General features: G+C 38.9%; 35 protein-coding genes and 3 pseudogenes. 35 read left to right on the top strand and 3 right to left on the bottom strand.

The window, feature by feature from the left end:
* Positions 1–101: 101 nt before the first annotated feature.
* Positions 102–653, bottom strand: a complete 552-nt coding sequence (locus N8M09_RS08900; RefSeq protein ID WP_261064932.1) for a GNAT family N-acetyltransferase — start codon at positions 651–653, stop codon at positions 102–104.
* 282 nt (positions 654–935) lie between these two features.
* Here N8M09_RS08900 and N8M09_RS08905 point away from each other — a divergent pair, with 282 nt between their 5' ends.
* From N8M09_RS08905 to N8M09_RS08915, 3 genes and pseudogenes are all read left to right on the top strand, one after another.
* Positions 936–1,916, top strand: coding sequence for an acetylxylan esterase (locus tag N8M09_RS08905; RefSeq protein WP_261064933.1), 981 nt, complete (start codon positions 936–938; stop codon positions 1,914–1,916).
* Between the two features lie 564 nt (positions 1,917–2,480).
* Positions 2,481–6,143 carry an SIALI-17 repeat-containing surface protein gene (locus N8M09_RS08910; RefSeq protein ID WP_261064934.1) on the top strand — a complete coding sequence of 1,221 codons (3,663 nt, stop codon included), beginning with the start codon at positions 2,481–2,483 and terminating at the stop codon, positions 6,141–6,143.
* A gap of 531 nt (positions 6,144–6,674) precedes the next feature.
* Positions 6,675–8,303, top strand: a pseudogene (locus tag N8M09_RS08915) (exo-alpha-sialidase); the annotation flags it as partial.
* Positions 8,304–8,353: 50 nt separating this feature from the next.
* Here the strand turns inward: N8M09_RS08915 and N8M09_RS08920 are convergent.
* Positions 8,354–8,537 (bottom strand): annotated as a pseudogene (locus N8M09_RS08920) (IS30 family transposase); the annotation flags it as partial.
* A gap of 121 nt (positions 8,538–8,658) precedes the next feature.
* Between N8M09_RS08920 and N8M09_RS08925 the strand changes: the two are divergent.
* From N8M09_RS08925 to N8M09_RS09010, 18 genes and pseudogenes are all read left to right on the top strand, one after another.
* Positions 8,659–9,506 (top strand): IS630 family transposase gene (locus N8M09_RS08925; protein WP_261064935.1). Its coding sequence is split into 2 segments (ribosomal slippage): positions 8,659–8,977 and positions 8,977–9,506, totalling 849 coding nucleotides; the frame shifts between segments, so codons are not numbered across the junction.
* 159 nt (positions 9,507–9,665) lie between these two features.
* Positions 9,666–10,369 (top strand): annotated as a pseudogene (locus N8M09_RS08930) (N-acetylmannosamine-6-phosphate 2-epimerase).
* A gap of 24 nt (positions 10,370–10,393) precedes the next feature.
* On the top strand, positions 10,394–10,846 hold the full coding sequence (locus N8M09_RS08935) for a YhcH/YjgK/YiaL family protein (protein WP_000587483.1): 453 nt from the start codon (positions 10,394–10,396) through the stop codon (positions 10,844–10,846).
* 18 nt (positions 10,847–10,864) lie between these two features.
* Entirely contained in the window at positions 10,865–12,202 is a 1,338-nt protein-coding gene (locus N8M09_RS08940; RefSeq protein WP_000738776.1) for an ABC transporter substrate-binding protein, read from the top strand.
* Positions 12,203–12,280: 78 nt separating this feature from the next.
* Complete coding sequence (locus N8M09_RS08945; RefSeq protein ID WP_000237985.1) at positions 12,281–13,165, top strand: carbohydrate ABC transporter permease; 885 nt, start codon at positions 12,281–12,283, stop codon at positions 13,163–13,165.
* Entirely contained in the window at positions 13,165–13,998 is an 834-nt protein-coding gene (locus tag N8M09_RS08950) for a carbohydrate ABC transporter permease (RefSeq protein ID WP_000730332.1), read from the top strand. The genes N8M09_RS08945 and N8M09_RS08950 overlap by 1 nt, the downstream gene beginning before the upstream one ends.
* A 17-nt stretch (positions 13,999–14,015) precedes the next feature.
* Entirely contained in the window at positions 14,016–16,109 is a 2,094-nt protein-coding gene (gene nanB, locus N8M09_RS08955) for a neuraminidase NanB (protein WP_001042183.1), read from the top strand.
* A gap of 12 nt (positions 16,110–16,121) precedes the next feature.
* Positions 16,122–17,225 (top strand): Gfo/Idh/MocA family protein, encoded by a 1,104-nt coding sequence (locus tag N8M09_RS08960; protein ID WP_000241736.1) that lies wholly within the window; start codon positions 16,122–16,124, stop codon positions 17,223–17,225.
* Positions 17,226–17,397: 172 nt separating this feature from the next.
* Positions 17,398–18,096, top strand: coding sequence for an N-acetylmannosamine-6-phosphate 2-epimerase (locus tag N8M09_RS08965; protein ID WP_001135679.1), 699 nt, complete (start codon positions 17,398–17,400; stop codon positions 18,094–18,096).
* Between the two features lie 112 nt (positions 18,097–18,208).
* Positions 18,209–19,537: an ABC transporter substrate-binding protein gene (locus tag N8M09_RS08970; protein WP_261064936.1), complete on the top strand. Its 1,329-nt coding sequence runs from the start codon at positions 18,209–18,211 to the stop codon at positions 19,535–19,537.
* Between the two features lie 221 nt (positions 19,538–19,758).
* Positions 19,759–20,625 (top strand): carbohydrate ABC transporter permease, encoded by an 867-nt coding sequence (locus N8M09_RS08975; protein WP_162489574.1) that lies wholly within the window; start codon positions 19,759–19,761, stop codon positions 20,623–20,625.
* A gap of 15 nt (positions 20,626–20,640) precedes the next feature.
* On the top strand, positions 20,641–21,480 hold the full coding sequence (locus tag N8M09_RS08980) for a carbohydrate ABC transporter permease (protein ID WP_001192010.1): 840 nt from the start codon (positions 20,641–20,643) through the stop codon (positions 21,478–21,480).
* Positions 21,481–21,751: 271 nt separating this feature from the next.
* Positions 21,752–22,204, top strand: coding sequence for a NanQ anomerase/TabA/YiaL family protein (locus N8M09_RS08985; protein WP_261064937.1), 453 nt, complete (start codon positions 21,752–21,754; stop codon positions 22,202–22,204).
* Positions 22,205–22,223: 19 nt separating this feature from the next.
* Complete coding sequence (locus N8M09_RS08990; protein WP_261064938.1) at positions 22,224–22,868, top strand: DUF624 domain-containing protein; 645 nt, start codon at positions 22,224–22,226, stop codon at positions 22,866–22,868.
* A gap of 172 nt (positions 22,869–23,040) precedes the next feature.
* On the top strand, positions 23,041–23,958 hold the full coding sequence (locus N8M09_RS08995; protein ID WP_001281495.1) for a dihydrodipicolinate synthase family protein: 918 nt from the start codon (positions 23,041–23,043) through the stop codon (positions 23,956–23,958).
* A gap of 17 nt (positions 23,959–23,975) precedes the next feature.
* On the top strand, positions 23,976–24,872 hold the full coding sequence (locus N8M09_RS09000) for an ROK family protein (protein WP_261064939.1): 897 nt from the start codon (positions 23,976–23,978) through the stop codon (positions 24,870–24,872).
* 189 nt (positions 24,873–25,061) lie between these two features.
* Positions 25,062–25,349 (top strand): type II toxin-antitoxin system RelB/ParD family antitoxin, encoded by a 288-nt coding sequence (gene relB / locus N8M09_RS09005; RefSeq protein ID WP_000233903.1) that lies wholly within the window; start codon positions 25,062–25,064, stop codon positions 25,347–25,349.
* On the top strand, positions 25,339–25,689 hold the full coding sequence (locus N8M09_RS09010; RefSeq protein ID WP_261064940.1) for a type II toxin-antitoxin system RelE/ParE family toxin: 351 nt from the start codon (positions 25,339–25,341) through the stop codon (positions 25,687–25,689). Before relB ends, N8M09_RS09010 begins: the two co-directional genes overlap by 11 nt.
* Positions 25,690–25,750: 61 nt before the next feature.
* On the opposite strand, the gene N8M09_RS09015 is transcribed toward N8M09_RS09010, so the two are convergent.
* Complete coding sequence (locus tag N8M09_RS09015; RefSeq protein ID WP_261064941.1) at positions 25,751–26,602, bottom strand: MurR/RpiR family transcriptional regulator; 852 nt, start codon at positions 26,600–26,602, stop codon at positions 25,751–25,753.
* Between the two features lie 191 nt (positions 26,603–26,793).
* Here N8M09_RS09015 and pbp2b point away from each other — a divergent pair, with 191 nt between their 5' ends.
* The 14 genes from pbp2b to ileS all read left to right on the top strand — a co-directional run bounded on the left by pbp2b (position 26,794) and on the right by ileS (position 42,602).
* On the top strand, positions 26,794–28,851 hold the full coding sequence (pbp2b, locus tag N8M09_RS09020) for a penicillin-binding protein 2B (RefSeq protein WP_261064942.1): 2,058 nt from the start codon (positions 26,794–26,796) through the stop codon (positions 28,849–28,851).
* Positions 28,852–28,861: 10 nt separating this feature from the next.
* On the top strand, positions 28,862–29,458 hold the full coding sequence (gene recR, locus N8M09_RS09025; RefSeq protein WP_000966754.1) for a recombination mediator RecR: 597 nt from the start codon (positions 28,862–28,864) through the stop codon (positions 29,456–29,458).
* A gap of 175 nt (positions 29,459–29,633) precedes the next feature.
* Positions 29,634–30,677, top strand: a complete 1,044-nt coding sequence (locus N8M09_RS09030) for a D-alanine--D-alanine ligase (RefSeq protein ID WP_261029665.1) — start codon at positions 29,634–29,636, stop codon at positions 30,675–30,677.
* A gap of 83 nt (positions 30,678–30,760) precedes the next feature.
* A complete protein-coding gene (locus N8M09_RS09035; protein ID WP_261064943.1) occupies positions 30,761–32,134 on the top strand; it encodes a UDP-N-acetylmuramoyl-tripeptide--D-alanyl-D-alanine ligase in 1,374 nt (457 codons plus the stop codon).
* Positions 32,121–32,732 carry an NUDIX hydrolase N-terminal domain-containing protein gene (locus N8M09_RS09040; protein WP_261064944.1) on the top strand — a complete coding sequence of 204 codons (612 nt, stop codon included), beginning with the start codon at positions 32,121–32,123 and terminating at the stop codon, positions 32,730–32,732. The genes N8M09_RS09035 and N8M09_RS09040 overlap by 14 nt, the downstream gene beginning before the upstream one ends.
* Positions 32,733–32,823: 91 nt before the next feature.
* Positions 32,824–33,528 (top strand): YwaF family protein, encoded by a 705-nt coding sequence (locus N8M09_RS09045; RefSeq protein ID WP_049502428.1) that lies wholly within the window; start codon positions 32,824–32,826, stop codon positions 33,526–33,528.
* Between the two features lie 219 nt (positions 33,529–33,747).
* Positions 33,748–35,121 (top strand): cell division protein FtsA, encoded by a 1,374-nt coding sequence (gene ftsA, locus N8M09_RS09050; protein ID WP_023943742.1) that lies wholly within the window; start codon positions 33,748–33,750, stop codon positions 35,119–35,121.
* A 16-nt stretch (positions 35,122–35,137) separates the two neighbouring features.
* Positions 35,138–36,397 (top strand): cell division protein FtsZ, encoded by a 1,260-nt coding sequence (ftsZ, locus tag N8M09_RS09055; RefSeq protein ID WP_023943741.1) that lies wholly within the window; start codon positions 35,138–35,140, stop codon positions 36,395–36,397.
* 4 nt (positions 36,398–36,401) lie between these two features.
* Positions 36,402–37,073 (top strand): YggS family pyridoxal phosphate-dependent enzyme, encoded by a 672-nt coding sequence (locus N8M09_RS09060; RefSeq protein ID WP_261064945.1) that lies wholly within the window; start codon positions 36,402–36,404, stop codon positions 37,071–37,073.
* 9 nt (positions 37,074–37,082) lie between these two features.
* On the top strand, positions 37,083–37,622 hold the full coding sequence (locus N8M09_RS09065; RefSeq protein ID WP_261064946.1) for a cell division protein SepF: 540 nt from the start codon (positions 37,083–37,085) through the stop codon (positions 37,620–37,622).
* Positions 37,622–37,885: a YggT family protein gene (locus N8M09_RS09070; protein WP_000576512.1), complete on the top strand. Its 264-nt coding sequence runs from the start codon at positions 37,622–37,624 to the stop codon at positions 37,883–37,885. The genes N8M09_RS09065 and N8M09_RS09070 overlap by 1 nt, the downstream gene beginning before the upstream one ends.
* Positions 37,882–38,667, top strand: a complete 786-nt coding sequence (locus tag N8M09_RS09075; RefSeq protein ID WP_261064947.1) for a YlmH family RNA-binding protein — start codon at positions 37,882–37,884, stop codon at positions 38,665–38,667. Before N8M09_RS09070 ends, N8M09_RS09075 begins: the two co-directional genes overlap by 4 nt.
* Before the next feature lie 8 nt (positions 38,668–38,675).
* On the top strand, positions 38,676–39,557 hold the full coding sequence (locus N8M09_RS09080; protein WP_314726065.1) for a DivIVA domain-containing protein: 882 nt from the start codon (positions 38,676–38,678) through the stop codon (positions 39,555–39,557).
* Between the two features lie 252 nt (positions 39,558–39,809).
* Complete coding sequence (gene ileS / locus N8M09_RS09085; RefSeq protein ID WP_261064948.1) at positions 39,810–42,602, top strand: isoleucine--tRNA ligase; 2,793 nt, start codon at positions 39,810–39,812, stop codon at positions 42,600–42,602.
* Positions 42,603–42,997 lie beyond the last annotated feature (395 nt).

A 42,997-nucleotide genomic window follows, 5' to 3' on the forward strand; every position in this document is an offset into this window, starting at 1 on the left:
TTACTAGATTCACTGACTCTATCTATTTATTCGGAAAAGAAAGGATAAATGAAATAGTAAATAAAAAAATAAGAACAACGGATAAGCAATAAATGTTAAGCTTATCTATCCTTCTTACTTATCTGATAATAAATAAGGTCCGCAAGATAGCCTTTTCTCTCTACACCATTGGTAATAGTCTTGAGATAGGACATTCCAGCCTTCTCCATGACACGACCTGAAGCTGGATTGAGACTGGCATATCGTGCTCTGACATTTTGAAAATCTGATTGAGTAAAACAGAAGTTCAAGACAGCTTTCAAGGCCTCCGTCATCATACCATGACCCCAGTATACCTTTCCTAGCACATAGCCAATTTCACAAGAAGAATCGTTCTCATCTATTGCAACGATGCTGATATCTCCTATAACTTTCTCCGGATTTTCTTTGAGACAAATAGCCCATTTGTAATAGTTGGGATTTGTATAGAAGACAATCCAATTTCGGATCGAGTTTCGAGTGACCTCAACATCAGGATGGGGATTCCAAGTAACATAGGCCAGATTCTCAGCAGACGAAGCCCAATTTTGAAACATGGCTTCCGCATCACTCTCCACAAATCTTCTCAAGATTAAACGGTTTGTCTGTAATATTTGCGTACCGATTGCTTTCATGATGTTACCTCGCTTTCTGGTGTGTGATTCTCTATTCAATATCCATTGAAACTATAGTATATCGAGATAAACTGTAGACAAATCAACTGGGGCATTCACATTAATTTCTAAAAATACTTTAGAAGTTAATTGGTACTATTCTAGATTCAATTTATTAGACTTTCAGTCAGTAGGTTTGAAGAAAAAAATCTAAATTCACTTTCTATTTACCCTTCTTTCTTGCATTGCTTTCTTAGATATGCTACAGTTGTGGTAGCGATTACAAAAATGAAGGAGCATGTTATGAAAAATCCAGCTTTGTTAGAAGAAATCAAGACATATAGAGGATGTGATGAGGTTCCAGAAGACTTTGATGCTTTCTGGGATGAGGAGGTGAAAAAAGTTTCAACTCTTCCAGCCTACCACTTGGAGGAAAGAAATTTCCACATTCCTCAAGTCAAGTGCTATGAATTAACCTTTGAAGGAACCAATGAAGGTAAGGTCTATGCGCGCGTCGTTCTTCCAAAAAGTGAGGAGAAGGTTCCACTAATCTTCCATTTCCATGGTTATATGGGACGTGGCTGGGACTGGGCTGACATGCTGGCCTTCACCGTTGCTGGTTATGGTGTTGTTTCCATGGATGTGCGGGGGCAGTCGGGTTACTCACAAGACGGCTTGCGTTCTCCTCTAGGAAATACAGTTAAGGGGCATATCATCCGTGGTGCTGTGGAAGGTCGGGATCATCTCTTTTATAAGGATGTTTATCTGGATATTTACCAGTTGGTTGAGATTATTGCCAGTCTGCCACAGGTAGATGAGAAGCGTCTTTCTAGCTATGGTGCCTCACAAGGAGGGGCTTTAGCTTTGGTTGCAGCAGCGCTCAATCCTCGAATTCAGAAAACAGTTACCATCTATCCCTTCTTGTCAGACTTCAGACGAGTGCTTGAGATTGGGAATACTAGCGAGGCTTACGACGAACTTTTCCGTTATTTCAAGTTTCACGACCCCTTCCATGAAACTGAGGAGGAAATCATGGCGACCCTTGCCTATATCGATGTGAAAAATCTCGCTCATCGTATCAAGGGTGAAGTTAAGATGATTACAGGCTTGGACGACGATGTTTGCTATCCTATAACCCAGTTTGCGATTTACAACCGTCTCACCTGCGATAAGGCCTATAGCGTCATGCCAGAGTATGCTCATGAAGCCATGAATGTTTTTGTCAACGACCAAGTCTACAACTGGCTCTGTGGTAGTGAGATTCCTTTTAAGTATGTGAAGTGATGAATGAGAGAGTCTAGTAGCTCTCTTTTTGTATAGAGTCTAGTCAGCAAATATTCTAGTTCATATATACTTTAAAATTCATACTCTTCGAAAATCTCTTCAAACCACGTCAGCTTCCATCTACAACCTCAAAACAGTGTTTTGAGCAACCTGCGGCTAGTTTCCTAGTTTGCTCTTTGATTTTCATTGAGTATGAGTTTTTCCTTGACCTTGGTGTAAAACAATTCATTTGCTATCTAGTTTGGTATAAGTTCTTTCAAGATATTGGAAAGCGTCTGTGAAATGTGTTATAATTTATAAGAAAATATACAGTTTCGCTACAAATGAACATTTATATATAATTTTATGTATAACTTAGTTTTTCTGATTAGGATAATATCTTACAAAAACTATATTCTTGGAGATACAGTACTTAAATATTATTTGTAAAGGAGCAAAATAGTCTATGGCTATTTTTATTGTAAGAATCAAAGTAGAGAGTGTTATGCTAATGGAAACTGTAATATTTTATTTTTAAGAATATACTTGGATAAATTAACTTTGAAAGTTAAAGTGAGGTAATGTATGTTTGTATGTTTAAAAGGTTTGGGAAAATTTCGTAAATCCAAAGCTTATGGTTTAATTGGTTGCTTGACACTATCCGCAGTGATCGGCTTAGCTGCACCAGAGTTACCAGTTATTGGTGGCGGGGTCGTTTATGCTGATGTTATTAAAGGTGGAGATGATATTAAAGATGTAGACGTTCATAGTAAACCTGCAGAAGGTGTTGCTATGACTTATACCACTTATGATAGCGGAACAAGTGGAAAACAAACCGCATCAGGTAGCGGTGTCTTTGTAGCGCCGAATGTGATGGTAACAGTAGCTCATAACTACTATGATAAAAACCAAGAAGACAAGTCCGCGGTATTGCGTGGTGGGGAGTCTGCTCGTAGTTATGTGGTGATGAACTCAGAGACGGAGAAGAGCAATAAAGTACCTACTTCTGGTGTATCGGAAGCTCTTGAAAAGGGTTCTATTCATTTGTATGATGAGAAGAATTTTGGTAAAGAATATGGTAATGACTTAGCGGTAGTAGTTACTAAAAAGCCTGTAGAAGCTATGACAGGTGGAGAAGATTCACCAAGAGAATTGAGCGATAAAGAGGTTTCTACGGGTGATAGCATCTCTATGGTCGGCTACCCTAATGATTTTTCGACTCCAAATTTAAGTGAAGAGAATAAAGCTCGCTTGAAAGACGGTAAGGCTTATTCAGTCTCAACAACTGTGAGCAGTATCAATAAAGAGAGTGGTGCAGTCACTTATCATTCCTCAGCTTTAGGAGGTTTTTCAGGCGCTCCTTTGTTTAATGATAAGGGAGAGGTAGTTGGTATCCACCAGCACGGAACCAATACTTCAAGCGCCCCTGAGAGTGAGCGTATTGGAGGTGGTACGATTTTTACGGACAAGCACAAGGCTTGGATTCGTTCTATGATTGATAAATATGGTATAAAAGGTTGGTATATAGATGGTGCAAACCGTTACTACTATGATGAAAATCATATAGCTTTAAAAGATGTAGAGTCTGAGATTGACGGTGCTTTGTATAGTTTTGATGAAAAAGGTCGTGCTACCTTAGTAAAAGGTGAAGAAAAAGGTCGTGTTCTACTTCGAGTGGAAGACACTAAAGGAACTCGTTTGATTTCAGATAAGGTTGTTCAGGAGGGTCCTGTTGGAAGTGGTTTGAATTTTCATTTAAGACAAAATCCAGATTTCAAACAGTTAATAGCAACTTCCCCAACAGCTAAAGTGGTATCTTATAACGGAGTGCCAATTAACAAATTAGCAAGTGATACAAGTTGGCCTGATGAATATGTCAGTAAGTTAGCTTTGGGTGATACAATTATAAGAGCGGTAGTAGATTCGGTAACTCCTCCATCTACCTCTTCTTCGGATTTTGCAAGAACGGAAGTTGGCAAAGTCGATTTGAGTGGTAAATCGAACTTACCTGTACCTAGTAAAGAGGTGTTACAGGCTCCGAATGGCTCAGAAAATTTTTATGCTACAACGCACATTCAAACGCCAGATGGGTCGGGGTCAGGTACTTTAATTGCACCAAATCTGGTGTTAACAGTCGCTCATAATTTCTTAACAGTTAAAGGTTCTGAGGTAGTTACTAAGTCTGGTCGCACCAATACAGTATATAAAGCAACTTTACCGAATGGGTTGTCTGTGAATTTTTCAGATGATGATATTGTTTATTGGAATAAGAAAGATTCAGTATTTGGATTTAAAAATGACTTAGCTTTGGTTCGGTTAAAAGAAGCAGTAAAAGGAGTAACTCCTGTAGAGGTTGTAAAACAATCTTCGAAAGTTGCAGAGGGGGATTCAGTTTCGGTCTATGGTTTTCCAGATAACAAGCTAAGTCCAGTTTTAGATAGCAAAGTAGTAGGAACTACAGACTTCGGTTCTGGAATAGAGGGAATTAGCTATGGAGGTACGAAACCTGGAGCGTCTGGTGGTGGTCTTTATAATGATAAAGGTGCTTTAATTGGCGTTCACCAAAATGGTGTTGTAGGAAGCCGCAGTGGTGGTTTGGTTTTATCAAAAGAGCAGCTGGATTGGGTTCGTTCTTATATTGAGGGTCAACCAAAAGATCCTGTCTATGTGGAAGATAAAGAAGTGGAACCTTCTAAGAAGGATTCGGATAAGGATTTAGCAGGGAAATTAGATCCAAAAAAAGATAGTGGAAAAGAAGATTCTGGTATTTTAGGTACATCTGGTGACTTTGCAGCTCCTACAGTAGATAAGCCAGAGTTTAAAGGAGGAGTTAACGGAGGCGACTCACTTGTTACAGAAGTTCCAGAGTATAGCGGTGTTCTATCCACATTAGGAGACACTCCAGCCCCTATAGTAGCTAAGCCAGAGTTTAAAGGTGGCGTGAATGGGGGCGACTCACTTGTTACAGAAGTTCCAGAGTATAGCGGTGTTCTCTCCACATTAGGAGACACTCCAGCTCCTACCGTAGCTAAGCCAGAGTATATGGGTGATACGTTATCAAGCTCAGGAGAAGAACCGGTTCCAACAGTTGAACATCATGACTTTACAGGCGGAGTTAACGGAGGCGACTCACTTGTTACAGAAGTTCCAGAGTATAGCGGTGTTCTCTCCACATTAGGAGACACTCCAGCCCCTATAGTAGATAAGCCAGATTTTACAGGTGGAGTTCCTTTCACTAAATCTCCGATACTAGAAATCCCAGAGTATACGGGTGCATTATCAAGCTCAGGAGAAGAACCGGTCCCAACAGTTGAACAGCATGACTTCACAGGTGGAGTCAATGGAAGTGAATCCCTCGTTACAGAAGTTCCAGAGTATAGTGGCTTCCTATCCACATTAGGTAATTCTCCAGCTCCTACAGTAGCTAAGCCAGAGTTTAAAGGTGGCGTGAATGGTGCGGATGCTGAGATTCATCACCTTCCAGACTTCACAGGCGGAGTGAATGCAGTAACTAGTGTTGTGTATGATGTAGAAAATTATACAGAAGTATTATCTACAGCAGGAGAAGGAAGTTCAGTAGTGAAATCTACTGATAAACAAGTAAATAATAAAGACAGTAAGGATGAAGCAGAAACTAAGCACGTTATCACAGGAATTGCTAGTTCACAACGTATTTTAAAAAATGAAACAGGAAGTATTCAAATTCAAGCTTCAGAAGAAGTATTGAAAAATGTGATAGGTATTCAAATTCAAGAAGTTCAAGTTAGTGATCTAAGTTCATTAAACTACAAAGCATTTGATATTCAATTAAAGGATACAGCTGCTAGAACTGTTCAGCCTAACGGAAAAGTCCTAGTTACTTTTGCTATGGATCAGTCTGTTGAGAATGTTTATGCTGTAGATCCAGAAGGAAAACTACACACTATTGAATTCGAACAAAAAGATGGAAAGATTATTTTTGAGATTAGCAATTCTAGTATTTATGCGATGACTTTCCGATTCTCTATCGACAATCCACCATTTAAAAATCCTACAGAAGATAACAAGGCTGAGGAAGTTTCACTGTCATCTAAATTGTTATCTACAAATGGAAACTCTGAATCTAATCGATTAGAGAATAAAGTAAGTAATAACGAACAGGCTAAGTTACCAGATACAGGTGAGTCTGTTTCATTACTAACAATCTTGTTTGGTTTTGTAGGAGTGTTTCTTGGAGCAATGATTTCTTATAAGCGAAAAGATAGATAATTTTTCTTCAGTAGTTCTTTGAACTTTTATGTTAATCTAAAATAAACCATTCGCTATGTGGGTGCGCGTCGAAGGTTATACTCAAAAAATTCTAAACGCGATACAGTAAAGGTGTTCAAGCTAATTGTAAAGCGAAAAGAGAAAAATATGGAACAAAAGGCTCAGGAGTTATCGTTTACACTCTTTATTGAAGGAGAAAGTCTAGTCCTAACTTAATGACATTGGAGAATATATTATTTCTCTTTTTGTTATAGAAGTCGAAAGTACGTTTAAAGAAGATAGAAGTATAAAAATATTTCTGAAAATAGAATCTATTGTAGATTAATGTAGAAAAATATATTGTTTTATTGTATAATAAAGGGAAATCTAGATTTTTAGGAAATAAAATAATTACTTTTAGAGAGTCATAGATTAATCAAGAATAAGCAATCGTATTAGTTGAATTGCTTTCCAGTGCTAACTTTTTAACTAATTCAAAAATTTTAAAAAAGCGCTTAGCAAAAGCGTCGGAGGAGTTATATGAATCAGAGTTTTATTAATCGTAAAAACCGATATGGTATTAGAAAATTTACTATCGGAGTTGCTTCTATAGTTATCGGCTCGGTCTTGTCTGGTATTTCACCAGTATTAGCACAAGAAACCACTACTAATATTGATGCAAATAAGGTTGAAACTACTTTAGAAAGTAGAACATCTGTATCAGGACCTATAGCGGATTTAGAAGTGAAATCATCGGAAAGTGCAAAAATTACAGAGAAGAAGGAAGTTTTTGTAAGTGGTGTAAATGGTGGATTGAATAAGGATGGAATTAATACTTACCGAATTCCAGCACTGCTAAAAACAGATAAAGGCACATTAATTGCCGGAGCGGATGAAAGACGTTTACAATTCGCAGATTGGGGAGATATTGGTATGGTAGTTCGTCGAAGTCAGGACGGAGGAGAGACGTGGGGAGATAGAATAACAATTTCTAATCTTCGTGATAATCCAGATGCCAAAGACAAAACTGCTCCATCGCCATTAAATATTGATATGGTATTAGTTCAAGATCCGGAAACTAAGAGAATCTTTTCGGTTTATGATATGTTCCCAGAAGGAAAAGCAGTATTCGGTATGCCTGCTAAACCTGAAAAAGCATACGAGCGTATAGGGGATAAAACTTATCAAATTTTATATAAAACAGGCGAAAAAGGATATTATACAATTCGTGAAAATGGTGAAGTTTATAATTCTAAAAATCAAAAAACAGAGTATCATGTTGTAGTAAATCCCAAAAAACTAGGATATAGCGACAAAGGTGATTTGTATAAAGGAAAGGATTTAATTGGTAATGTTTACTTTGCACAAAGTACGAAAAATCCTTTTAGAGTTGCAAATACTAGCTATTTATGGATGTCTTATAGTGATGATGATGGTAAAACATGGTCTGCACCGAAAGATATCACACCAGGGATTCGACAAGATTGGATGAAATTCCTTGGAACAGGTCCTGGAACAGGTATTGTATTACGTACAGGTGCGCATAAGGGGCGGATATTGGTACCAGCTTATACAACAAACAGTATCTCGCATTTAGGTGGTTCGCAGTCTTCGCGTCTAATTTATTCAGATGATCATGGGGCAACTTGGCATGCTGGAGAAGCCCCAAATGATAATCGACCTGTTGGAAATAGTGTCATCCACTCGTCTAATATGAATAATAGTGGTGCTCAAAATACAGAATCAACTGTTCTTCAATTAAATAATGGTGATGTCAAACTCTTCATGCGTGGCTTGACGGGAGATCTTCAGGTTGCTACTAGTAAAGATGGTGGAGTTACTTGGGAGAAAACAATCAAACGTTATCCAGAAGTGAAAGATGCCTACGTGCAAATGTCAGCTATTCATACTATGCATGATGGGAAAGAGTATATTATTCTTAGCAATGCTGCTGGACCAGGACGTGAACGAAAAGATGGTTTGGTTCATTTGGCACGTGTTGAAAAGAATGGCGAGTTAACTTGGTTGAAACATAATCTGATTCAAGGTGGGGAATTTGCATATAATTCATTACAAGACTTAGGTGACGGAGAATACGGAATTTTATATGAACATAGCGAGAATAGTCAAAATCGCTATACAATTTTTTATAAGAAATTTAATTGGAACTTCTTGAGTAAATAAAAGCTAATTATAGACATAAGAAAACATCTCTGTGTTAGACTTGTCGTTCAAATACAAACGCTAAATTTCAAGTTAGTTAGCAACAAAAAATTCTCTGGGCGACTTGTAGTTCAAGCATTTTTTATGATAGTTGTTAATCCAATTTTCGATGAATGCGACTTCTTTAGAAGTCGTTTTCTTAGTTTCTTTAGGTAACCATTTATGAATGAGCTTATTGTGATTCTTATTAGTTCATTTGGTTGTATAGTAGATTGAAACAAGATGTGAACAAATCGGTTAGGAAAGTCAAATTAATTTCTAGAAATATAGTAAAATGAACCAAAAATAGTACACAATGTGGTATAATCTTCTTATGGCATATTCAATAGATTTTCGTAAAAAAGTTCTCTCTTATTGTGAGCGAACAAGTAGTATAACAGAAGCATCACACGTTTTCCAAATCTCACGTAATACCATTTATGGCTGGTTAAAGCTAAAAGAGAAGACAGGAGAGCTAAACCATCAAGTAAAAGGAACAAAACCAAGAAAGGTTGATAGAGATAGACTGAAAAACTATCTTACTGACAATCCAGACGCTTATTTGACTGAAATAGCTGCTGAATTTGATTGTCATCCAACTACTATCCACTATGCTCTTAAAGCTATGGGCTACACTCGAAAAAAAAGAACCACACCTACTATGAACAAGACCCAGAAAAAGTAGCTTTATTTCTTAAGAATTTTAATAGTTTAAAGCACCTAGCACCTGTTTATATTGATGAAACAGGATTCGATACTTATTTTTATCGAGAATATGGTCGCTCTTTAAAAGGTCAGATAATAAGAGGTAAAGTATCTGGAAGAAGATATCAGAGGATTTCTTTGGTTGCAGGGTTAACAAATGGTGAGTTAATCGCTCCAATGACTTACCAAGAAACAATGACAAGCGACTTTTTTGAAGCTTGGTTTCAGAAGTTTCTCTTACCAACATTAAACACACCATCAGTTATTATTATGGATAATGCAAGATTCCATAGAATGGGTAAGCTAGAACTCTTGTGTGAAGAGTTTGGGCATAAACTTTTACCTCTTCCTCCCTACTCACCTGAGTACAATCCTATTGAGAAAACATGGGCTCATATCAAAAAGCACCTCAAAAAGGTATTACCGAGTTGTAATACTTTTTTCGAGGTTCTTTTGTCTTATTCTTGTTTCAATTGACTATATATACGGATATTTATGTTATCTGAAACTACTTTCAGAAACAGCTGTTCTATAAAATACTTTTGAAACTGAAATCTATTCTATCACAAAGTATTGAAAGCGCTTCATAAATGATATATAATGACCTCATAAGAACAAGGAAAAGGAGGGGAGAGGATGCCACAGATTACTAAAGAAGCCTTGATTGAACAAATCAAAGATGGGATTATCGTTTCTTGTCAGGCCCTTCCTCACGAACCGCTTTATACAGAAGCGGGAGGAGTCATTCCCTTGCTGGTCAAAGCGGCTGAGCAAGGTGGAGCAGTCGGTATCCGAGCCAATAGTGTTCGCGATATCAAGGAAATCAAGGAGGTCACAAACCTTCCAATCATTGGGATAATTAAACGAGATTATCCACCGCAAGAACCCTTCATCACTGCTACTATGAAAGAAGTTGATGAATTGGCAGAACTTGATATAGAGGTCATTGCTCTGGATTGTACCAAGCGTGAACGCTATGATGGTTTAGAGATTCAAGAGTTCATTCGTCAGGTTAAGGAAAAATATCCTAACCAGCTCTTGATGGCTGATACAAGTCAAGTGCTTTCGAGGAGGGATTGGCAGCCGTTGAAGCAGGAATTGACTTTGTCGGAACAACCTTATCAGGATACACATCTTACAGTCCAAAGGTGGATGATCCCGATTTTGAATTAATCAAAAAACTCTGTGATGCTGACGTGGATGTCATTGCAGAAGGAAAAATTCATACACCTGAACAAGCCAAACAAATCCTGGGATATGGAGTGCGAGGCATCGTTGTTGGTGGCGCTATTACTAGACCAAAAGAGATTACAGAACGCTTCGTTGCTGGTCTTAAATAAAAAATAAAGAAAGGGGGATTGAGTATGATTATTACTAAAATCAGTCGTTTAGGAACTTATGTGAAAGTAAATCCACATTTTGAAACATTAATAGATTTTCTAGAAAAAACAGGACTAGAAAATTTAACAGAAGGTCCGATTGATATCGATGGTGATCGATTATTTGGGAATTGCTTTACTTATCTAGCAGACGGTCAAGCAGGAGCCTTCTTTGAAACTCACCAAAAATATTTGGATATTCATTTAGTTTTGGAAAACGAAGAAGCCATGGCTGTTACGTCGCCAGAAAATGTAAGCGTTACTCAAGAATATGATGATGAGAAAGATATTGAATTATACACAGGGAAAGTGGAACAGTTAGTTCATTTGAGAGCTGGCGAATGCCTTATCACTTTTCCAGAAGATTTACATCAACCCAAGGTTCGTATAAATGATGAACCTGTGAAAAAAGTTGTCTTTAAAGTTGCGATTTCTTAATGTAGAAAGGGAAGAACAATGAAAAAAATGAGAAAGTTTTTATGTTTAGCTGGAGTTGCGCTAGCAGCCGTTGCCTTGGTAGCTTGTTCAGGAAAAAAAGAAGCTACAACTAGTACTGAACCACCGACAGAATTATCTGGTGAGATTACAATGTGGCACTCCTTTACTCAAGGACCACGTTTAGAAAGTATTCAAAAATCAGCAGATGCTTTCATGCAAAAGCATCCAAAAACGAAAATCAAGATTGAAACATTCTCTTGGAATGACTTCTATACTAAATGGACTACAGGTTTAGCAAATGGGAATGTGCCAGATATCAGTACAGCTCTCCCTAACCAAGTAATGGAAATGGTCAACTCAGATGCTTTGGTTCCGCTAAATGATTCTATCAAGCGTATTGGACAGGATAAATTTAACGAAACTGCCTTAAGTGAAGCAAAAATCGGAGATGATTACTACTCTGTTCCTCTTTATTCACATGCACAAGTTATGTGGGTTAGAACTGATTTGTTAAAAGAACATAATATTGAGGTTCCTAAAACTTGGGATCAACTCTATGAAGCTTCTAAAAAATTGAAAGAAGCTGGAGTTTATGGCTTGTCTGTTCCGTTCGGAACAAATGACTTAATGGCAACACGTTTCTTGAACTTCTACGTACGTAGTGGTGGAGGAAGCCTCTTAACAAAAGATCTTAAAGCAGATTTGACAAGCCAACTTGCTCAAGATGGTATTAAATACTGGGTTAAAATGTATAAAGAAATCTCACCTCAAGATTCTTTGAACTTTAATGTCCTTCAACAAGCTACCTTGTTCTATCAAGGAAAAACAGCATTTGACTTTAACTCTGGCTTCCATATTGGAGGAATTAATGCCAACAGTCCTCAATTGATTGATTCGATTGATGCTTATCCTATTCCAAAAATCAAAGAATCTGATAAAGACCAAGGAATTGAAACCTCAAACATTCCAATGGTTGTTTGGAAAAATTCAAAACATCCAGAAGTTGCTAAAGCATTCTTAGAATCACTTTATAATGAAGAAGACTACGTTAAATTCCTTGATTCAACTCCAGTAGGTATGTTGCCAACTATTAAGGGGATTAGCGATTCTGCAGCCTATAAAGAAAATGAAACTCGTAAGAAATTTAAACATGCTGAAGAAGTAATTACTGAAGCTGTTAAAAAAGGTACTGCTATTGGTTATGAAAATGGACCAAGTGTACAAGCTGGTATGTTGACTAACCAACACATTATTGAACAAATGTTCCAAGATATCATTTCAAATGGAACAGATCCTATGAAAGCAGCAAAAGAAGCAGAAAAACAATTAAACGATTTATTTGAGGCTGCTCAGTAGATGTAAAAGACTAGAAAATAGGTGGGCTAGTGAGCTGAAAAGCCCTAGCCCAATCTTGTAAAAGAAGGGAGAAGGAGAATGGTTAAAGAACGTAATTTAACTCGCTGGATATTTGTTTTGCCAGCTATGATTATCGTAGGATTACTCTTTGTTTATCCGTTTTTCTCGAGTATTTTTTATAGCTTTACCAATAAGCATTTGATTATGCCCAATTATAAATTTGTTGGTTTAGCTAACTATAAAGCTGTGCTATCAGATCCCAACTTCTTTAATGCGTTCTTTAATTCAATTAAGTGGACCATTTTCTCATTAGTTGGTCAAGTTTTAGTAGGGTTTGTATTGGCTTTAGCTCTTCACAGAGTACGCCACTTCAAGAAATTATATAGGACCTTATTGATTGTTCCTTGGGCATTTCCTACAATCGTTATTGCCTTCTCTTGGCAATGGATTCTAAACGGGGTTTATGGCTATTTACCTAATCTAATCGTAAAATTAGGTTTAATGGAACATACGCCTGCATTTTTGACAGATAGTACATGGGCATTCCTATGTTTGGTGTTTATCAACATTTGGTTTGGAGCGCCGATGATTATGGTTAATGTACTTTCAGCTTTGCAAACAGTACCCGAAGAACAATTTGAGGCTGCTAAGATAGATGGTGCTTCAAGTTGGCAAGTTTTCAAATTTATCGTCTTTCCACATATTAAAGTGGTTGTAGGGCTTCTAGTTGTTTTGAGAACTGTATGGATCTTTAATAACTTTGATATCATCTATCTTATTACTGGTGGTGGACCGGCTAATGCCACAACGACGCTTCCAATTTTTGCTTACAACCTAGGGTGGGGAACTAAATTGTTGGGTCGTGCTTCAGCAGTCACAGTATTGCTCTTTATCTTCTTGGTGGCGATTTGCTTTATCTACTTTGCTATCATCAGTAAGTGGGAAAAGGAGGGTAGAAAATAATGAAGAAGAAATCCGGTATTTATTTAGATATTCTCTCACATGTACTCTTGATTGGTGCGACCATTGTTGCAATTTTCCCATTGGTATGGATTATCATATCTTCTGTCAAGGGTAAAGGGGAATTAACTCAGTATCCAACACGATTTTGGCCTGAACAATTTACATTAGATTATTTCACTCATGTTATCAACGATTTGCACTTTATTGATAACATTCGAAACAGTTTAATCATTGCATTAGCTACAACCGTTATTGCGATTATTATTTCTGCTATGGCAGCCTATGGTATTGTTCGATTCTTCCCTAAATTGGGAGCAATCATGTCAAGATTACTCGTCATTACCTACATTTTCCCACCAATTCTGTTAGCAATTCCCTATTCAATTGCCATTGCTAAAGTTGGGTTAACAAATAGTTTATTTGGCTTGATGATGGTTTATCTATCTTTTAGTGTTCCATATGCAGTTTGGCTCTTAGTTGGATTTTTCCAAACAGTTCCAATTGGAATTGAAGAAGCAGCTCGAATTGATGGTGCAAATAAATTTGTTACTTTTTATAAAGTTGTGCTACCGATTGTAGCACCAGGTATTGTAGCAACAGCTATTTATACATTTATCAATGCTTGGAATGAATTCCTGTATGCTTTGATTTTGATTAACAATACAGGAAAGATGACAGTAGCAGTAGCCCTTCGATCACTTAACGGTTCAGAAATTTTAGACTGGGGAGATATGATGGCTGCATCTGTTATTGTAGTTCTTCCATCAATCATTTTCTTCTCAATTATCCAAAATAAGATTGCAAGTGGATTGTCAGAAGGATCTGTGAAGTAGACGAAAGAAGGAAAAAAATGAATAAGAGAGGTCTTTATTCAAAACTAGGAATTTCTGTTGTAGGCATTAGTCTTTTAATGGGAGTTCCCACTTTGATTCATGCGAATGAATTAAACTATAGTCAACTGTCCATATCTCCTATTTTTCAAGGAAGTTCATATCAACTGAACAATAAGAGTATAGATATCAGCCCTTTGTTATTAGATAAATTGTCTGGAGAGAGTCAGACAGTAGTAATGAAATTTAAAGCAGATAAACCAAACTCGCTTCAAGCTTTGTTTGGCCTATCTAATAGTAAAGCAGGCTTTAAAAATAATTACTTTTCAATTTTCATGAGAGATTCTGGTGAGATAGGCGTAGAAATAAGAGACGCCCAAAAGGGAATAAATTATTTATTTTCTAGACCAGCTTCATTATGGGGAAAGCATAAAGGACAGGCAGTTGAAAATACACTAGTATTTGTATCTGATTCTAAAGATAAAACATACACAATGTATGTTAATGGGATAGAAGTGTTCTCTGAAACAGTTGATACATTTTTGCCAATTTCAAATATAAATGGTATAGATAAGGCAACACTAGGATCTGTTAATCGTGAAGGCAAGGATCATTACCTCGCAAAAGGAAGTATTGATGAAATCAGTCTATTTAATAAAGCAATTAGTGATCAGGAAGTTTCAACTATTCCCTTGTCAAATCCATTTCAGTTAATTTTCCAATCAGGAGATTCTACTCAAGCTAACTATTTTAGAATACCGACATTGTATACATTAAGCAGTGGAAGAGTTCTATCAAGTATTGATGCACGTTATGGCGGAACTCATGATTCTAAAAGTAAGATTAATATCGCGACTTCTTATAGTGATGATAATGGGAAAACGTGGAGTGAGCCAACTTTTGCTATGAAGTTTAATGACTATGAGGAGCAGTTGGTTTACTGGCCACGAGATAATAAATTAAAGAATAGCCAAATTAGTGGAAGTGCTTCATTTATAGATTCATCCATTGTTGAAGATAAAAAATCTGGGAAAACGATATTATTAGCTGATGTTATGCCTGCTGGTATTGGAAATAATAATGCAAATAAAGCTGATTCAGGTTTTAAAGAAATAAACGGTCATTATTATTTAAAACTAAAGAAGGATGGAGATAATGATTTCCGTTATACAGTTAGAGAAAATGGTGTCGTTTATGATGAAACAACTAATAAACCTACAAATTATACTATAAATGATAAGTATGAAGTTTTGGAGGGAGGAAAGTCTTTAACAGTCGAACAATATTCGGTTGATTTTGATAGTGGCTCTCTAAGAGAAAGGCATAATGGAAAACAGGTTCCTATGAATGTTTTCTACAAAGATTCGTTATTTAAGGTAACTCCTACTAATTATATAGCAATGACAACTAGTCAGAATAGAGGAGAGAGTTGGGAACAATTTAAGTTATTGCCTCCGTTCTTAGGAGAAAAACATAATGGAACTTACTTATGTCCCGGACAAGGTTTAGCATTAAAATCAAGTAACAGATTAATTTTTGCAACATATACCAGTGGTGAACTAACTTATCTCATTTCTGATGATAGTGGTCAAACATGGAAGAAATCCTCAGCTTCAATTCCGTTTAAGAATGCGACAGCAGAAGCGCAAATGGTTGAAATGAGAGATGGTGTGATTAGAACATTCTTTAGAACTACTACAGGTAAGATTGCCTATATGACTAGTAGAGATTCTGGAGAAACATGGTCAGAAGTTTCGTATATCGATGGAATTCAACAAACTTCATATGGTACACAAGTATCTGCAATTAAATACTCTCAATTAATTGATGGAAAAGAAGCAGTCATTTTGAGTACACCAAATTCTAAAAATGGCCGTAAGGGAGGTCAATTAGTTGTCGGTTTAGTCAATGAAGAAGATGATAGTATTGATTGGAAATACCACTATGACATTGATTTGCCTTCGTATGGTTATGCCTATTCTGCGATTACAGAATTGCCAAATCATCACATAGGTGTATTATTTGAAAAATATGATTCATGGTCGAGAAATGAATTGCATTTAAGCAATGTAGTTCAGTATATAGATTTGGAAATTAATGATTTAACAAAATAAAGGAGAAAAAACATGGTTAAATACGGTGTTGTTGGAACAGGGTATTTTGGAGCTGAATTGGCTCGCTATATGCAAAAGAATGATGGAGCAGAGATTACTCTTCTCTATGACCCAGATAATGCAGAGGCGATTGCAGAAGAATTGGGAGCAAAAGTAGCAAGCTCCCTAGATGAGTTGGTTTCTAGCGATGAAGTAGATTGTGTTATTGTCGCAACTCCAAATAATCTTCATAAAGAACCAGTTATTAAGGCCGCACAACATGGTAAAAATGTTTTCTGTGAAAAACCAATTGCGCTTTCTTATCAAGATTGTCGCGAAATGGTAGATGCATGTAAAGAAAACAATGTAACCTTTATGGCGGGACATATTATGAATTTCTTTAATGGTGTCCATCATGCAAAAGAACTCATTAATCAAGGAGTCATCGGAGACGTTCTATATTGTCACACAGCTCGTAATGGTTGGGAAGAACAACAACCGTCAGTATCATGGAAAAAAATTCGTGAAAAATCAGGTGGTCACTTGTATCACCACATCCATGAGTTGGATTGTGTTCAATTCCTTATGGGTGGCATGCCTGAAACTGTAACCATGACAGGTGGAAATGTAGCCCATGAAGGTGAAAATTTCGGTGATGAAGATGATATGATTTTTGTCAATATGGAATTTTCTAATAAGCGTTTTGCCTTGTTAGAATGGGGTTCAGCTTATCGTTGGGGTGAACATTATGTTTTGATTCAAGGAACGAAAGGTGCTATCCGCTTAGACTTATTCAACTGTAAAGGAACTCTTAAGCTAGATGGACAAGAAAGCTATTTCTTGATTCACGAATCTCAAGAAGAAGATGATGATCGTACTCGTATCTATCATAGTACAGAGATGGACGGAGCAATTGCTTATGGTAAACCAGGTAAACGTACTCCGTTATGGTTATCATCTGTCATTGACAAAGAAATGCGCTATCTGCATGAGATTATGCAAGGAGCTCCAGTATCAGAAGAATTTGCAAAACTATTGACTGGTGAAGCTGCTCTAGAAGCAATTGCTACTGCAGATGCTTGTACCCAATCTATGTTTGAAGATCGCAAAGTAAAATTGTCAGAAATTGTAAAATAAATTTTGGTATTCTCCTATTATAGGTCAACTAGCTCCTCTGAAAGTACTTTTAGAGGAGCTGTTTGACTTGTCTAGTTTTTGAAACTGAAATCTATTCTATCACAAACTATTGAAAGCGCTTCATAAATGATATATAATAAACTCATAAGAACAAAGAAAAGGAGGAAAGAGGATGCCACAGATTACTAAAGAAGCCTTGATTGCACAAATCAAAGATGGGATCATCGTTTCTTGTCAGGCCCTTCCTCACGAACCGCTTTATACAGAAGCGGGAGGAGTTATTCCCTTGCTGGTCAAAGCGGCTGAGCAAGGTGGAGCAGTCGGTATCCGAGCCAATAGTGTTCGCGATATCAAGGAAATCAAGGAGGTTACCAACCTTCCAATCATTGGGATAATTAAACGAGATTATCCACCACAAGAACCCTTCATCACGGCTACCATGAAAGAAGTTGATGAATTGGCAGAACTGGACATCGAGGTGATTGCTCTGGATTGTACCAAGCGTGAACGCTACGATGGTTTAGAGATTCAAGAGTTCATTCGTCAGGTTAAGGAGAAATATCCTAACCAGCTCTTGATGGCTGATACAAGTACTTTTGAAGAAGGACTAGCAGCTGTTGAAGCAGGAATTGACTTTGTCGGAACAACCTTATCAGGATACACATCTTACAGTCCAAAAGTGGATGGCCCCGATTTTGAATTAATCAAAAAACTCTGTGATGCTGGCGTGGATGTCATTGCAGAAGGGAAAATTCATACACCAGAACAAGCCAAACAAATCCTGGGATATGGAGTGCGAGGCATCGTTGTCGGTGGCGCTATTACTAGACCAAAAGAGATTACAGAACGCTTCGTTGCTGGTCTTAAATAACACAATTTAAAAACAGAGGAGAGTGGTGGATGCGTAGGATGAAATGAAAACGTATACAAACGCAAGAACTCATTATCCAATATGGATACGCTTATCAATTAGGAGAATACAAATGAAATTTAGAAAACTAGCTTGTACAGTGCTTGCGGGTGCTGCGATTCTTGGCCTTGCTGCTTGTGGAAATTCTGGCGGAAGTAAAGATGCTGGAAAATCTGGTGGAGATAGCGGAAAAACAGAAATCACTTGGTGGGCATTCCCAGTCTTCACTCAAGAAAAAACTGGTGACGGTGTTGGAACATATGAAAAATCTATCATCGAAGCCTTTGAAAAAGCAAACCCAGATGTAAAAGTGAAATTGGAAACCATCGACTTCAAGTCTGGTCCTGAAAAAATCACAACAGCTATCGAAGCAGGGACAGCTCCAGACGTACTTTTTGACGCACCAGGACGTATCATCCAATACGGTAAAAATGGTAAATTAGCTGAATTGAATGATATTTTCACAGATGAATTTGTCAAAGATGTCAACAATGAAAATATCGTACAAGCAAGTAAGGCTGGAGATAAAGCCTACATGTATCCAATCAGTTCAGCTCCATTCTACATGGCTATGAACAAGAAAATGTTGGAAGAAGCTGGAGTTGCAAACCTTGTAAAAGAAGGTTGGACAACTGATGACTTTGAAAAAGTTTTGAAAGCGCTTAAAGATAAAGGATATACACCAGGTTCATTGTTCAGTTCTGGTCAAGGGGGAGACCAAGGAACACGTGCCTTCATCTCAAACCTTTACGGCGGTTCTGTAACAGATAAAGATGTAACAAAATATACAACTGATGATCCTAAATTCGTCAAAGGTCTTGAAAAAGCAGCTAGCTGGATCAAAGACGGTTTGTTGAACAACGGTTCACAATTTGACGGTGGAGCAGATATCCAAAACTTTGCCAACGGTCAAACATCTTACACAATCCTTTGGGCACCAGCTCAAAACGGTATCCAAGCTAAACTCTTGGAAGCAAGTAAAGTAGAAGTGGTAGAAGTACCATTCCCATCAGATTCAGGCAAACCAGCTCTTGAATACCTTGTAAACGGATTTGCAGTATTCAACAACAAAGACGACAAGAAAGTTGCTGCATCTAAGAAATTTGTTCAATTCATCGCAGATGATAAAGAATGGGGTCCAAAAGACGTTGTTCGTACAGGTGCCTTCCCAGTTCGTACTTCATTTGGTAAACTTTATGAAGACAAACGTATGGAAACAATCAGTGGTTGGACTAAATACTACTCACCATACTACAACACTATCAATGGTTTTGCTGAAATGAGAACACTTTGGTTCCCAATGTTGCAATCTGTATCAAATGGTGACGAAAAACCAGCGGACGCTTTGAAAGCCTTCACTGAAAAAGCTAACGAAACAATTAAAAAAGCTACAAAACAATAAGCACTAAATCAGATTGATCCCTCCCTTTTCCCTGTGCATAGTCTATGTAAGAAAAGGGAGGATTTTGTTTGAAATGTAAGGAACTGTCACGAAATTAAAATGAAGTTCTTACATAAGCGAATCTTAAAAAATTTCATTTTGATTTTAAAACAGTTCAAGAAAGTCAAAAAATTATTCTATTTGAAAGAGAGGTGCCGACTGTGAAAGTCAATAAAATTCGTATGCGGGAAACAGTGATTTCCTATGCTTTCCTAGCACCAGTGTTGTTCTTCTTTGTCATCTTTGTATTGGCTCCTATGGTGATGGGATTCATTACAAGTTTCTTTAATTACTCTATGACAAACTTTGAGTTTGTAGGCTTAAACAACTATATCCGCATGTTTAAAGACCCTGTCTTTATGAAGTCTTTGATCAACACGGTTATCCTGGTTATTGGATCTGTGCCAGTTGTTGTTCTATTCTCGCTCTTTGTAGCATCACAAACCTATCACCAAAATGCTATTGCCAGATCTTTCTACCGTTTCGTCTTCTTCCTTCCTGTTGTAACAGGTAGTGTTGCCGTAACAGTTGTTTGGAAATGGATCTATGACCCACTATCAGGAATTCTAAACTTTGTCCTCAAGTCAAGTCATATCATCAGCCAGAACATTTCTTGGCTGGGAGACAAACACTGGGCTTTGATGGCGATTATGATTATCCTTTTGACAACTTCAGTTGGTCAGCCGATTATCCTTTATATCGCTGCTATGGGGAATATTGACAATTCATTGGTTGAAGCGGCGCGTGTCGACGGTGCAACTGAGTTTCAAGTTTTCTGGAAGATTAAATGGCCTAGCCTCCTTCCAACAACCCTTTACATCGCAATCATTACAACAATCAACTCATTCCAGTGTTTCGCCTTGATTCAGTTGTTGACATCTGGTGGTCCAAACTACTCAACAAGTACACTTATGTACTACCTTTACGAAAAAGCCTTCCAATTGACAGAATACGGTTATGCAAACACTATCGGCGTCTTCTTGGCAGTGATGATCGCTATCGTAAGCTTTGTTCAATTTAAAGTACTTGGAAACGACGTAGAATACTAAAGAAAGGAGACAGCTATGCAATCTACAGAAAAAAAACCATTAACAGCCTTTACTGTTATTTCAACAATCATTTTGCTCTTGTTGACTGTGCTGTTCATCTTTCCATTCTACTGGATTTTGACAGGGGCATTCAAATCACAACCTGATACAATCGTTATTCCTCCTCAGTGGTTCCCTAAAATGCCAACCATGGAGAACTTCCAACAACTCATGGTGCAAAACCCTGCTATGCAGTGGATGTGGAACTCTGTGTTTATTTCATTGGTAACCATGTTCTTAGTCTGTGCGACCTCTTCTCTAGCAGGTTATGTATTGGCTAAAAAACGTTTCTATGGTCAACGTATTCTCTTTGCAATCTTCATTGCAGCCATGGCACTTCCAAAACAAGTTGTCCTTGTACCATTGGTACGTATCGTCAACTTCATGGGAATTCATGACACTCTTTGGGCAGTTATCTTGCCTTTGATTGGATGGCCATTTGGGGTCTTCCTAATGAAACAATTCAGCGAAAACATCCCAACAGAATTGCTTGAATCAGCTAAAATCGATGGTTGTGGTGAGATTCGTACTTTCTGGAGCGTAGCCTTCCCAATTGTGAAACCAGGATTTGCAGCTCTTGCAATCTTCACTTTCATCAACACTTGGAACGACTACTTCATGCAGTTGGTTATGTTGACTTCACGTCAAAACTTGACCATCTCACTTGGGGTTGCAACTATGCAAGCTGAAATGGCAACCAACTATGGTTTGATTATGGCAGGTGCAGCTCTTGCCGCTGTGCCAATCGTAACAGTCTTCCTAGTCTTCCAAAAATCCTTCACACAGGGGATTACTATGGGAGCTGTCAAAGGTTAATACTCTGCGAAAATCGAATTCAAACTACGTCAGCGTCACCTTGCCATACTTAAGTATTGTCTGCGGTTAGCTTCCTAGTTTGTTCTTCAATTTTCATTGAGTATAGGAAAATCAATCTATCAAGATACAGAAATATATTTTATAGATTTAGAGAATATAGAGGTTATAAGTGTCTACAAAATGTTGGGTATTTTCTTACCTTGGAGATTTTGTTAGACACTTATCAACTTAAGAATGATTTTAGTTAACTATCAGAAACGAAGGAAAGAGTATGATTTTTGACGATTTGAAAAACATCACCTTTTACAAAGGGATTCATCCCAATCTAGACAAGGCTATAGACTATCTCTACCAGCACCGTAAGGATTCTTTCGAATTAGGTAAGTATGAGATTGACGGGGACAAGGCCTTTCTAGTTGTTCAGGAAAATGTCCTCAATCAAGCTGAAAATGATCAATTTGAGCATCATAAAAACTATGCAGATTTGCATTTGCTGGTAGAAGGACATGAATATTCGAGCTACGGTTCACGTATCAAAGACGAGGCAGTAGCATTCGACGAAGCAAGTGACATTGGCTTTGTTCATTGTCATGAACACTACCCACTCTTGTTGGGTTATCACAATTTTGCAATTTTCTTTCCAGGAGAACCACACCAGCCAAATGGCTATGCAGGTATGGAAGAGAAGGTTCGTAAATATCTCTTTAAAATTTTGATTGATTAAAAAATCAGGAGGAGCAAATATGACACAAAAAGGAGTAAGCCTTATCAAGGCAGCATTTGATACAGACAACTTTCTCATGCGTTTTAGTGAAAAGGTCTTGGATATCGTGACAGCCAATCTTCTTTTTGTCGTTTCTTGTTTGCCCATCGTGACGATTGGAGTGGCAAAAATTAGCCTCTACGAGACTATGTTTGAGATTAAGAAGAGTAGACGTGTGCCTGTCTTTAGAATCTATCTAAGAGCTTTCAAGCAAAATCTGAAGCTAGGTCTTCAGTTAGGTCTGCTTGAGTTGGGCATTGTTTCATTAAGCCTTCTAGATCTCTATCTTTTATGGGGTCAGACAGCTATGCCTTTCCAAATGGTAAAAGCTATTTGTCTAGGTGTTCTTATCTTCCTCACTATCGTGATGTTGGCTAGCTACCCCATAGCTGCGCGCTATGATTTGACTTGGAAAGAAGTGCTACAAAAAGGACTTATCTTGGCAAGTTTTAACTTTCCTTGGTTCTTCCTCATGTTAGTTATTCTCTTTCTCATTGTGATGGTTCTTTATCTGTCTGCCTTCAGTTTACTTTTAGGTGGCTCAGCCTTCCTACTCTTTGGGTTTGGCTTATTAGTTTTTATCCAGACTGGATTGATGGAGAAAATTTTCGCAAAATACCAATAGGATGGCTTGTCTCTGAAACTACTTTCAAGCCATAAACATTTCAAAATACATATCGAAACTAAAATCTAAGTGTACACAAGATATTGAAAGCGTTTTTCACAAGGTGTATACTAAACACGTAAAGAATAAATCCTGCTTTTAGCAGAAAAAAAGAAATCTTAGGAGAAAATCTATGTCAGATTTAAAAAAATACGAAGGTGTCATTCCAGCCTTCTACGCATGTTATGATGATCAAGGAGAAGTAAGTCCAGAGCGTACGCGTGCCTTGGTTCAATACTTCATTGATAAAGGTGTTCAAGGTCTTTATGTCAATGGTTCTTCTGGTGAATGTATATACCAAAGCGTTGAAGACCGCAAGTTAATCTTGGAAGAAGTCATGGCAGTTGCCAAAGGTAAATTGACCATTATTGCCCATGTTGCTTGCAATAATACTAAAGATAGTATGGAACTTGCTCGCCACGCAGAAAGCTTGGGTGTAGATGCCATTGCAACGATTCCACCGATTTACTTCCGCTTGCCAGAATACTCAGTTGCTAAATATTGGAACGATATCAGTTCTGCAGCTCCAAACACAGACTACGTGATTTACAACATTCCTCAATTGGCAGGTGTTGCTTTGACGCCAAGTCTCTATACTGAAATGTTGAAGAATCCACGTGTTATAGGTGTTAAAAATTCTTCTATGCCAGTTCAAGATATCCAAACCTTTGTCAGCCTTGGTGGCGAAGACCATATCGTCTTCAACGGTCCAGATGAGCAGTTCTTAGGTGGCCGTCTCATGGGTGCTAAAGCTGGTATCGGTGGTACATATGGTGCTATGCCAGAACTCTTCTTGAAACTCAACCAATTGATTGCTGATAAAGACTTAGAAACAGCGCGTGAATTGCAATACGCTATCAATGCAATCATTGGCAAATTGACTGCTGCACATGGAAATATGTATGGTGTGATTAAGGAAGTTTTGAAAATCAATGAAGGTTTGAATATTGGTTCTGTTCGTTCACCATTGACACCAGTGACTGAAGAAGATCGTCCAGTTGTAGAAGCAGCTGCAGCCTTGATTCGTGAAACCAAGGAGCGCTTCCTCTAATTCATAAGGAGGTATTTATGACACACTACGTTGCAATTGATATCGGTGGAACCAACATCAAATATGGTTTGATCGACCAAGAAGGCCAACTTGTTGAATCGCATGAAATGCCAACAGAGGCACATAAGGGTGGACCTCATATCTTACAAAAGACCAAAGATATCGTAGCCAGCTATTTAGAACAAGGCCCAGTAGCAGGTGTTGCTATTTCTTCTGCTGGGATGGTGGATCCTGACAAGGGTGAGATTTTCTATGCTGGGCCTCAAATCCCTAACTACGCAGGCACCCAGTTCAAGAAGGAAATTGAGACTAGCTTTGCGATTCCTTGTGAAATTGAAAATGATGTCAACTGTGCAGGTCTTGCTGAAGCGGTATCTGGTTCAGGCAAGGGAGCGAGTGTCACCCTTTGCTTGACTATTGGAACCGGTATCGGTGGTTGTTTGATTATGGATGGGAAAGTCTTCCATGGATTTAGCAATTCGGCCTGTGAAGTTGGTTATATGCATATGCAGGATGGAGCGTTCCAAGATTTGGCTTCTACAACAGCCTTGGTGGAGTATGTAGCAGCAGGTCATGGAGATCCAGTTGATCAGTGGAATGGTCGTCGGATTTTTAAGGAAGTTACTGAAGGCAACAAGATTTGTATGGCTGGTATTGACCGTATGGTAGACTATCTAGGAAAAGGTCTGGCTAATATTTGCTACGTTGCCAATCCAGAAGTTGTTATTCTCGGCGGTGGTATCATGGGACAAGAGGCAATCCTCAAACCGAAAATCCGCACAGCCTTGAAAGAGGCTTTGGTACCAAGTCTAGCTGAAAAAACAAGATTAGAATTTGCCCATCACCAAAATATAGCAGGTATGTTGGGTGCTTATTATCATTTTATACTCAATGAAAATCAAAGAGCAAACTAGGAAGCTAGCCGTAGGCAGTACTTGAGTACGGCAAGGCGAAGCTGACGTGGTTTGAAGAGATTTTCGAAGAGTATCAATACAAAACAATCCTAGTTTGGCTCAGCCAAACTAGGATTTTCTAATCAAAATCCCTTTACTTTCTTTATAATTGTGAGATAATAAAGAAAATATATAAAGGAGTTATATAAAATGGTTATAGCGAATTCAAATAAAATTGTGACCTTCCAAGCTAATAGAGAATTGGTAAATGATGCCATGGAAGTGTTAAAAGAAAAAAATCTCTCTCTTTCATCGGCACTCAGATTATTTTTAAAGAATGTTGCCGTAACAAATGAAGTAGATTTACTGAGTGAAGAGGAATTAGAGAAGGAATATTTGTTTAGACAATTACAAGCAGAAGTTCAAGAAAGTTATGCCAAGATTGAGGCTGGAAATTACTTGACAGATGAGGATGTCGTGACACGCTATGGATTATAAAAAATATAGGATTTTGTATTCTCCTAGAGTGATTGATAGTTTGGATAAAATATATCAGTATATAGCAGAGGAAATCGGTTCTGTAGAGGCTGCGAGACGAAAAGTGGAAAGTATCCGAAAAGATATTAATCGTCTAGAAATTTTCCCCCAAGCGGGATTTGATGCCGATGAAAAATTTGGTAAGAAATTAGATCCTCACTACCAAACGCGAGGATTGACCTTGAGTAAGGATTACATCGTATTATATACAATTGTTGAGGATACCGTCAGACTTGCTTATTTACTTCCTTCAAAAAGTGATTACATGAAATTATTCAAGACTAAGTCAAGATATGACTAATTCATAATCTAGAATATGTATGTTTAGTGATGAATAAAAATCCTAGTTTGGCTCAGTCAAACTAGGATTTTCTGACACGTTTTTGTCTACGATAGCCGTTGAGTTTTTTATTTTCCCAGTAGCTATTAAAAATTTTCTCCTTACTTTCACGATTGATTTCCAAAAAGTAGGCGTAAATCAAATCGATAAAGAAGAGCATAGGAAGTTGAGCGGATATTCGTTGGATATAGGAAGGCTGGCTGTGGGTAGCTACAAGAACAGTCTCTGTATAGGTCTGGATATCTTTACTGGGAACACTTGAAAAGAGTACAGTCTTTGCCCCCATCTCCTTAGCGTCTAATAAACTGTCTAAAATAGAGGGAGTTGTGCCAGAAAGTGAGAAACCAAGTACGAGACAATTCTCATCCATAATACTGGTCGTCCAAGCAAAACCGTCTTGGTCTGTCAAAGCTTCACAGACCACACCTAGACGCATGAAGCGCAATTTCATTTCACGAGCAACAAGGCCAGAACTCCCTGTTCCGAAGAAGTAGACACGCTCAGCATCTTCGATTAATTGGGCAATTCGTTCTAGTTGGACTTCGTCAATCAAGTCTTGTGTTTGTTCCCTCATATTGCTATAGCTTCTGAGGACTCGTTTTGTCAGTGGACTGTGCTTGGAGACTTGTTTGGTTTGATTTTCTACTTGATGTTGGTATTGGAAAATAAATTCTCGGTAGCCGGTAAAGCCACACTTTTTAGCAAAGCGGGTCAGAGCAGCCTGGGAGATATGTAATTTTTGAGTGACCTGTTGAGAAGATAAATCATCTGTAATCGTTTCTGCTTGTAAAAAATAATGCGCGATTTCTTGCTCTAGGTCTGTCATTTCTTCAAAATGGGAATCAATGACAGTTGCGATATCTGGTTTGTCCATAGGGAAGGCTCCTTTAAATGAGTCGTATTGGAAAAAGGCTAGATTATTGAACTTTTACATTCATTATAACATATAATATAGGGATGAATAAATAAAAACGTATCTTACTGTAAAAACGAAAAAAGCTTCTTGCTTTTCCATAATTTTCTGCTCAAATTATGGTACAATGAAGAGTAAGATTTTAAATAGAAATGAGACTGATTTGTATGAGAAAATTTAACAGCCATTCGATTCCGATTCGGCTTAATTTATTGTTTTCGATCGTCATTTTACTCTTTATGACCATTATTGGTCGTTTGTTGTATATGCAGGTTTTGAACAAGGATTTTTATGAAAAAAAGCTAGCCTCAGCTAGTCAGACCAAGGTCACAACCAGTTCTGCTCGTGGGGAAATCTATGATGCTAGTGGAAAACCTTTGGTAGAAAATACGTTAAAGCAGGTTGTTTCCTTTACGCGTAGTAATAAAATGACGGCTAAAGATCTGAAAGAAATCGCTAGTCAGTTGCTGGGATATGTGAGCATCAGTTCGCCAAATTTGACAGAACGACAGCTGGCAGATTACTATTTGGCTGATCCTGAAATCTATAAAAAAACAGTGGAGGCTCTCCCAAGTGAGAAACGCTTGAATTCAGATGGCAATCGTCTATCCGAATCAGAACTGTATAACAATGCGGTCGATAGTGTCCAAGCGAGTCAACTAAACTATACAGAGGATGAAAAGAAAGAAATCTATCTTTTTAGTCAGTTAAATGCCGTTGGAAACTTTGCGACAGGAACCATTGTGACAGATGCTCTGACAGATACCCAGATTGCTCTGATTGCCTCTGCTTCGAAACAATTACCCGGCATCAGTATCTCAACTTCGTGGGATCGAAAAGTTTTAGAGACTTCCCTTTCTTCTATAGTAGGTAGTGTATCCAGTGAAAAAGCTGGTCTCCCAGCGGAAGAAGCAGATGCTTATCTTAAAAAAGGTTACTCTCTAAATGACCGTGTTGGGACCTCTTACCTAGAAAAGCAATACGAGGAAACCTTGCAAGGTAAACGCTCGGTGAAGGAAATTCATCTAGATAAGTACGGTAATATGGAAAGTGTCGAAAATATCGAAGATGGTACCAAAGGGAATAATATTAAACTGACCATTGATTTTGCCTTCCAAGATAGCGTGGATGCTCTGCTGAAAAGTTATTTCAATTCAGAGTTGGGAAATGGTGGAGCCAAGTATTCTGAAGGTGTCTATGCAGTCGCCCTTAACCCAAAAACAGGTGCTGTTTTGTCTATGTCAGGGATCAAACATGACTTGAAAACGGGAGAGTTGACGCCGGATTCCTTGGGAACGGTAACCAATGTCTTTGTTCCAGGTTCGGTTGTTAAGGCGGCGACCATCAGCTCAGGTTGGGAAAATGGAGTCTTGTCAGGAAATCAGACCTTGACAGACCAGTCCATTGTCTTCCAAGGTTCAGCTCCAATTAATTCTTGGTATACTGCCTTTTCTGGGCCAATGCCGATTACAGCGGTTCAAGCTCTGGAGTATTCATCCAATCCTTATATGGTCCAAACAGCCTTAGGTCTTATGGGGCAAACCTATCAACCAAATATGTTTGTCGTCACCAGCAATCTAGAGTCTGCTATGGGTAAATTGCGTTCAACCTTTGGCGAATATGGCTTGGGGTCTGCGACCGGGATTGACCTACCAGATGAATCTACTGGATTTATTCCCAAAGAGTATAACTTTGCCAATTTCATTACCAATGCCTTTGGGCAGTTTGATAACTATACGCCGATGCAGTTGGCTCAGTATGTAGCAACTATTGCAAATGATGGTGTTCGTGTGGCTCCTCGTATTGTTGAAGGCATTTATGGTAATAATGATAAGGGAGGCCTAGGCGACTTGATTCAGCAACTGCAACCGACAGAGATGAATAAGGTCAATATATCCGACTCCGATATGAGTGTCTTGCATCAAGGTTTTTATCAGGTTGCTCATGGGACTAGCGGATTGACAACTGGACGTGCCTTTTCAAATGGTGCCTTGGTATCCATTAGCGGAAAAACGGGTACAGCCGAAAGCTATGTGGCAGATGGTCAGCAAGCAACCAATACCAATGCGGTGGCCTATGCTCCATCTGATAATCCTCAAATCGCTGTTGCAGTGGTCTTTCCTCATAATACCAATCTAACAAATGGTGTGGGACCGTCTATTGCGCGTGACATTATCAATCTGTATCAAAAATACCATCCAATGAACTAGAAAGGAATTTATGCTTTATCCAACACCTATTGCCAAGCTGATTGACAGTTATTCCAAGTTACCAGGTATCGGGATTAAGACGGCTACGCGTCTGGCCTTTTATACGATTGGGATGTCTGATGACGATGTCAATGAATTTGCAAAAAATCTCCTTTCTGCTAAGAGAGAGCTGACCTATTGTTCAATCTGTGGGCGTTTGACTGATGACGATCCTTGCTCTATCTGTACCGATCCGACTCGTGACCAGACAACGATTTTAGTTCTCGAAGATAGTCGCGATGTGGCGGCCATGGAAAATATCCAAGAATACCATGGACTCTATCATGTCCTGCATGGCCTCATTTCTCCTATGAATGGTATCAGTCCAGACGATATCAATCTCAAGAGCCTCATGACTCGTCTTATGGATAGTGAGGTTTCAGAAGTAATCGTAGCAACCAATGCCACAGCAGATGGGGAAGCGACTTCTATGTATCTTTCACGCTTACTCAAGCCAGCTGGGATCAAGGTCACTCGTCTGGCACGAGGCCTCGCTGTCGGAGCAGATATCGAGTATGCGGACGAAGTGACCCTCTTACGGGCTATTGAAAATCGGACAGAGTTGTAAGTGTGGACAAATTTACGAACTCCATTCATTTATAAAAAATCAAGGAGGCTGAAAATCGTTCATATCGGCCTCTTTTTGTATAGTGTGATGAGTAGGATCAGGTTCAAGTTTTAAAAAACCAAGCAAATATGATATACTAAAGAGCGAGTATTCTAGTAGAATTAGGACAAATAATATGAAACAAACGATTATTCTTTTATATGGTGGACGGAGTGCGGAACGCGAAGTCTCTGTCCTTTCAGCGGAAAGTGTCATGCGTGCGGTCAATTACGACCGTTTCACAGTTAAGACTTTCTTTATCAGTCAGTCAGGTGATTTTATCAAAACGCAGGAATTTAGTCAGACTCCAGGTCAAGAGGATCGTCTCATGACCAATGCGACCATTGATTGGGATAAGAAAGTTGTACCAAGTGCCATCTACGAAGAAGGTGCAGTGGTCTTTCCAGTTCTTCACGGTCCGATGGGAGAAGATGGCTCTGTTCAAGGTTTCCTTGAAGTTTTGAAAATGCCTTATGTCGGCTGTAATATCTTGTCATCTAGTCTTGCCATGGATAAAATCACGACCAAGCGTGTTCTGGAATCTGCTGGTATTGCCCAAGTTCCTTATGTGGCTATCGTTGAAGGGGATGATGTGACTGCTAAAATCGCTGAAGTGGAAGAAAAATTGACTTATCCAGTCTTCACTAAGCCGTCAAACATGGGTTCTAGTGTCGGTATTTCCAAATCTGAAAATCAAGAAGAACTTCGTCAGGCTTTGGAACTTGCCTTCCAATATGACAGCCGTGTCTTGGTAGAGCAAGGGGTAAATGCCCGTGAAATCGAGGTTGGTCTACTAGGAAACTACGATGTCAAAAGCACGCTACCAGGAGAAGTAGTCAAGGATGTTGCCTTTTATGACTACGATGCCAAGTATATTGACAACAAGATTACCATGGATATCCCAGCTAAAATCAGTAATGATGTGGTAGCTGTCATGCGTCAAAATGCAGAAACTGCCTTCCGTGCGATTGGTGGTTTAGGTCTATCTCGTTGTGATTTCTTCTATACAGATAAGGGAGAAATCTTCCTAAATGAACTCAATACCATGCCAGGTTTCACCCAGTGGTCTATGTACCCACTACTTTGGGACAATATGGGAATCAGCTACCCAGAACTAATCGAGCGTTTGGTGGATCTTGCTAAAGAAAGTTTTGACAAGCGCGAAGCGCATTTGCTATAAAATGAAAGAGAGGGTAGGAGCCAGAACCATCACTGTAAGGTGATTAGAGTTCTCGGACTTCAACCCTTTTTAAAGGAGTAGAAATGAAATTAACAATTCATGAAGCGGCCCAAGTTGTCGGAGCTAAAAATGATATCAGCGTCTTTGAGGACACCCAGTTAGAAAAGGCCGAGTTTGACAGTCGCTTAATTACGGCAGGGGATTTATTTGTACCACTCAAGGGAGCGCGTGATGGTCATGACTTTATCCAAACAGCTTTTGAAAATGGTGCTGCTGTAACCCTGTCTGAGAAAGAGATTGCAAATCATCCCTACATTTTAGTAGATGATGTTTTGACTGCCTTTCAAACTCTAGCATCTTACTATCTTGAAAAAACGGCTGTTGATGTCTTTGCTGTTACGGGTTCAAATGGTAAGACGACGACCAAGGATATGTTGGCACACTTGCTATCAACAACCTACAAAACTTACAAAACACAAGGCAACTACAATAACGAGATTGGCCTTCCCTACACAGTTCTCCATATGCCTGAAGGAACAGAAAAGTTAGTCTTGGAGATGGGGCAGGATCACTTGGGAGATATTCATCTCTTGTCTGAATTGGCTCATCCAAAGACAGCCATCGTAACCTTGGTTGGAGAAGCTCATTTGGCCTTTTTCAAAGATCGTTCGGAAATCGCTAAAGGAAAAATGCAAATTGCAGACGGGATGGCATCTGGTTCCTTGCTTTTAGCGCCAGCTGACCCGATTGTAGAGGACTACTTGCCAACTGATAAAAAGGTGGTCCGTTTTGGGCAAGGAGCAGAGCTAGAAATTACAGACTTGGTTGAGCGCAAGGATAGTCTGACCTTTAAGGCTAATTTCTTGGAACAAGTCCTCGATTTGCCAGTGACTGGTAAGTACAATGCCACTAATGCTATGATTGCGTCTTATGTTGCCCTACAAGAAGGAGTTTCAGAGGAGCAGATTCGTCAGGCCTTCCAAAATCTTGAATTGACGCGTAACCGTACTGAGTGGAAGAAAGCAGCCAATGGAGCAGATATCCTATCAGATGTTTACAATGCCAATCCAACTGCTATGAAGCTGATTTTAGAGACTTTCTCTGCCATTCCAGCCAATGAAGGTGGCAAGAAAATTGCAGTGTTGGCTGATATGAAGGAGCTTGGTGACCAATCTATTCAACTCCATAACCAGATGATTTTGAGCCTTTCTCCAGATGTGCTTGATACCGTTATTTTCTATGGAGAAGACATTGCTGAATTGGCCCAACTTGCCAGTCAAATGTTCCCAATCGGCCACGTTTACTACTTCAAGAAAACAGAAGACCAAGACCAATTTGAAGACCTAGTCAAGCAGGTTAAGGAAAGTCTAGGAGCTAATGACCAAATCTTGCTCAAAGGCTCTAACTCTATGAACCTAGCCAAGTTGGTAGAAAGTTTAGAAAATGAAGATAAGTGATTTTGTTAAGTATCTGCAAAGAATGATTGCTCTAACAGATACTGGATTAACCTTTACAAAAGATCCGTTTGACCGTGAGCGCTACGAAGACTTGCGAGGCCTTTTATCTGAAATGTTGAATCAAGCATCAGACCTTGATGCCGAAGAAGTGGCAGAAGTCTTGAAGCCAACTTCTGCTTATGCGACTCCGTTAATGGACGTCCGTGCTTGGATTGTTGAGGACGAAAAGATTTGTCTGGTTAGGGGACAAGGAGAGAATGATTGGGCTTTACCAGGTGGCTTTGGTGAGGTTGGCTATTCTCCAACCGAAAATATTCTCAAGGAAATTGAAGAAGAAACCGGTTTTAAAGCCAAAGTTGAAAGACTGCTAGCGGTTTTTGATACCAATCGTTTCCAACTACAGAGCAAACAATATGCAAAGTTTGTTTTTGAATGTAAGCTTCTTGATGGACAATTCCAAGAAAATCAAGAAATCGCTGACCTTCAATTTTTTGCCATTGACCACCTGCCAGCCTTATCTGAAAAACGCATTACCAAGGAGCAAATAGAGCTTCTTTGGCAGGTTTATCAAGGTCAGAGGGAACAATATCTTGACTAAAGAAGATGATTATCGTATTTCTAAATTCATTTTTCTCAAGTAGCATGGTATAATAAAATGCAGGAAAATTTTGAATCATGAGGAAGACTAGATGAATTTATGGGATATTTTCTTTACGACCCAAGCAACAGAGCCACCCAAATTTGACCTTTTTTGGTATGTCAGTATATTTACACTCTTGGCTTTGACCTTTTATACAGCCTATCGTTATCGTGAAAAGAAGGCTTATCAACGATTTTTCCAAATCTTGCAGGCAGTTCAGTTAATCCTTCTTTATGGATGGTACGGGGTTAATCATATGCCATTGTCAGAAAGCTTACCCTTTTACCATTGCCGTATGGCTATGTTTGTGGTGCTTTTGCTTCCTGGTCAGTCCAAATATCGGCAGTATTTTGCATTACTAGGAACATTTGGGACATTAGCTGCCTTTGTTTATCCAGTGCCAGATCCCTATCCTTTCCCACATATTGCCATTTTGTCCTTTATCTTTGGGCACTTAGCTCTCTTGGGGAACTCACTGGTTTATCTCTTGAGACAGTACGATGCGAGAATGCTAGATGTGAAAAGAATTTTTCTCATGACCTTTGCATTAAATGCCTTAATTTTTGTGGTCAATTTGGTAACAGGTGGCGATTATGGATTTTTGACAAAACCGCCATTGGTTGGAGACCACGGCTTAGTAGCTAATTATTTAATCGTTTCTCTGGCCTTGTCAGCGGCGATTACGTTGACAAAGAAAATTTTGGAACTATTTTTAGAACAAGAAGCAGAAAAAATGATTGCAAAGAAAGCTTAGAAATGAGCTTTCTTTTTTGTACAATAGACAGATTGTTGACAAAGTTTACAGTGAATGAATTTCTGAACAGAAAAACTAAAAAATTGGCTGGTAAATTTAGGAAAAAACTGAGCACGATGAGATTTTTTGTGTTATAATATTCTGTGAATAGCTATGCCTACGTTTAGCTATTGAATATTACGAAGTTAGAAACTTGGAAGATAGAGAGGATGCGATGTAATGGCTAGAGAAGGCTTTTTTACAGGTCTAGATATTGGAACAAGCTCTGTCAAGGTGCTTGTAGCCGAGCAGAGAAATGGTGAATTAAATGTAATTGGCGTGAGTAATGCCAAAAGTAAAGGTGTAAAGGATGGAATTATTGTTGATATTGATGCAGCAGCAACTGCTATCAAATCAGCAATTTCCCAAGCAGAAGAAAAAGCAGGCATCTCAATTAAATCAGTGAATGTTGGTTTACCAGCTAATCTCTTACAGGTAGAACCAACTCAAGGAATGATTCCAGTAACATCTGATACCAAGGAAATTATGGATCAAGATGTCGAAAATGTTGTCAAATCAGCTTTGACAAAGAGTATGACACCTGATCGTGAAGTTATCACATTCATTCCTGAGGAATTTATTGTGGATGGTTTTCAAGGGATTCGTGACCCACGTGGTATGATGGGGGTTCGCCTTGAAATGCGTGGTTTACTTTATACAGGTCCTCGCACTATTTTACATAACCTACGTAAGACAGTTGAACGTGCAGGTGTTCAGGTTGAAAATATTATTATTTCACCACTAGCAATGGTTCAATCTATTTTGAATGAAGGTGAACGTGAATTTGGTGCTACAGTGATTGATATGGGGGCAGGTCAAACGACTGTCGCTACAATTCGTAACCAAGAACTCCAGTTTACCAATATTCTCCAAGAAGGCGGAGATTATGTAACTAAGGATATTTCTAAAGTCTTGAAGACGTCACAGAAACTAGCCGAAGGTTTGAAATTAAACTATGGAGAGGCTTATCCTCCTCTCGCAAGTAAAGAAACATTCCAAGTCGAAGTGATCGGGGAAGTAGAACCTGTTGAAGTAACAGAAAATTACTTGTCAGAGATTATTTCTGCACGAATTAAGCATATTTTTGAACAAATCAAACAAGACTTAGACAGAAGACATTTATTGGATCTTCCTGGTGGCATTGTTTTGATTGGTGGAACGGCTATTTTACCGGGTATTGTGGAGCTTGCTCAAGAAGTTTTTGGTGTTCGTGTGAAACTCTATGTTCCAAACCAAGTTGGAATTCGTAATCCAGCCTTTGCGCATGTGATTAGTCTATCAGAATTCGCGGGACAATTGACAGAAGTGCATCTCTTGGCTCAACGAGCAGTCAAGGGTGATGAAGGATTATTCCAACAACCGCTTAGTTTTGGGGGAATGATTCAGAAAACAGCTCAGTTTGTACAATCAACGCCTGTTCAACCAGCCCCTACCCCAGAAGTAGAGCCGGTGGCGCCTACAGAACCAATGGCGGATTTCCAACAAGCTTCACAAAATAAACCGAAATTAGCAGATCGTTTCCGTGGCTTGATCGGAAGCATGTTTGACGAATAAAGAGGAAAAATAAATTATGACATTTTCATTTGATACAGCTGCTGCTCAAGGTGCAGTGATTAAAGTAATTGGTGTCGGTGGAGGTGGTGGCAATGCCATCAACCGTATGGTCGACGAAGGTGTTACAGGCGTAGAATTTATCGCAGCAAACACAGATGTACAAGCATTGAGTAGTACAAAAGCTGAGACTGTTATTCAGTTGGGACCTAAATTGACTCGTGGTTTGGGTGCAGGAGGTCAACCTGAGGTTGGTCGTAAAGCTGCTGAAGAAAGCGAAGAAACACTGACTGAAGCTATCAGTGGCGCAGATATGGTCTTCATTACTGCTGGTATGGGAGGAGGCTCTGGGACTGGAGCTGCTCCTGTTATTGCTCGTATCGCCAAAGATTTAGGTGCTCTTACAGTTGGTGTTGTGACACGTCCTTTCGGTTTTGAAGGAAGCAAGCGTGGACAATTTGCTGTTGAAGGAATCAACCAACTTCGTGAGCATGTAGATACTCTATTGATTATTTCAAACAACAACTTGCTTGAAATTGTTGATAAGAAAACTCCACTTCTTGAAGCTCTTAGCGAGGCAGATAACGTTCTTCGTCAAGGTGTTCAAGGAATTACCGATTTGATTACCAATCCAGGATTGATTAACCTTGACTTTGCCGATGTGAAAACGGTAATGGCAAACAAAGGGAATGCTCTTATGGGTATTGGTATCGGTAGTGGAGAAGAACGTGTGGTAGAAGCAGCACGTAAGGCAATCTATTCACCACTTCTTGAAACAACAATTGATGGAGCAGAAGATGTGATTGTTAACGTAACTGGTGGTCTCGACTTAACCTTGATTGAGGCAGAAGAGGCTTCACAAATTGTGAACCAGGCAGCGGGACAAGGAGTAAACATCTGGCTCGGTACTTCAATTGATGAAAGTATGCGTGATGAAATTCGTGTAACAGTTGTCGCAACGGGTGTTCGTCAAGACCGTGTAGAAAAGGTTGTGGCTCCACAAGCTAGACCTACTACTAACTACCGTGAGACAGTGAAACCATCTCATTCACATGGCTTTGATCGTCATTTTGATATGGCAGAAACGGCTGAATTGCCAAAACAAAATCAACGTCGCTCGGAACAAGCTCAAGGATCTGCTTTTGGTGATTGGGATTTACGTCGCGAGACAATTGTTCGTCCGACTGATTCAGTAGTGTCACCGGTAGAACGTTTTGAAATTCCAAATTCACAAGATGAAGATGAGTTGGATACACCTCCATTTTTCAAAAATCGTTAAGTAAATGAATGTAAAAGAAAATACAGAACGTGTTTTTCGAGAAGTCGCAGAAGCAAGTCTGAGTGCTCATCGCGAGAGTGGCTCAGTCTCTGTCATTGCAGTTACCAAGTATGTAGATGTACCGACAGCGGAAGCCTTGCTTCCGCTAGGGGTTAATCATATCGGTGAAAATCGTGTAGATAAGTTTCTAGAGAAATATCAAGCTTTAAAAGATCGAGATGTGACTTGGCATTTGATTGGTACCTTGCAAAGACGTAAGGTGAAAGATGTCATTCAATACGTTGATTATTTCCATGCATTGGATTCAGTAAAGCTAGCAGAGGAAATCCAAAAAAGAAGTGACCGAGTCATCAAGTGTTTCCTTCAAGTAAATATTTCTAAAGAAGAAAGTAAACACGGCTTTTCGAGAGAAGAATTATTGGAAGTCTTGCCGGAGTTAGCCAAACTAGATAAGATTGAATATGTTGGTTTAATGACGATGGCACCTTTTGAGGCTAGCAGTGAGCAGTTGAAAGAAATTTTCAAGGCGACCCAAGATTTACAAAAAGAAATCCAAGAAAAACAAATTCCAAATATGCCTATGACCGACTTAAGCATGGGAATGAGTCGTGATTATAAAGAAGCGATTCAATTCGGTTCCACCTTTGTTCGCATAGGTACAGCATTTTTTAAGTAGGAGAGAACCATGTCTTTAAAAGATAGATTCGATAGATTTATAGATTATTTTACGGAGGATGAGGATTTAAGTCTCCCTAATAAAAAACGAGATGAGCCCATTTTAACTCCAGTAAATTCTACACAGGAAAAGGCTCTCTCAACGAATCAAACACCAAGCACAAGTGGTACAAAAGAAAATAATATTACTAGACTGCATGCACGTCAACAAGAGTTAGCAAAGCAAAATCAGCATTCTACTGAAAAAGTAACAATTGATGTTCGTTATCCTAGAAAATATGAAGATGCGATAGAAATTGTTGATTTATTAGCAGGAAACGAAAGTATTTTGATTGATTTTCAATATATGACTGAAGTGCAAGCTCGTCGTTGTTTAGATTATCTGGATGGAGCTTGCCATGTTCTAGCTGGAAATTTGAAAAAGGTAGCTTCTACCATGTACCTGTTGACACCAGTGAATGTTATTGTAAATGTTGAAGATATTCGTTTACCAGATGAAGATCAACAGGGTGAGTTTGATTTTGATATGAGACGAAATAGAGTACGATAATGATTTTTTTAATTCGTATGATTTATAATGCAGTGGATATTTACTCCCTGATTTTGGTGGCCTTTGCTGTCATGTCTTGGTTTCCAGGCGCCTACGAATCAAGTTTGGGTCGTTGGATTGTAGCATTGGTAAAACCAGTGCTTGCTCCTTTGCAACGCCTGCCTTTACAGATAGCAGGTCTTGATTTATCTGTTTGGGTTGCGATTGTTTTGATTCGATTTTTAGGAGAAAACCTAGTCCGTTTTCTGGCGATGATAGGATGAATAAAGGGATTTACCAGCATTTCTCCATAGAAGATCGTCCATTTCTTGATAAGGGAATGGAATGGATAAAGAAGGTAGAAGATAGCTATGCTCCTTTTTTAACTCCTTTTATCAATCCTCATCAGGAGAAACTATTAAAGATTTTGACCAAAACTTATGGTCTTGCTTGTAGCAGTAGTGGGGAATTCGTCTCGAGTGAGTATGTTCGAGTTTTATTATACCCAGATTATTTCCAGCCAGAGTTTTCAGATTTTGAAATATCTCTCCAGGAAATAGTGTATTCCAATAAATTTGAACACTTAACGCATGCTAAGATTTTAGGGACAGTCATCAATCAATTAGGGATTGAACGGAAACTTTTTGGAGATATCCTAGTGGATGAAGAACGGGCGCAGATTATGATTAATCAGCAGTTTCTTCTTCTCTTTCAAGATGGATTAAAGAAAATTGGCCGTATACCTGTTTCGCTGGAGGAACGTCCTGTCACCGAGAAAATAGATAAGCTAGAACAGTATCGAGAGCTGGATTTATGTGTGTCTAGTTTTAGATTAGATGTTCTTTTATCAAATGTTTTAAAACTATCTAGGAATCAAGCAAACCAGTTGATTGAAAAGAAACTTGTCCAAGTAAATTATTATGTGGTAGACAAATCAGATTATACTGTTCAAGTTGGAGACTTGATTAGTGTGAGAAAATTTGGGCGTTTTAGGTTGCTTCAAGATAAGGGACAAACTAAAAAAGAGAAGAAAAAAATAACAGTCCAGTTATTATTAAGTAAGTGAGGAAAAATATGCCAATTACATCGTTAGAAATCAAAGATAAAACCTTTAGCACACGTTTTAGAGGTTTTGATCCAGAAGAAGTAGATGAATTTTTAGATATTGTAGTTCGTGATTATGAAGATTTAGTTCGTTCTAATCATGATAAGGATTTACATATTAAAAATTTGGAAGAGCGTTTGTCTTACTTTGATGAGATGAAAGATTCGTTGAGCCAGTCTGTATTGATTGCCCAAGATACAGCTGAGAGAGTGAAACAAACAGCACACGATCGTTCAAATAATATTATTCATCAAGCTGAACAGGATGCACATCGATTATTGGAAGAAGCAAAATACAAGGCAAATGAAATTCTTCGTCAGGCAGCTGATAATGCTAAGAAAGTTGCTGTTGAAACCGAAGAATTGAAGAACAAGAGTCGTGTCTTCCACCAACGTCTCAAATCTACAATTGAGAGTCAGTTGGCTATTGTTGAATCTTCAGATTGGGAAGATATTCTTCGTCCAACAGCTACTTATCTTCAGACAAGTGATGAAGCCTTTAAAGAAGTTGTTAGCGAAGTACTTGGAGAACCGATTCCAGCTCCAATTGAGGAAGAACCAATTGATATGACACGTCAATTTTCTCAAGAAGAAATGACAGAGTTACAGGCTCGTATTGAGGCAGCCAATAAAGAATTGGCTGAATTTGAAGCTCAGGCTAAACAGGAAGTGGAAAATCCAACTCCTGTAGTGAGTCCTCAAATTGAAGAAGAGCCTGCTCATCCAGTTGGTCCAATGTACGAAGAACCAGAAGTAGCTCCAGTACATCCTTCGGCTCCAACACCAGCTACAGAAACGTTTGATTCAGCACCAGGATTTGAAGCACCGCAAGAATCCGTTACAATTTTATAAGAAATAATCTGAGAACAATATCTTATCCTTATATTTCCAGCGAGCAGGAGATGGTGTGAGTCCTGCATTCCCTAACGATAAGATTATCCTCTCAAAAACTCAAGTCTGAAGCTAGTAAGATTTGACGTTCCCCACGTTACGGGATAAGAGGGAGAAAGACTAAATCTTTTTCCGAATAAAGGTGGTACCACGATTTTCGTCCTTTTTGGCAGTCGTGGTTTTTAATTTGTTATTATTTATAAAGGAGATACCATGAAACTCAAAGATACCCTTAATCTTGGGAAAACAGCTTTCCCAATGCGTGCAGGCCTTCCGACCAAAGAGCCAGTTTGGCAAAAGGAATGGGAAGATGCAAAACTTTACCAACGTCGTCAAGAATTGAACCAAGGAAAACCTCATTTCACCTTGCATGATGGCCCTCCATATGCGAACGGAAATATCCACGTTGGACACGCTATGAACAAGATTTCAAAAGATATCATTGTTCGTTCAAAATCAATGTCAGGTTTTTACGCACCATTTATCCCAGGTTGGGACACTCATGGTCTGCCAATCGAGCAAGTTTTGGCAAAACAAGGTGTTAAACGCAAAGAAATGGACTTGGTTGAGTACTTGAAACTTTGCCGTGAATACGCTCTTTCTCAAGTAGATAAACAACGTGAAGACTTTAAACGTTTGGGTGTTTCTGGTGACTGGGAAAATCCATATGTGACTTTGACTCCTGACTATGAAGCAGCCCAAATCCGTGTATTTGGTGAGATGGCTAATAAAGGTTATATCTACCGTGGTGCCAAGCCAGTTTACTGGTCATGGTCATCTGAGTCTGCCCTTGCTGAAGCAGAGATTGAATACCATGATTTGGTTTCAACTTCCCTTTACTATGCCAATAAGGTAAAAGATGGCAAAGGTGTTCTAGATACTGATACTTATATCGTAGTCTGGACAACAACTCCATTTACCATCACAGCTTCTCGTGGTTTGACTGTTGGTGCAGATATTGATTACGTTTTGGTTCAACCTGCTGGTGAAGCTCGTAAGTTTGTGGTTGCTGCAGAATTATTGACTAGCTTGTCTGAGAAATTTGGTTGGGCTGATGTTCAAGTATTGGCAACTTACCGTGGTCAAGAACTCAACCACATCGTAACAGAACACCCATGGGATACAGCTGTAGATGAATTGGTTATCCTTGGTGACCACGTTACGACTGATTCTGGTACAGGTATTGTCCATACAGCACCTGGTTTTGGTGAGGACGACTATAATGTTGGTATTGCTAATGGTCTTGAAGTTGCAGTCACTGTTGACGAACGCGGTATCATGATGAAGAATGCTGGTCCTGAGTTTGAAGGTCAATTCTATGACAAGGTGGTTCCAACTGTTATCGAGAAACTTGGTAGCCTCCTTCTTGCCCAAGAAGAAATCTCTCACTCATATCCATTTGACTGGCGTACGAAGAAACCAATCATCTGGCGTGCAGTTCCACAATGGTTTGCCTCAGTTTCTAAATTCCGCCAAGAAATCTTGGACGAAATTGAAAAGGTTAAATTCCACTCAGAATGGGGTAAAGTCCGTCTTTACAATATGATCCGTGACCGTGGCGACTGGGTTATCTCTCGTCAACGTGCTTGGGGTGTTCCACTTCCAATCTTCTACGCTGAAGACGGTACAGCTATCATGACTGCTGAAACTATTGAACATGTGGCTCAACTATTTGAAGTACATGGTTCAAGCATTTGGTGGGAACGTGATGCTAAGGACCTCTTGCCAGAAGGATTTAGCCACCCAGGTTCACCAAATGGGGAGTTCAAGAAGGAAACAGATATCATGGACGTTTGGTTTGACTCAGGTTCATCATGGAATGGGGTTGTGGTAAACCGTCCTGAATTGACTTACCCAGCAGATCTTTACCTAGAAGGTTCAGACCAATACCGTGGTTGGTTCAACTCTTCACTTATCACATCTGTTGCCAACCATGGCGTAGCACCTTACAAACAAATCTTGTCACAAGGTTTTGCTCTTGATGGTAAAGGTGAGAAGATGTCTAAATCTCTTGGAAATACCATTGCTCCAAGCGATGTTGAAAAACAATTCGGTGCTGAAATCTTGCGTCTCTGGGTAACAAGTGTTGACTCAAGCAATGACGTGCGTATTTCTATGGATATCTTGAGCCAAGTCTCTGAAACTTACCGTAAGATTCGTAATACCCTTCGTTTCTTGATCGCCAATACATCTGACTTTAACCCAGCTCAAGATACAGTAGCTTACGATGAGCTTCGTTCAGTTGATAAGTACATGACTATTCGCTTCAACCAGCTTGTCAAGACCATTCGTGACGCTTACGCAAACTTTGAATTCTTGACAATCTACAAGGCCTTGGTGAACTTTATCAACGTTGATTTGTCAGCCTTCTACCTTGATTTTGCTAAAGATGTTGTTTACATTGAAGGTGCCAAATCATTGGAACGCCGTCAAATGCAAACTGTCTTCTATGACATTCTTGTGAAAATCACCAAACTCTTGACACCAATCCTTCCTCACACAGCAGAGGAAATCTGGTCATATCTTGAGTTTGAAGCAGAAGACTTCGTTCAATTGTCAGAATTGCCAGAAGCAGAAACTTTTGCTAATCAAGAAGAAGTCTGGGATACATGGGCAGCCTTCATGGACTTCCGTGGACAAGCTCAAAAAGCCTTGGAAGAAGCGCGTAATGCCAAAGTAATCGGTAAATCACTTGAAGCACACTTGACAGTTTATCCAAACGAAGTTGTGAAAACTCTACTTGAAGCAGTAAACAGCAATGTAGCTCAACTTTTAATCGTGTCAGACTTGACCATCGCAGAAGAACCAGCTCCGGAAAATGCTGTGAGCTTTGAAGATGTATCCTTCACAGTTGAACGCGCTACAGGTGAAGTTTGTGACCGTTGCCGTCGTATCGACCCAACAACAGCAGAACGTAGCTACCACGCAGTTATCTGTGACCACTGTGCAAGCATCGTAGAAGAAAACTTTGCAGACGCAGTCGCAGAAGGATTTGAAGCGAAATAAGGTTGAAAAATCTAGGGAAAACTCAATTTGAGAAGAAAAGACAACTAATTTTATAGACTATAAAACGTATTGTATCAAGTTTTTGAACACCTGATATGATGCGTTTTTGATTTATTTTGAAAATTTGCGAGGTATGACTTTTTATACTCAACAAGAATCAAAGAGAAACTTAGCAAGCTAACAGTAGTAAGATAAAATAGGGATTTGATATCGCGGATAAGATTGGTAAATTGTGTCACATTTTTACAATAATAAATTTGTATAGTTGCTTTTGATTTCTGGAAAGTATTATATTTTATTTCATATTATACAAATTTTGGTAAATTCCCAAACTAACTTCCACCGCTAATCCAAGTGGAAGTTAGTCTGATAAAAATCGTAAAAACCAGTGGAAT

It is taken from the genome of Streptococcus mitis (assembly GCF_946190375.1).
GTDB lineage: Bacteria > Bacillota > Bacilli > Lactobacillales > Streptococcaceae > Streptococcus > Streptococcus mitis_CJ.

Bases quoted from the DNA above. Each gene is read 5' to 3' on its own strand.
- recR (WP_000966754.1), top strand. From the start codon at position 28,862: ATGCTTTATCCAACACCTATTGCCAAGCTGATTGACAGTTATTCCAAG.
- N8M09_RS09035 (WP_261064943.1), top strand. From the start codon at position 30,761: ATGAAATTAACAATTCATGAAGCGGCCCAAGTTGTCGGAGCTAAAAAT.
- N8M09_RS09000 (WP_261064939.1), top strand. From the start codon at position 23,976: ATGACACACTACGTTGCAATTGATATCGGTGGAACCAACATCAAATAT.
- N8M09_RS09065 (WP_261064946.1), top strand. From the start codon at position 37,083: ATGTCTTTAAAAGATAGATTCGATAGATTTATAGATTATTTTACGGAG.
- N8M09_RS08945 (WP_000237985.1), top strand. From the start codon at position 12,281: ATGGTTAAAGAACGTAATTTAACTCGCTGGATATTTGTTTTGCCAGCT.
- N8M09_RS08940 (WP_000738776.1), top strand. From the start codon at position 10,865: ATGAAAAAAATGAGAAAGTTTTTATGTTTAGCTGGAGTTGCGCTAGCA.
- nanB (WP_001042183.1), top strand. From the start codon at position 14,016: ATGAATAAGAGAGGTCTTTATTCAAAACTAGGAATTTCTGTTGTAGGC.
- N8M09_RS09010 (WP_261064940.1), top strand. From the start codon at position 25,339: ATGGATTATAAAAAATATAGGATTTTGTATTCTCCTAGAGTGATTGAT.
- N8M09_RS08970 (WP_261064936.1), top strand. From the start codon at position 18,209: ATGAAATTTAGAAAACTAGCTTGTACAGTGCTTGCGGGTGCTGCGATT.
- relB (WP_000233903.1), top strand. From the start codon at position 25,062: ATGGTTATAGCGAATTCAAATAAAATTGTGACCTTCCAAGCTAATAGA.
- ileS (WP_261064948.1), top strand. From the start codon at position 39,810: ATGAAACTCAAAGATACCCTTAATCTTGGGAAAACAGCTTTCCCAATG.
- N8M09_RS08935 (WP_000587483.1), top strand. From the start codon at position 10,394: ATGATTATTACTAAAATCAGTCGTTTAGGAACTTATGTGAAAGTAAAT.
- N8M09_RS08960 (WP_000241736.1), top strand. From the start codon at position 16,122: ATGGTTAAATACGGTGTTGTTGGAACAGGGTATTTTGGAGCTGAATTG.
- ftsA (WP_023943742.1), top strand. From the start codon at position 33,748: ATGGCTAGAGAAGGCTTTTTTACAGGTCTAGATATTGGAACAAGCTCT.
- N8M09_RS08990 (WP_261064938.1), top strand. From the start codon at position 22,224: ATGACACAAAAAGGAGTAAGCCTTATCAAGGCAGCATTTGATACAGAC.
- N8M09_RS08950 (WP_000730332.1), top strand. From the start codon at position 13,165: ATGAAGAAGAAATCCGGTATTTATTTAGATATTCTCTCACATGTACTC.
- N8M09_RS09060 (WP_261064945.1), top strand. From the start codon at position 36,402: ATGAATGTAAAAGAAAATACAGAACGTGTTTTTCGAGAAGTCGCAGAA.
- N8M09_RS09075 (WP_261064947.1), top strand. From the start codon at position 37,882: ATGAATAAAGGGATTTACCAGCATTTCTCCATAGAAGATCGTCCATTT.
- N8M09_RS08900 (WP_261064932.1), bottom strand. From the start codon at position 653: ATGAAAGCAATCGGTACGCAAATATTACAGACAAACCGTTTAATCTTG.
- N8M09_RS08995 (WP_001281495.1), top strand. From the start codon at position 23,041: ATGTCAGATTTAAAAAAATACGAAGGTGTCATTCCAGCCTTCTACGCA.
- N8M09_RS08965 (WP_001135679.1), top strand. From the start codon at position 17,398: ATGCCACAGATTACTAAAGAAGCCTTGATTGCACAAATCAAAGATGGG.
- N8M09_RS08975 (WP_162489574.1), top strand. From the start codon at position 19,759: ATGCGGGAAACAGTGATTTCCTATGCTTTCCTAGCACCAGTGTTGTTC.
- N8M09_RS08910 (WP_261064934.1), top strand. From the start codon at position 2,481: ATGTTTGTATGTTTAAAAGGTTTGGGAAAATTTCGTAAATCCAAAGCT.
- N8M09_RS09040 (WP_261064944.1), top strand. From the start codon at position 32,121: ATGAAGATAAGTGATTTTGTTAAGTATCTGCAAAGAATGATTGCTCTA.
- N8M09_RS09045 (WP_049502428.1), top strand. From the start codon at position 32,824: ATGAATTTATGGGATATTTTCTTTACGACCCAAGCAACAGAGCCACCC.
- N8M09_RS09080 (WP_314726065.1), top strand. From the start codon at position 38,676: ATGCCAATTACATCGTTAGAAATCAAAGATAAAACCTTTAGCACACGT.
- N8M09_RS09015 (WP_261064941.1), bottom strand. From the start codon at position 26,602: ATGGACAAACCAGATATCGCAACTGTCATTGATTCCCATTTTGAAGAA.
- N8M09_RS08905 (WP_261064933.1), top strand. From the start codon at position 936: ATGAAAAATCCAGCTTTGTTAGAAGAAATCAAGACATATAGAGGATGT.
- N8M09_RS08980 (WP_001192010.1), top strand. From the start codon at position 20,641: ATGCAATCTACAGAAAAAAAACCATTAACAGCCTTTACTGTTATTTCA.
- N8M09_RS09030 (WP_261029665.1), top strand. From the start codon at position 29,634: ATGAAACAAACGATTATTCTTTTATATGGTGGACGGAGTGCGGAACGC.
- N8M09_RS08985 (WP_261064937.1), top strand. From the start codon at position 21,752: ATGATTTTTGACGATTTGAAAAACATCACCTTTTACAAAGGGATTCAT.
- pbp2b (WP_261064942.1), top strand. From the start codon at position 26,794: ATGAGACTGATTTGTATGAGAAAATTTAACAGCCATTCGATTCCGATT.
- N8M09_RS09070 (WP_000576512.1), top strand. From the start codon at position 37,622: ATGATTTTTTTAATTCGTATGATTTATAATGCAGTGGATATTTACTCC.
- ftsZ (WP_023943741.1), top strand. From the start codon at position 35,138: ATGACATTTTCATTTGATACAGCTGCTGCTCAAGGTGCAGTGATTAAA.